This is a genomic window from Klebsiella sp. CD33 (genome assembly GCF_051992865.1).
Taxonomy (GTDB): domain Bacteria; phylum Pseudomonadota; class Gammaproteobacteria; order Enterobacterales; family Enterobacteriaceae; genus Klebsiella; species Klebsiella pneumoniae.
The window spans coordinates 5,172,174-5,229,844 of sequence record NZ_CP197023.1 but is presented as its reverse complement, the minus strand read 5'-3'; the positions used below and the strand labels follow the sequence as shown (position 1 = coordinate 5,229,844).

At 55.1% G+C, this 57,671-nt stretch carries 48 protein-coding genes, 1 tRNA gene, 3 rRNA genes and 2 pseudogenes (2 of these 54 cut by a window edge); 23 read left to right on the top strand and 31 right to left on the bottom strand.

Annotated elements, in window-relative coordinates:
* The 7 genes and pseudogenes from yidC to ACR809_RS25495 form a co-directional block, all read left to right on the top strand.
* Nucleotides 1-876 carry the 3' portion of a membrane protein insertase YidC gene (yidC, locus tag ACR809_RS25525; RefSeq protein ID WP_122051638.1) on the top strand. 771 nt of this gene lie to the left of the window's left edge, so the window shows 876 of its 1,647 coding nt (coding positions 772-1,647); the start codon falls outside the window, past its left edge; it ends in the stop codon at nucleotides 874-876.
* Between the two features lie 194 nt (nucleotides 877-1,070).
* Nucleotides 1,071-2,435, top strand: coding sequence for a tRNA uridine-5-carboxymethylaminomethyl(34) synthesis GTPase MnmE (gene mnmE, locus ACR809_RS25520; RefSeq protein ID WP_004186273.1), 1,365 nt, complete (start codon nucleotides 1,071-1,073; stop codon nucleotides 2,433-2,435).
* A 119-nt stretch (nucleotides 2,436-2,554) separates the two neighbouring features.
* Nucleotides 2,555-2,974, top strand: a complete 420-nt coding sequence (locus tag ACR809_RS25515) for a GNAT family N-acetyltransferase (protein ID WP_004151539.1) — start codon at nucleotides 2,555-2,557, stop codon at nucleotides 2,972-2,974.
* Nucleotides 2,975-3,073: 99 nt separating this feature from the next.
* Nucleotides 3,074-4,241 (top strand): annotated as a pseudogene (locus tag ACR809_RS25510) (MFS transporter).
* Complete coding sequence (gene yidZ, locus ACR809_RS25505) at nucleotides 4,216-5,175, top strand: HTH-type transcriptional regulator YidZ (protein WP_122051637.1); 960 nt, start codon at nucleotides 4,216-4,218, stop codon at nucleotides 5,173-5,175. The pseudogene ACR809_RS25510 and the gene yidZ overlap by 26 nt, the downstream one beginning before the upstream one ends.
* A gap of 309 nt (nucleotides 5,176-5,484) precedes the next feature.
* Nucleotides 5,485-6,060, top strand: a complete 576-nt coding sequence (locus ACR809_RS25500) for a 4'-phosphopantetheinyl transferase family protein (RefSeq protein WP_162992587.1) — start codon at nucleotides 5,485-5,487, stop codon at nucleotides 6,058-6,060.
* Between the two features lie 36 nt (nucleotides 6,061-6,096).
* A complete protein-coding gene (locus ACR809_RS25495) occupies nucleotides 6,097-6,663 on the top strand; it encodes an NADPH-dependent FMN reductase (protein ID WP_004151543.1) in 567 nt (188 codons plus the stop codon).
* Nucleotides 6,664-6,708: 45 nt separating this feature from the next.
* Here the strand turns inward: ACR809_RS25495 and ACR809_RS25490 are convergent, their stop codons facing one another.
* Nucleotides 6,709-8,046, bottom strand: a complete 1,338-nt coding sequence (locus ACR809_RS25490) for an NCS2 family permease (RefSeq protein WP_004145100.1) — start codon at nucleotides 8,044-8,046, stop codon at nucleotides 6,709-6,711.
* Between the two features lie 169 nt (nucleotides 8,047-8,215).
* Here ACR809_RS25490 and yieH point away from each other — a divergent pair, with 169 nt between their 5' ends.
* The gene (yieH, locus tag ACR809_RS25485) at nucleotides 8,216-8,881 is read left to right on the top strand and encodes a 6-phosphogluconate phosphatase (protein WP_004145102.1); all 666 of its coding nucleotides are present in this window, start codon (nucleotides 8,216-8,218) and stop codon (nucleotides 8,879-8,881) included.
* Between the two features lie 79 nt (nucleotides 8,882-8,960).
* Here the strand turns inward: yieH and ACR809_RS25480 are convergent, their stop codons facing one another.
* The 23 genes from ACR809_RS25480 to asnC all read right to left on the bottom strand — a co-directional run bounded on the left by ACR809_RS25480 (nucleotide 8,961) and on the right by asnC (nucleotide 33,582).
* Complete coding sequence (locus ACR809_RS25480; protein ID WP_014908133.1) at nucleotides 8,961-9,680, bottom strand: glucosamine-6-phosphate deaminase; 720 nt, start codon at nucleotides 9,678-9,680, stop codon at nucleotides 8,961-8,963.
* A 49-nt stretch (nucleotides 9,681-9,729) separates the two neighbouring features.
* Entirely contained in the window at nucleotides 9,730-10,896 is a 1,167-nt protein-coding gene (locus tag ACR809_RS25475) for an alpha/beta hydrolase-fold protein (RefSeq protein WP_004145104.1), read from the bottom strand.
* 38 nt (nucleotides 10,897-10,934) lie between these two features.
* Entirely contained in the window at nucleotides 10,935-12,569 is a 1,635-nt protein-coding gene (locus ACR809_RS25470; RefSeq protein ID WP_032425346.1) for a carbohydrate porin, read from the bottom strand.
* Between the two features lie 477 nt (nucleotides 12,570-13,046).
* Entirely contained in the window at nucleotides 13,047-13,772 is a 726-nt protein-coding gene (gene phoU, locus ACR809_RS25465) for a phosphate signaling complex protein PhoU (protein WP_004145007.1), read from the bottom strand.
* A 50-nt stretch (nucleotides 13,773-13,822) separates the two neighbouring features.
* Nucleotides 13,823-14,596 (bottom strand): phosphate ABC transporter ATP-binding protein PstB, encoded by a 774-nt coding sequence (gene pstB / locus ACR809_RS25460; RefSeq protein ID WP_004145006.1) that lies wholly within the window; start codon nucleotides 14,594-14,596, stop codon nucleotides 13,823-13,825.
* A 47-nt stretch (nucleotides 14,597-14,643) separates the two neighbouring features.
* Nucleotides 14,644-15,534, bottom strand: coding sequence for a phosphate ABC transporter permease PstA (gene pstA, locus ACR809_RS25455; protein ID WP_004151547.1), 891 nt, complete (start codon nucleotides 15,532-15,534; stop codon nucleotides 14,644-14,646).
* Nucleotides 15,534-16,493, bottom strand: coding sequence for a phosphate ABC transporter permease PstC (pstC, locus tag ACR809_RS25450; protein ID WP_004145004.1), 960 nt, complete (start codon nucleotides 16,491-16,493; stop codon nucleotides 15,534-15,536). The genes pstA and pstC overlap by 1 nt, the downstream gene beginning before the upstream one ends.
* A 128-nt stretch (nucleotides 16,494-16,621) precedes the next feature.
* A complete protein-coding gene (pstS, locus tag ACR809_RS25445; RefSeq protein WP_004150308.1) occupies nucleotides 16,622-17,662 on the bottom strand; it encodes a phosphate ABC transporter substrate-binding protein PstS in 1,041 nt (346 codons plus the stop codon).
* A gap of 336 nt (nucleotides 17,663-17,998) precedes the next feature.
* Entirely contained in the window at nucleotides 17,999-19,828 is a 1,830-nt protein-coding gene (gene glmS / locus ACR809_RS25440) for a glutamine--fructose-6-phosphate transaminase (isomerizing) (protein WP_004150309.1), read from the bottom strand.
* 183 nt (nucleotides 19,829-20,011) lie between these two features.
* Nucleotides 20,012-21,382, bottom strand: a complete 1,371-nt coding sequence (gene glmU, locus ACR809_RS25435; RefSeq protein ID WP_004173839.1) for a bifunctional UDP-N-acetylglucosamine diphosphorylase/glucosamine-1-phosphate N-acetyltransferase GlmU — start codon at nucleotides 21,380-21,382, stop codon at nucleotides 20,012-20,014.
* 696 nt (nucleotides 21,383-22,078) lie between these two features.
* Nucleotides 22,079-22,498, bottom strand: coding sequence for a F0F1 ATP synthase subunit epsilon (locus tag ACR809_RS25430; RefSeq protein WP_001251971.1), 420 nt, complete (start codon nucleotides 22,496-22,498; stop codon nucleotides 22,079-22,081).
* A 20-nt stretch (nucleotides 22,499-22,518) separates the two neighbouring features.
* Nucleotides 22,519-23,901: a F0F1 ATP synthase subunit beta gene (atpD, locus tag ACR809_RS25425; RefSeq protein ID WP_004144997.1), complete on the bottom strand. Its 1,383-nt coding sequence runs from the start codon at nucleotides 23,899-23,901 to the stop codon at nucleotides 22,519-22,521.
* 26 nt (nucleotides 23,902-23,927) lie between these two features.
* Nucleotides 23,928-24,791 (bottom strand): F0F1 ATP synthase subunit gamma, encoded by an 864-nt coding sequence (atpG, locus tag ACR809_RS25420; protein WP_004144996.1) that lies wholly within the window; start codon nucleotides 24,789-24,791, stop codon nucleotides 23,928-23,930.
* A 50-nt stretch (nucleotides 24,792-24,841) separates the two neighbouring features.
* Nucleotides 24,842-26,383 carry a F0F1 ATP synthase subunit alpha gene (gene atpA, locus ACR809_RS25415; protein ID WP_004144995.1) on the bottom strand — a complete coding sequence of 514 codons (1,542 nt, stop codon included), beginning with the start codon at nucleotides 26,381-26,383 and terminating at the stop codon, nucleotides 24,842-24,844.
* A 12-nt stretch (nucleotides 26,384-26,395) separates the two neighbouring features.
* Nucleotides 26,396-26,929: a F0F1 ATP synthase subunit delta gene (atpH, locus tag ACR809_RS25410; RefSeq protein WP_004144994.1), complete on the bottom strand. Its 534-nt coding sequence runs from the start codon at nucleotides 26,927-26,929 to the stop codon at nucleotides 26,396-26,398.
* A 14-nt stretch (nucleotides 26,930-26,943) separates the two neighbouring features.
* The gene (gene atpF / locus ACR809_RS25405) at nucleotides 26,944-27,414 is read right to left on the bottom strand and encodes a F0F1 ATP synthase subunit B (protein ID WP_004107293.1); all 471 of its coding nucleotides are present in this window, start codon (nucleotides 27,412-27,414) and stop codon (nucleotides 26,944-26,946) included.
* A 50-nt stretch (nucleotides 27,415-27,464) separates the two neighbouring features.
* Complete coding sequence (gene atpE, locus ACR809_RS25400) at nucleotides 27,465-27,704, bottom strand: F0F1 ATP synthase subunit C (RefSeq protein WP_000429386.1); 240 nt, start codon at nucleotides 27,702-27,704, stop codon at nucleotides 27,465-27,467.
* A gap of 49 nt (nucleotides 27,705-27,753) precedes the next feature.
* The gene (gene atpB, locus ACR809_RS25395; protein WP_004151552.1) at nucleotides 27,754-28,569 is read right to left on the bottom strand and encodes a F0F1 ATP synthase subunit A; all 816 of its coding nucleotides are present in this window, start codon (nucleotides 28,567-28,569) and stop codon (nucleotides 27,754-27,756) included.
* 7 nt (nucleotides 28,570-28,576) lie between these two features.
* A complete protein-coding gene (gene atpI, locus ACR809_RS25390) occupies nucleotides 28,577-28,957 on the bottom strand; it encodes a F0F1 ATP synthase subunit I (protein ID WP_004144991.1) in 381 nt (126 codons plus the stop codon).
* 616 nt (nucleotides 28,958-29,573) lie between these two features.
* Nucleotides 29,574-30,197 carry a 16S rRNA (guanine(527)-N(7))-methyltransferase RsmG gene (gene rsmG, locus ACR809_RS25385; RefSeq protein WP_004151554.1) on the bottom strand — a complete coding sequence of 208 codons (624 nt, stop codon included), beginning with the start codon at nucleotides 30,195-30,197 and terminating at the stop codon, nucleotides 29,574-29,576.
* A 115-nt stretch (nucleotides 30,198-30,312) separates the two neighbouring features.
* Nucleotides 30,313-32,202 carry a tRNA uridine-5-carboxymethylaminomethyl(34) synthesis enzyme MnmG gene (gene mnmG, locus ACR809_RS25380; protein WP_122051635.1) on the bottom strand — a complete coding sequence of 630 codons (1,890 nt, stop codon included), beginning with the start codon at nucleotides 32,200-32,202 and terminating at the stop codon, nucleotides 30,313-30,315.
* A gap of 381 nt (nucleotides 32,203-32,583) precedes the next feature.
* Nucleotides 32,584-33,024 carry an FMN-binding protein MioC gene (gene mioC / locus ACR809_RS25375; protein ID WP_004144988.1) on the bottom strand — a complete coding sequence of 147 codons (441 nt, stop codon included), beginning with the start codon at nucleotides 33,022-33,024 and terminating at the stop codon, nucleotides 32,584-32,586.
* A gap of 99 nt (nucleotides 33,025-33,123) precedes the next feature.
* A complete protein-coding gene (asnC, locus tag ACR809_RS25370) occupies nucleotides 33,124-33,582 on the bottom strand; it encodes a transcriptional regulator AsnC (RefSeq protein WP_002882510.1) in 459 nt (152 codons plus the stop codon).
* Between the two features lie 151 nt (nucleotides 33,583-33,733).
* On the opposite strand from asnC, the gene asnA reads away from it, so the two are divergent.
* Complete coding sequence (asnA, locus tag ACR809_RS25365) at nucleotides 33,734-34,726, top strand: aspartate--ammonia ligase (RefSeq protein ID WP_002882514.1); 993 nt, start codon at nucleotides 33,734-33,736, stop codon at nucleotides 34,724-34,726.
* Nucleotides 34,727-34,729: 3 nt separating this feature from the next.
* Here the strand turns inward: asnA and viaA are convergent, their stop codons facing one another.
* Both viaA and ravA read right to left on the bottom strand, forming a co-directional pair.
* The gene (gene viaA, locus ACR809_RS25360) at nucleotides 34,730-36,178 is read right to left on the bottom strand and encodes an ATPase RavA stimulator ViaA (RefSeq protein WP_009308848.1); all 1,449 of its coding nucleotides are present in this window, start codon (nucleotides 36,176-36,178) and stop codon (nucleotides 34,730-34,732) included.
* The gene (gene ravA / locus ACR809_RS25355) at nucleotides 36,175-37,674 is read right to left on the bottom strand and encodes an ATPase RavA (protein WP_004151555.1); all 1,500 of its coding nucleotides are present in this window, start codon (nucleotides 37,672-37,674) and stop codon (nucleotides 36,175-36,177) included. The genes viaA and ravA overlap by 4 nt, the downstream gene beginning before the upstream one ends.
* Nucleotides 37,675-37,891: 217 nt before the next feature.
* Here ravA and kup point away from each other — a divergent pair, with 217 nt between their 5' ends.
* The 7 genes from kup to rbsR all read left to right on the top strand — a co-directional run bounded on the left by kup (nucleotide 37,892) and on the right by rbsR (nucleotide 45,799).
* Entirely contained in the window at nucleotides 37,892-39,760 is a 1,869-nt protein-coding gene (gene kup / locus ACR809_RS25350; RefSeq protein WP_002882520.1) for a low affinity potassium transporter Kup, read from the top strand.
* Between the two features lie 185 nt (nucleotides 39,761-39,945).
* The gene (rbsD, locus tag ACR809_RS25345) at nucleotides 39,946-40,365 is read left to right on the top strand and encodes a D-ribose pyranase (protein WP_002882527.1); all 420 of its coding nucleotides are present in this window, start codon (nucleotides 39,946-39,948) and stop codon (nucleotides 40,363-40,365) included.
* A 10-nt stretch (nucleotides 40,366-40,375) separates the two neighbouring features.
* Nucleotides 40,376-41,881: a ribose ABC transporter ATP-binding protein RbsA gene (gene rbsA, locus ACR809_RS25340; protein ID WP_002882529.1), complete on the top strand. Its 1,506-nt coding sequence runs from the start codon at nucleotides 40,376-40,378 to the stop codon at nucleotides 41,879-41,881.
* 5 nt (nucleotides 41,882-41,886) lie between these two features.
* Nucleotides 41,887-42,852 carry a ribose ABC transporter permease gene (gene rbsC / locus ACR809_RS25335; RefSeq protein ID WP_002882531.1) on the top strand — a complete coding sequence of 322 codons (966 nt, stop codon included), beginning with the start codon at nucleotides 41,887-41,889 and terminating at the stop codon, nucleotides 42,850-42,852.
* A gap of 27 nt (nucleotides 42,853-42,879) precedes the next feature.
* Nucleotides 42,880-43,770 carry a ribose ABC transporter substrate-binding protein RbsB gene (gene rbsB, locus ACR809_RS25330; protein WP_023286980.1) on the top strand — a complete coding sequence of 297 codons (891 nt, stop codon included), beginning with the start codon at nucleotides 42,880-42,882 and terminating at the stop codon, nucleotides 43,768-43,770.
* A gap of 100 nt (nucleotides 43,771-43,870) precedes the next feature.
* Nucleotides 43,871-44,803 carry a ribokinase gene (gene rbsK / locus ACR809_RS25325; RefSeq protein WP_004144980.1) on the top strand — a complete coding sequence of 311 codons (933 nt, stop codon included), beginning with the start codon at nucleotides 43,871-43,873 and terminating at the stop codon, nucleotides 44,801-44,803.
* Between the two features lie 3 nt (nucleotides 44,804-44,806).
* The gene (gene rbsR, locus ACR809_RS25320; protein ID WP_004187944.1) at nucleotides 44,807-45,799 is read left to right on the top strand and encodes a ribose operon transcriptional repressor RbsR; all 993 of its coding nucleotides are present in this window, start codon (nucleotides 44,807-44,809) and stop codon (nucleotides 45,797-45,799) included.
* Here the strand turns inward: rbsR and mdtD are convergent.
* Entirely contained in the window at nucleotides 45,796-47,193 is a 1,398-nt protein-coding gene (gene mdtD / locus ACR809_RS25315) for a multidrug transporter subunit MdtD (RefSeq protein WP_002882539.1), read from the bottom strand. The genes rbsR and mdtD overlap by 4 nt on opposite strands.
* A 12-nt stretch (nucleotides 47,194-47,205) precedes the next feature.
* On the bottom strand, nucleotides 47,206-47,907 hold the full coding sequence (locus tag ACR809_RS25310; RefSeq protein ID WP_002882540.1) for a FadR/GntR family transcriptional regulator: 702 nt from the start codon (nucleotides 47,905-47,907) through the stop codon (nucleotides 47,206-47,208).
* Between the two features lie 476 nt (nucleotides 47,908-48,383).
* On the opposite strand from ACR809_RS25310, the gene ACR809_RS25305 reads away from it, so the two are divergent.
* The 4 genes from ACR809_RS25305 to rrf all read left to right on the top strand — a co-directional run bounded on the left by ACR809_RS25305 (nucleotide 48,384) and on the right by rrf (nucleotide 53,381).
* Nucleotides 48,384-49,923 (top strand): 16S ribosomal RNA (locus ACR809_RS25305).
* Between the two features lie 85 nt (nucleotides 49,924-50,008).
* Nucleotides 50,009-50,084 (top strand) — tRNA-Glu (locus ACR809_RS25300).
* A gap of 182 nt (nucleotides 50,085-50,266) precedes the next feature.
* A 23S ribosomal RNA gene (locus ACR809_RS25295) occupies nucleotides 50,267-53,169 on the top strand.
* Between the two features lie 96 nt (nucleotides 53,170-53,265).
* Nucleotides 53,266-53,381, top strand: a 5S ribosomal RNA gene (gene rrf / locus ACR809_RS25290).
* Together the 16S, 23S and 5S rRNA genes with 1 tRNA gene alongside form the textbook arrangement of a ribosomal RNA operon.
* Nucleotides 53,382-53,747: 366 nt before the next feature.
* Here rrf and mobB read toward each other — a convergent pair.
* The gene (gene mobB / locus ACR809_RS25285) at nucleotides 53,748-54,254 is read right to left on the bottom strand and encodes a molybdopterin-guanine dinucleotide biosynthesis protein MobB (protein ID WP_004901656.1); all 507 of its coding nucleotides are present in this window, start codon (nucleotides 54,252-54,254) and stop codon (nucleotides 53,748-53,750) included.
* Nucleotides 54,251-54,832: a molybdenum cofactor guanylyltransferase MobA gene (mobA, locus tag ACR809_RS25280; protein WP_002882607.1), complete on the bottom strand. Its 582-nt coding sequence runs from the start codon at nucleotides 54,830-54,832 to the stop codon at nucleotides 54,251-54,253. The genes mobB and mobA overlap by 4 nt, the downstream gene beginning before the upstream one ends.
* A gap of 71 nt (nucleotides 54,833-54,903) precedes the next feature.
* Between mobA and ACR809_RS25275 the strand changes: the two genes are divergently transcribed.
* The 3 genes from ACR809_RS25275 (at nucleotide 54,904) to dsbA (ending at nucleotide 56,886) form a co-directional block, all read left to right on the top strand.
* The gene (locus tag ACR809_RS25275) at nucleotides 54,904-55,173 is read left to right on the top strand and encodes a YihD family protein (protein WP_002882612.1); all 270 of its coding nucleotides are present in this window, start codon (nucleotides 54,904-54,906) and stop codon (nucleotides 55,171-55,173) included.
* 75 nt (nucleotides 55,174-55,248) lie between these two features.
* Nucleotides 55,249-56,235: a serine/threonine protein kinase gene (locus ACR809_RS25270; RefSeq protein WP_004901659.1), complete on the top strand. Its 987-nt coding sequence runs from the start codon at nucleotides 55,249-55,251 to the stop codon at nucleotides 56,233-56,235.
* A gap of 27 nt (nucleotides 56,236-56,262) precedes the next feature.
* Nucleotides 56,263-56,886, top strand: coding sequence for a thiol:disulfide interchange protein DsbA (dsbA, locus tag ACR809_RS25265; protein WP_004146224.1), 624 nt, complete (start codon nucleotides 56,263-56,265; stop codon nucleotides 56,884-56,886).
* 47 nt (nucleotides 56,887-56,933) lie between these two features.
* On the opposite strand, the pseudogene ACR809_RS25260 reads toward dsbA, so the two are convergent.
* Nucleotides 56,934-57,671, bottom strand: a pseudogene (locus ACR809_RS25260) (acyltransferase) (it continues 162 nt past the right edge of the window).

Below are 57,671 nucleotides of genomic sequence, written 5' to 3'. Positions count from 1 at the left end.
CAGTACTTCACCACCGCATGGGTGCCGCGGAATAACGGGACGAATAACTTCTACACCGCCAACCTCGGCAACGGCGTTGTCGCTATTGGCTACAAATCGCAGCCGGTACTGGTGCAGCCAGGCCAGACCGACAAACTGCAGAGCACGCTGTGGGTCGGCCCGGCTATTCAGGACAAAATGGCTGCCGTTGCGCCGCACCTGGATCTGACCGTCGACTACGGCTGGCTGTGGTTCATCTCCCAACCGCTGTTCAAGCTGCTGAAATTCATCCACAGCTTCCTCGGCAACTGGGGCTTCTCGATCATCGTTATCACCTTTATCGTTCGTGGCATCATGTACCCGCTGACCAAAGCGCAGTACACCTCCATGGCGAAGATGCGCATGCTGCAGCCGAAGATTCAGGCCATGCGTGAGCGTCTGGGCGACGATAAACAGCGTCAAAGCCAGGAGATGATGGCGCTGTATAAAGCGGAAAAAGTAAACCCGCTGGGCGGCTGCTTCCCGCTGATTATTCAGATGCCGATCTTCCTTGCGCTGTATTACATGCTGAGCGCCTCGGTTGAACTGCGTCATGCGCCGTTTATCCTGTGGATCCACGACCTGTCTGCTCAGGACCCGTACTACATCCTGCCGATCATCATGGGCGCGACCATGTTCTTCATCCAGAAGATGTCGCCGACCACCGTGACCGACCCGATGCAGCAGAAGATCATGACCTTTATGCCGGTCATCTTCACGGTGTTCTTCCTGTGGTTCCCGTCTGGCCTGGTGGTGTACTACATCGTCAGCAACCTGGTCACCATTATTCAGCAGCAGCTGATTTACCGTGGTCTGGAGAAACGTGGCCTGCATAGCCGCGAGAAGAAGAAATCCTGATACTCTTCATTCTTCAAGCCGCAGATGCGTTGGCTTCATTAGTTCGCCCCAGTCACTTACTACAGTAAGCTCCTGGGGCCTCACTAACTTGCCGCCTTTCTGCAACTTGAATTATTTCGAGTATCTACGGTAGCGTTAATGCCAGAGAAGGCGGTCAATGGACCGCCTTTTTTACATCTACATAGAGAGTCACCATGAGCCATAACGACACTATCGTCGCCCAGGCAACCCCTCCGGGACGCGGGGGTGTGGGCATCCTGCGTATCTCCGGCCTTAAGGCGCGCGACGTCGCGCAGGCGGTGCTGGGCAAGCTGCCGAAGCCGCGCTATGCCGACTACCTGCCATTCAACGACGTTGACGGTACCCCGCTGGATCAGGGGATTGCGCTGTGGTTCCCCGGGCCGAACTCCTTTACCGGGGAAGATGTGCTTGAGCTGCAGGGCCACGGCGGCCCGGTCATTCTCGACCTGCTGCTTAAACGTATTCTGACCCTGCCGGGCCTGCGCATCGCCAGGCCGGGTGAGTTTTCCGAGCGCGCGTTCCTCAACGACAAGCTCGATCTGGCGCAGGCAGAGGCCATCGCCGACCTTATCGACGCCAGTTCAGAGCAGGCGGCGCGCTCGGCGCTGAATTCGCTGCAGGGGGCGTTCTCCGCGCGGGTGAATCATCTTGTGGAAGCGCTCACTCACCTGCGCATCTACGTGGAAGCGGCCATTGACTTCCCGGATGAAGAAATCGATTTCCTTTCCGACGGCAAAATTGAAGCCCAGCTGAACGAGGTGATGGCCGATCTCGACGCCGTCCGCGCTGAAGCTCGTCAGGGCAGCCTGCTGCGCGAAGGGATGAAAGTGGTGATCGCCGGGCGGCCAAATGCCGGTAAATCAAGCCTGCTGAACGCCCTGGCGGGCCGCGAAGCGGCGATCGTCACCGATATCGCCGGTACCACCCGCGACGTGCTACGCGAGCATATCCATATCGACGGCATGCCGCTGCATATCATCGATACCGCAGGCCTGCGCGATGCTAATGACGAAGTGGAACGTATCGGCATCGAGCGCGCCTGGCAGGAGATTGCCCAGGCCGATCGGGTGCTGTTTATGGTCGATGGCACCACCACCAGCGCCGTTGACCCGGCGGAGATCTGGCCAGACTTTATCGAGCGCCTGCCCGCTAAATTGCCGATTACCGTGGTGCGCAATAAAGCCGATGTCACCGGCGAAGCGCTCGGTATCAGCGAAGTAAATGGCCACTCACTTATTCGCCTGTCGGCACGTACCGGCGACGGCGTGGAGGTGCTACGTAACCACCTCAAGCAGAGCATGGGCTTCGATACCAATATGGAAGGCGGCTTCCTCGCCCGCCGCCGTCACCTGCAGGCCCTGGAAGAGGCGGCGAACCATCTGCAGCAAGGCAAAGCCCAGCTGCTGGGCGCCTGGGCCGGCGAGCTGCTGGCGGAAGAGCTGCGCCTCGCGCAGCAGGCGCTGAGCGAGATCACCGGGGAGTTCACTTCCGACGATCTGCTGGGCCGCATCTTCTCCAGCTTCTGCATCGGTAAGTAACCGCCAGTCCGTAAACGTTCACTAACCCGTATTAACGCCGCGTTAATACGGGTTTTTTCTTGCCCTTTGCAACGCAACGTTCTCTACTTTTATCTCCCCCTCTGCCGCGAGACTAAAACATGACCGTTGAATATACCGTGATCGAGAAGGTGCCCTCCGCCGAAGCGTTTTGCCACCTGCGGGTAGCCGCCGGCATGTCGCCGCGCCCCCTGGAAGGCGCCAGAGCCGGACTGCCGCATAGCTGTTATGGCGTACATATCCTCTGGCAGGAGACGCCGATCGCGATGGGACGCATCGTCGGCGACGGCGCGATTAATTTCGATATTGTCGACGTCGCCGTCGATCCGGCTCACCAGGGAAAAGGCCTTGGCCGGCTGGTGATGGAGAAGCTGGTCGCCTGGCTGGACGCTAACGCCTTTGATGGCGCCTACGTTACGCTGGTGGCGGATGTGCCGGAACTGTACGCGAAGTTCGGCTTCGAAAGCGTTCGCCCGGAGAGCGAGGGGATGGCCCGCGTCTGGCGAACCCGCAGTCGTTAGCTCGCATTTCCTGCCAGGAAAAGAGCGTTGTCCAAATGGCAACTCGTCTTACGGCGCGTTCCTCACTATGCTGAACGCCATTCACATCGCGAGGATCCCATGACACGCTTTCTTCTCTGCAGCTTTGCCCTGGTTCTGCTCTACCCCTCCGGCATCGATATGTATCTGGTCGGCCTGCCGCGTATTGCTCAGGACCTGGGGGCCAGCGAGGCGCAATTACATATCGCCTTCTCGGTCTATCTGGCCGGTATGGCCTCCGCGATGCTGTTTGCTGGCCGCATCGCCGACCGCTCGGGGCGTAAGCCTGTCGCTATTGTAGGTGCAGCGATCTTTGTTATCGCCTCCCTGCTCTGCGCCCAGGCGCATACCAGCAGCCACTTCCTCATCGGACGCTTTATCCAGGGGATCGGCGCCGGCAGCTGCTACGTGGTGGCTTTCGCTATCCTGCGCGATACGCTGGACGACCGTCGCCGCGCCAAGGTGCTGTCGTTGCTCAACGGCATCACCTGCATTATCCCCGTCCTGGCGCCGGTGCTTGGCCACCTGATTATGCTGAAATATCCGTGGCAGAGCCTGTTCTACACGATGACCGGCATGGGCGTCATGGTCGCTGTGCTGTCGGTCTTTATCCTGCGTGAAACGCGGCCGACGGCGCCTCCGCAGGCAGCGTCACCGCAGCATGACGCTGGCGAATCGCTTTTTCCTCAGCTGCTTACTCATTACCACCCTCAGCGTGACGGTGATCCTGACCTACGTTAACGTCTCGCCGGTACTAATGATGGAAGAGATGGGGTTCGACCGGGGAACTTACTCAATGGCGATGGCTCTGATGGCGATGATCAGCATGGCGGTCTCCTTCTCAACGCCGTTCGCCCTGTCGCTGTTTAACCCCCGCACCTTAATGCTGACCTCGCAGGTGCTGTTTCTGGCGGCAGGCGTGACGCTGAGCCTCGCCACTCGCCAGGCCGTCACCCTGATCGGGCTGGGCATGATTTGCTCCGGCTTCTCCGTTGGGTTCGGCGTCGCGATGAGCCAGGCGCTGGGGCCGTTCACGCTGCGCGCGGGCGTCGCCAGCTCGGTCCTCGGCATCGCGCAGGTGTGCGGTTCATCGCTGTGGATTTGGCTCGCCGCCATCATCGGACTCAGCGCAATGAATATGCTGATCGGAATACTCATTGCCTGTAGCATAGTGAGCCTTGTTTTGTTACTGGTCGTCACCCCGCCGCGGGTTGCGCAATACGATGAAGAAGCCGCTGTCGAGTCTTGATCTTAATTTACTCCTCTGCCTGCAGCTCCTGACCCAGGAGCTCAGCGTTACCCGTACGGCGAAGCGGATGAACGTTTCGCCGTCAGCGGTGAGCAAGTCGCTGGCCAAACTGCGCGCCTGGTTTGACGATCCGCTGTTTGTGAAAACCCCGCTGGGCCTGGCGCCCACGCCGCTGGTCAGCAGCATGGAGCAGGATCTGGCGGACTGGATGCAGATGGGCAACCAAATCCTCGATAAACCGCACCATACCATGCCCAGCGGCCTCAAATTCGAACTGGCGGCGGAAGCGCCGCTGCTGATGATCCTGTTTAACACCCTCTCTCAGCGCATCTATCAGCGCTATCCGCAGGCATTGATTCGTTTGCGCAACTGGGACTACGACTCCCTGGACGCCATCATCCGCGGTGAGGTGGATATCGGCTTCTGCGGACGCGAAAGCCATCCGCAGTCGCGTGAGCTGCTGAGCCTGCTGCCGTGGTATATCGATTTTGAGGTGCTGTTCACCGACCTGCCGCAGGTCTGGCTGCGCGCCGATCATCCGGCGCTCAGGGAAGAGTGGGATCTGGCGGCATTCTTACGCTATCCGCATATCACTATCTGCTGGGAACAACGCGATACCTGGGCCCTGGACGACGTGCTGCAGGATCTGGGGTATAAGCGTAACGTGGCGCTGACCGTGCCGGGGTTTGAGCAATCACTTTTTATGGCCGCTCAGCCGCAGCACACCATGCTGGCCACCGCGCCGCGCTACTGTCAGCACTATAATCAGCAGCACCAGCTGCCGCTCGTCTCCCGGCCGCTCCCCCTGGAGGCGCAGCATCTGGAAAAGCTGCGCGTTCCCTTCACCCTGCTATGGCATAAGCGCAACAGCTACAACCCGAAGCTTGTCTGGCTTAGAGATACGCTGAAAGCGCTCTATTCCGGTACGCTTTAAGCCTTGTTTCGTGCCCATAGCACCTTATTTGCGCAAGAATTTGTAAAATTCAAACAAATTCCCTTTTCAATGGGGGATTTCGGCATTAAAACCTGTTAATACCAGGCGATAATAGCGCCCGCAGTTTTATCCAGACCATTACTCACGGAGCGACGTATGGCAACGCATTTTGCAAGAGGGATACTCAGTACCGGGGAGCCGCTATCGACACGTTTGTCAGCGGCCTGTCATCAATCCGCACGTCTTCTCCCGACATATCGCCAGGCTCGCTTTTGCGCGTCGCGCTCGCTGCTTGCCGAGCTGCTGTTTATGCTTTACGGCATCAGCGAGCTGCCTGAAATCATCAACGAAGCCAATGGCCGACCGGTTTTTAGCGATCGCCAACTCCCCCGCTTTTCGATCGCTTATACTGGCAATATCGTTGGTGTTGCCCTCACCACCGAGGGGGATTGTGGCCTCGACATGGAACTGCAGCGCACTGTCCGCAGCCACGACGCCGACCGGCACAATTTCAGCAACAATGAGAATCTGTGGATTAACATACAGCATGATCCGGACGAAGCGCGCAGCCAGCTGGTAGCGCTGCGTCGCAGCGTGCTAAAGCTGACCGGCGAAGCATCAACGCAGCTGCAGCTGCTGCCCGGCTCTGGCCGCCTGCGCACCGCCGGCAGTCAGCCAATCGAAGCGGTATGTGACGCCGAATCGCTGCTGGTATGGTCCATTGCCGCTACCCCGAACATCGGCTCGCTGAAGGTCTGGGAATATGATGTTAAGGGAGGTGACTGGCGCAGCCTGGCGGATGCGCAGCAGCGCGCACGCGAACCGTCAGCCCGCCTGATGCGCTTTACCAGCTTACCCATGGAAAAAACCTTATCCCTCAATTGACCGGTCTTGCCGGCATCATGATCCAAAGGAGCAATCATGTCAGATACCTTGAAAGTGGTTACGTTACTCGGCAGCCTGCGTAAAGGGTCGTTTAATGGAATGGTCGCGCGCACCCTGCCCGGCATCGCGCCAGCGGGCATGGATATCTCCGCGCTGCCGTCGATCGGTGATATCCCGCTGTACGATGCTGATATGCAGGAGGAAGAAGGTTTTCCGCAGCGCGTGCAGGAGATTGCGCAACAGATCCGCGAGGCGGATGGGGTAGTGATAGTCACTCCAGAATATAACTATTCCGTGCCTGGCGGCCTGAAAAACGCCATCGACTGGCTGTCACGCCTGCCCGAGCAGCCGCTGTCCGGCAAACCGGTACTGATTCAGACCAGCTCAATGGGCGCCATCGGCGGTGCGCGCTGCCAGTATCATCTGCGGCAGATTCTGGTCTTCCTTGATGCGATGGTAATGAATAAACCGGAATTTATGGGCGGCGTCATCCAGAACAAAGTGGATCCGCAGGCGGGTGAAGTGGTCGATCAAAGCACCCTCGACCATCTGCGCGGCCAACTGACCGCTTTCGGCGACTATATTCGGCGGGTTAAAGCATAAAAAAAGCCCGGCAGCGATGCCGGGCTTTTTCATCATGCGTGCGGATTAATGTGCATCGATAAAGACAATTTTCAGCACGAACAGCAGCGAAACGATAATCACACACGGGCTGAGCTCGCGCAGCCGGCCGGTACCGATCTTCATCACGCAGTAAGAGATAAAGCCCAGGGCGATACCTTCGGTGATCGAGAAGCTAAACGGCATCATCACTGCGGTGATGAACGCAGGCACCGCCTCGGTCAGGTCGCTCCACTTCACGCGCGCGAGGCTGGAGGTCATCAGCACGCCGACGTATATCAGCGCGCCCGCGGCGGCATAGCCAGGAACCATCCCCGCCAGCGGAGAGAGGAAAATAACCAGCAGGAACAGGATACCAACGACAACGGCGGTCAGGCCGGTACGCCCGCCCACGGAAACGCCGGAAGAAGATTCGATATAGGCCGTCACCGACGAGGTACCGATGAAGGAGCCCGCCACCGACGAGACGCTATCGACAAACAGCGCTTGCTTCATGCGCGGGAATTTACCGTTGGCATCCGCGAGACCCGCTTTATCCGTCACGCCAATCAGCGTCCCGGAGGAGTCAAACAGGTTGACCAGCATAAAGGAGAAGATCACGCCGGCCAGGCCCAGGTTCAGGGAGCCCGCCAGATCGACCTGACCAATCACCGAAGCCACGCTCGGCGGCGCCGAGACGATCCCGGTGTAATGCACGTCGCCCAGCATCCAGCCCAGCAGGGTGGTCACAACGATAGAGACCAGTACCGCGGCGTGAATGTTGCGCGACGCCAGAATCGCGATGATAAAGAAGCCCAGCACGCCCAGCAGTACACTGTGGGAAGTCAAATGACCAATGCTGACCAGCGTTTCCGGATTGGCGACAATCACCCCGGCGTTTTTCAGGCCCATCATGCCGATAAACAGGCCGATACCGCTGGTGATACCTACACGCAGGCTAAGCGGAATATTGGCGATCATCCAGTAACGTACGCGGAAGATGGTCAGCAGCAGCAGGCCCACGGCGCCCCAGAAGATGGCGCCCATGCCCACCTGCCACGGCAGCCCCATCGCCTGCACCACCACAAAGGCGAAAAAGGCGTTCAGGCCCATCGCCGGCGCCAGGGCGACCGGCAGGTTCGCGAACAGACCCATCAGGATACTGCCGAAAGCGGCAATCAGACAGGTGGTCACAAACACGGCGCTGGTATCCATGCCCGCTACGCCAAGAATTTGTGGGTTAACAAAAACGATATACACCATCGTCAGGAACGTGGTGAAACCGGCGATGGCTTCGGTGCGCACCGTGGTGCCGTGCTCGCGCAGCTTAAATACGCGCTCCAGCAGACCCTGGCCAGAAGACTGGCTGGTTTGTTGTTGACTCATTATCGGTTTCCGAACGTAAGGAGGGAAAATTCGAGGCTATCCTATACCAAATTACGGCACCAGGCGCGGTTGTATGGTAATTTTTTTCATTTATTTTGCTTATACGGCAACGATTGCGTCGCGGCATTGAGCATTACGAAAACGTTAAACTTGTTAATATGGAAAGGCTATGACTCAACCAGAAGCAGTATTTTTTGACTGTGACGGCACGCTGGTCGACAGCGAGGTGATTTGCTCCCGCGCCTACGTTCACATGTTTCAAGAATTCGGCATTACGCTGGACCTCGCCGAGATTTTTAAGCGCTTCAAAGGTGTGAAGCTGTACGAAATTATCGACACCATCAACGCTGAGTATGGCGTTAACCTGCAAAAGGCCACCCTGGAGCCGATTTACCGGGCGGAGGTCGCTCGCCTGTTCGATAGCGAGCTGGAGGTGATTCCCGGAGCCCAGGCGCTGCTGGATGCGGTAAGCGTCCCGATGTGCGTGGTTTCCAATGGCCCGGTCAGTAAGATGCAGCACTCGCTCGGACGCACCGGCCTGCTGCGCCATTTCACTGACCGCTTGTACAGCGGCTACGATATTCAGCGCTGGAAGCCCGACCCGGCGCTGATGTTTCATGCGGCAGAGGCCATGCAGGTAAAAGCCGAAAACTGTATTCTGGTGGATGACTCCAGCGCCGGCGCTCAGTCGGGGATTGCTGCCGGCATGGAAGTGTTTTATTTCTGCGCCGATCCGCACAACCAGCCGATCGATCATCCCAAAGTGACGACCTTTACCGATCTGGCAGAGCTGCCGGCATTGTGGCAGGCGCGCGGCTGGGATATCACGCGTTAAGGGCCTGGTGAGCGGCACGTTGGCATCGATGCCCCCCCGCTATGCATCTGCGTAAGCGGGGAATAGAACTAGCGGCTTTTTATTGCTGCAATTCCGCCGCCGCCGCTTTATCGGCAATAATCACCAGTGAAGGGTGCAATTTGAGCACTGAAGCCGGCACCTGCACGCTGACCGGACCTTCCACCACTTGCTTTAACGCGTGCGCTTTTGCCGCACCGCTGACAATTAGCAATAAATTTTTCGCCGCCATCACGCTTCTCGGCCCCATGGTGACATAGCTGTTTGGTACTGCCGAGATATCCCCGCCCATCTCGCTGTTAGCGATAAGAGCAATCATTTCCCCATGAATCGGCACTTCGACCGTCTGATCATGAAAGCGGGTGGTATTCGGCAGGTTGCCGCAAAAATGGCCGTCGGCCCCCAGCCCCAGCACCATCAGATCCAGACCGCCAGCCTCTTCCAGCTGGCGATCGTGCTGAGCGGCGTTGTCCAGCGTCAGCTTGTGAATGTTCTCTTCTTTGATCTGCGCCGGGGTAAAAAACAGCTGGCGCAAATTAGATATCGTGACGCCTTCTCGCGACTGGCCGCGAAAAGGGATCTCATCGAAGTTGTAATAGTGCACCCGATCATAGAATGCTTTGCCTTTCACGGCGGCGGTCAAATGCTCATACATCCGCTTTGGCGTGCTCCCCGCCGTCACCGCCAGATTCACCCGCCGCGGCGCCGTGATATAGCCCAGAACATGATGGCTGGCGACCAGGCTCATCTCTTCATAATCTTCGGTCACAATCATTTTCATCTTGTCGTCCTTCACAAGCACAAAACGGGGGCTGAAGGCCCCCTAAAGGTTATTTAAACAGTTTTTGCACAAACTCGGCGTAGGCCGGGCGCCAGACGTCCATTTCATGGTTCAGGCCGGGATACTGGTGGTAATCAAATTTAATCTGCTGTTTTTCCAGCTCGCTTTTCAGACCAGCAATGTCTTTACCGGTCACAGAATCTTTTTCCCCGACGACCACGGTAAAGTTACGCAGCTGCTTATTGATCGCGTCAGGCTGCTTCAGCTGCGCTTCCACGCCGGCATTCGGCACCGTGGTAGTCGTAACGCCGCTAAAGGTGGCGAGCCAGCCAAAGCTCTCCAGATGATTCATTCCGGAAACCAGCGCCTGATAACCGCCCTGCGAGAGGCCCGCCAGCGCCCGACCGTCGGCATCTTTACGCACGTTAAATCGGGCATCGATCAGCGGAATAATATCCTGCATGAGCTCTTTATCCGCCGCCTGCGCATTAAGTGGATAGAAGGTTTTGCGCCGCTCCTGCGGCGGGAAGTTTTCCGCTACCGCTTCCGGGATATCGGTTTCGGTATCCGGGACCACCACCAGCATCGGCTTAATCTTGCCCTCCGCCAGCAGGTTATCCATGATTTGCGGGATCCGCCCCTGATCGATGGCCGACAGGCCGCTGTCGCCAAAGCCATGATAGAAATAGAGCACCGGCAGCGGATCGCCGGTTCCGCTATAGCCCGGCGGCGTCCAGACATAGAGACGACGTTCGGCGTTCAGAGCCTTCGAGTGATAGGTGAGGGTGCGCAGATCGCCATGCGCAACCTCCCGATCGTCAAGAATACTGCCCGGCACCAGAATCAGACTGGTGTTCACCTGGCGCTGCGGCTTCTGATAGCGGCTGCCGGTATCTACCGAGCGGAAGCCATCCACATCGAAATAATATTCATAGAGATTGGGCTTCATCGGCTCGCTTTTCCATGTCCAGACTCCGTCCGCTGCTTTGGTCATGTCGTGCGAGACAAAGGAGTCCGGCGTGGCGCCAGTCACTATCGAGACCCGCCGGGCATCAGGGGCAAACAAGCGGTAAGTGATACTCTTATCCGCGTTAACCTGGGTGATAAAGTGGCTCACCGGTAGGCTTGGGTCCGGCATCGCGGGTAATGGCGCCGCCTGGAGGGTAAACGCCGCGCCCGCCAGCGCCAGGGCGAAATAAATTGCATGTCGTTTCATCGTTGTTCCTCTTTCGTTGTGTCCGTTCAGTTATCGTCTCACCACCAGATTTCCGCCTGCGCCCCCACGGCAAACTGATCGTTCTTCCCGTCTTCAAAAATGCTGGTGGTATTATTCGCGGCCTTATCCAGGTCAATATCCTTCGCTTTAATATAGGTGGCATAGAAACGAATTTCCGGGCGCGAGGTCAGCATACTGGTATTGACTTTGAAGGTATGGAACAGCGTGGTCTTGTAGCCGGACTCGTTATATTTCTTGCCGGTAACATCTTTGTTTTGCTGTTTGAAGTACCCCAGCTCGACGCCGGTCTGGTTATATTTATCCCAGATATAAGCCGGTCGCAGAACCGTACGGATAGATTCAAAATCGGAGTGGGCTCCGGTTTCGTAGCTATAGACGTCGTTACCAAAAGAGTAGACGATGGCATTCGCCATAATAACGTCATCGCGTAAATAGGTTTCCCCCTGCGAGGTTAAGCGCACGGCGGTGCCATTGGTATGATCGCCATAATAGCGGCCATTAAAGGTGGTATAGGGGCTGGATCCGGCATAGCGTGAGAAGCTGCTGGCAATAGAGTTATTGGCCAGTAAGAAAGAGAATTCGTTAAAGCCGCCGTTAGCAAATTTCTGCGTTAACGAGGTACCAGCCATCCAGGTATCTTTCCACGGATAATAACCTTCATTGCCCTCTTTATATTTCTCAGAGGAACTTTGGTTGGCGGCGACATAGCGTCCGCTAACCATCAGGCTGGCTTTATCCCACAGCGGAATCTCTTTGTAGCGAACGTCCAGGGTGTTGGTGTTAATTTGCTGCTTATTGCTTAAAGAACGGTCATAATCATCGACATCTTCGCGAATCAACGCGATATCGAATTTCCCAGCGCCCACCTGCCAGTTTTCCAGCCCTACGCCGGCCGCCGCATCGGTTCTCTGCGTTTTCCAGTCCAGCATCTGGATTTCAATTTTTGGCGCCCCGTGTTTGCCGACCCAGAAATCGGCTTCCGGCGCAAACGGCAGGAACCCTTTGGTGTTAACATACATATCCGAGAATTGAATGTAGTTTTCGCCGCCGGCATTGTCACCAAACCAGCCAGTGGAATACTGCTGGCCGACGTTCCCGTCGAGCATCACGATGGCGTCGACGCGTTTATCGCCTTCCTGAAACACCCGCTGCTTCAGCTGCAGATCGAACCAGCCGGAATATTCATTGCCCAGGCGGCCAAGCGAACCGATCGCCCATGATTTTGGCGAGCCGTGCGAGGCGGTCCCCCAGCCGGAACGGAAGTAGCCGTTATAGCTAAAGCCAATTTCATCTTTCACGAACTTGCTAAAGTCTTTCAGCGTCATCGCGCTGTAGGCTGGCGCGCCATCGGTGACAGGTTGTTGATTTTTAACCAGCACCGCATCCGGTTTAACCGCCGTTTTCGGCCCGGCGGTCGCCCCCCCGGTCTTGCGCTTCTGACCTTCCGCAGGAGGAGACCATGAGGCCCAAATCTGGTCTCTTTTTCTTTCCTGGTCCTGATATTTTTTGAGCTCTTTTTGCGTGTCTTTGAGCGCTTTTTCCAGCAGCTCAAGCCGTTGTTCCACCGTCAACTGGCTTGCTAGCAGATTAGTTGAATAACAAAGTGGCGCCAGCAAGACTATCGCCGAAGCGATCCTGTTATTTCTCATCATAATATTCCCTTATATAATCATTGGCGTAAATAAAACACGACAACAACCCTATTCCGTGCCGGTGCTAATAGCCGTATCCATACCGTTTGACGTCGCGGCGGCTGTTATTTTTGCGGTTAGACAAAAACAAAAAAACCTGAAGAAGACCATCTGCCTTGACAGATAATCCTCTTCAGGTTTTGCCCGCGCATCGCGGTAGCAACCCTCATTCAGCCATTATTGGCCCGCATAAAACAAAAAACCTGATATCGCCCCCAGGAGCAATATCAGGTTTTGCCTGCTGTCGCAGTCACAATCCGTTTAAACCATCCTGAGCGTTAAAACTCAGTGAGTGGCAGCTGATTGTTACGCGATAAAATGAATAACTCAAACGGGCAGATTGTTAATTGTGACGATAATCTCAGCAATCTCGCTGCCGCGGGGTAAAACATATCTAATTCTGATAAGTCCATTTACCAGAATTAGACAGAATGATTATTACTCTTTCGGATCTTTGCCAGCGAGCAGTTTATCCAGCTCATCGCCGCCAACGTGACGGAAATCCTGACCTTTGACGAAGTAGAAAATATATTCGCAGATATTCTGGCAGCGGTCGCCGATACGCTCGATGGAGCGCGCGCAGAACAGCGCGGTCAGGACGCTGGGGATAGTGCGCGAGTCTTCCATCATGTAGGTCATCAGCTGACGCACGATGCCTTCATACTCCTGGTCGACTTTCTTATCTTCGCGATAGATACGTACCGCTTCGTCGAGATCCATACGCGCAAACGCATCCAGTACGTCATGCAGCATCTGCACCGTGTGGCGGCCCAGCGATTCGAGGCTCACCAGCAGCGGCTGGTGCTGCTGGGAAAACTTCTCCAGCGCGGTGCGGCAGATTTTATCCGCCACGTCGCCAATGCGTTCCAGCTCAGCGATAGTCTTGATGATCGCCATCACCAGGCGCAGGTCGCTGGCGGTCGGCTGGCGCTTGGCGATGATGCGCACGCACGCTTCATCGATAGCCACTTCCATCATGTTGACCTGCTTGTCGCCGTCGATGACGCGTTTCGCCAGATCGCTGTCCTGGTTATGCATGGCGGTGATGGCATCAGAGAGCTGCTGTTCCACCAGCCCACCCATGGTCATCACCTGGGTGCGGATATACTCCAGTTCAGCGTTGAACTGGCCGGAAATATGTTTGTTAAGATTTAGGTTGTCCATGGTGTCTCCTGATTGCCCAACTGGTGAGAGCCTGAAAGCACAAGGGCAAATCAACCGTAGCGGCCAGTAATATAATCTTCAGTTTGTTTCTTCGCGGGCTTAGTGAACAGGTCATCCGTGTTGCTGAACTCAATCAGCTCGCCAAGATACATAAATGCCGTATGGTCGGAGCAACGCGCAGCCTGCTGCATGTTGTGAGTCACGATAACGACGGTGTAGTCCTGTTTCAGCTCGGTGATCAGCTCTTCGATACGCCCGGTGGAGATCGGGTCCAGCGCGGAGCACGGCTCATCAAGCAGCAGCACTTCCGGGCGGATCGCGATACCGCGGGCAATGCACAGACGCTGCTGCTGACCACCGGAGAGAGAATACCCGCTCTGGTGCAGTTTATCTTTGGTTTCGTTCCATAATGCGGCTTTGGTCAGCGCCCACTGCACGCGCTCGTCCATATCGGCACGGGACAGCTTTTCAAACAGGCGCACGCCGAAGGCGATATTGTCGTATATGGACATTGGGAACGGCGTTGGTTTCTGGAACACCATGCCAACCTTAGCGCGCAGCAGGGCGATATCCTGGGTGTTAGTCAGAATGTTGTCGCCATCCAGCAGGATCTCACCTTCCGCGCGCTGCTCCGGATACAGTTCAAACATCTTGTTGAACGTGCGCAGCAGGGTGGATTTACCACAGCCTGACGGACCGATAAACGCCGTCACCTGGTTTTTGGTGATATCCAGGTTGATGTTCTTCAGGGCATGGAATTTGCCGTAGTAGAAGTTCAGGTTACGAACTGAAATCTTACCCGGAGCTGTATTCACCATACTCATCTCAATCTCTTCCTCATTCAGCGCAGCAGTTGCTGCGCTGCAAAAAATTAACCGTGTTTCTTCTTGGCGAAGATAACGCGCGCCAGGATGTTCAGCAGCAAGACGCACAGGGTGATAATCAATACCCCGGCCCATGCCAGTTGCTGCCACTCCGCAAACGGACTCATGGCAAATTTGAAAATGGTCACCGGCAGGTTGGCAATCGGCTGCATCATGTCGGTGCTCCAGAACTGGTTGGACAGCGCGGTGAACAGCAGCGGCGCCGTTTCCCCGGCGATACGGGCGATAGCCAGCAGGATCCCGGTCATAATCCCTGAGACGGAGGCTTTCAGGGTGATCGCCGAGATCATCTTCCACTTCGGCGTCCCCAGCGCATAGGCCGCTTCACGCAGGCTATCCGGCACCAGCTTCAGCATGTTTTCGGTGGTACGAATAACGATAGGCACCTGCAGCAGCGCCAGCGCGATAACGCCCGCCCAGCCCGAGAAGTGCTGCATCTGCGCCACCACAATGGTGTAGACGAACAGACCCACCACGATAGACGGCGCGGAAAGCAGAATGTCGTTGATAAAGCGGATGATTTCCGCCAGCACCGACTTGCGGCCATACTCCGCCAGATAAATTCCGGCGAGGATACCCAGCGGCGTACCAAATACGGTTGCCCACAGGATCAGCAGGCCGCTGCCGGCGAGGGCGTTAGCCAGTCCACCGCCCGCCGTATTCGGCGGCGGCGTCATTTCGGTGAACAGCGCCAGACTCATGCCGTCGAAACCGCGGGTTATCGTCGCCATCAGGATCCAGATAAGCCAGAACAAACCAAACGCCATGGTCGCCATCGACAGCGCCAGAGCGATACGGTTCTTCATGCGGCGTTTGGCCTGCATCTTGCGACGGGACTCCGCCAGTTCGGCGGTAGTTTGCAATTCAATGGTCGCCATTAGCGTGCCCCCTCATTCTTCGCGAGGCGCATAATCATAAACTTCGACGCGGCCAGAACGATAAAGGTGATAACGAACAGGATCAGGCCCAGCTCCATCAGCGCCGCCACGTGCAGGCCGGTTTCCGCTTCGGCGAACTCATTAGCCAGCGCGGAGGTAATACTGTTCCCCGGCATATACAACGAGATGCTGTCGAGCTGGTAGGTGTTGCCGATGATAAAGGTGACCGCCATGGTTTCACCCAGCGCGCGGCCCAGACCGAGCATCACCCCGCCGATCACCCCATTCTTGGTGAACGGTAAGACAATGCGCCAGATCACCTCCCAGGTGGTGCAGCCGATGCCATAGGCCGACTCTTTCATCATCACCGGGGTCTGTTCGAAAACATCGCGCATGACCGCGGCGATGTAGGGGATGATCATGATGGCCAGAATGACGCCAGCGGCGAGAATACCGATACCAAACGCCGGGCCGGCAAACAGCGCACCAACGAACGGGATGGTCGACAGAACGTTGCCGACCGGCTCCTGGAAGTAAGTCGCAAACAGCGGGGCGAAAATAAACAGGCCCCACATGCCGTACACGATGCTCGGGATTGCCGCCAGCAGCTCAATCGCAATGCCCAGCGGACGCTTGAGCCAGGCGGGGGACAATTCTGTCAGAAACAGCGCGATGCCGAAGCTCACCGGAACGGCGATCAGCAGCGCGATAAAAGAGGTGACCAGGGTTCCGTAAATCGGGACCAGCGCGCCGAAGATCTCGTTAGGCGCATCCCACTCTTTGGTCCACAAAAAGGCAAAGCCAAACTTTTGAATGCTCGGCCAGGAAGAGATGATCAGGGAAACGATGATGCCGCCCAGCATCAATAGCACAATCAGCGCAGCCAGTTTTACCAGCGCACTGAAAATCATGTCACCCTTTTTCCCCGGAGGGGTAAATGCAGGCTTGGTTGCAGCCATAGATTACTCTTTACGTATTAAAACTTGTTCGAATAAATGCCCGGTGGCGTTGGCTCCCGGGCCTACAGTCTGAACCGTAGGGCGGGCAGCGCCTGAACGCCCCCGCCATCTTCGTCAAAAATCTACTGTTAGTACAGCGCTTTACCGCTGCTGTCTTTGACGTTGGTTTTCCATGCCGCGCGAACCTGCTCTACCACGCTTTCCGGCAGCGTCGCGTAATCCAGCGCATTCGCTTCTTTCCCGCCGTTTTTATACGCCCAGTCGAAGAACTTCAGCACTTCAGCGGTCTGTTCCGGCTTGTTGGTCGCCTTATGCACCAGGATGAAGGTGGTTGAGGTGATCGGCCATGCATTTTCGCCTTTCTGGTTGGTCAGGTCCTGAGCGAAAGACTTGCTCCAGTCAACGCCTTTTGCGGCGTTAGCGAAATTGTCTTCAGTCGGGCTAACCGGCTTGCCGTCGGCAGAGACCAGTTTGGTGTAGGCCAGGTTGTTTTGCTTAGCGTAAGCGTATTCGACGTAACCAATCGAGCCCGGCAGACGCTGAACAAAGGCGGCGATACCATCGTTGCCTTTACCGCCCAGACCGGTTGGCCAGTTTACGGTAGAGCCGGCGCCGATTTTCGATTTCCACTCTTCATTCACTTTGGACAGGTAGCTGGTGAAAACGAAGGAGGTACCTGAACCATCGGCGCGGCGGACCACGGCGATGTTCTGCGACGGCAGCTTCAGGCCCGGGTTGAGCTTAGCGATCGCTTCGTCATCCCATTTTTTAATTTTACCCAGGTAGATATCACCGAGGGTTTTGCCATCCAGCACCAGCTCGCCGGATTTCACGCCAGGCAGGTTAACCGCCAGTACCACACCGCCAATCACGGTGGGGAACTGGAACAGACCTTCCTGGGTCAGTTTGTCATCAGCCAGCGGAGCATCAGAAGCACCGAAATCAACGGTGTTGGCAATAATCTGCTTAACGCCACCAGAGGAACCAATACCCTGGTAGTTCACTTTATTGCCGGTTTCTTTCTGATAGGTATCAGCCCATTTGGCATACACCGGCGCAGGGAAAGTTGCGCCTGCGCCAGTCAGGCTTGCTGCTGCGAAGGCAGAGAAAGCGCTCATCGATAAGGTCGCGGCGACAACTGTTGCGACGGTGGTACGCATAACGTTCATAATGTCTCCTGCTGGGATTCGTAAATCATTGTTTCGAGGCTATGGTGAGCAAAATAGGTCAAAGAGGTGACAGTAAAATGTACGAATTATGACAGTTTTATGACAGGCCGGGAGAGTGGATTTTACGCCAAATAATACGCTTATAACTCAGATGGTTATCTCTAATCATGACCGTGCAATGACAAAATAATTTTCTTTTTATGACGGCGAAATCGGACCGTAAAACGATCGTTTGTCATCTACCGCCAGCCAAAATATTACGCACGTAATCGGTGGAAAACAGCAGGTGCAAATAAAAAGGGCCGCCGTCGGCAGCCCTTTGCAGGATAGGATGCTTTACTCAACCGTTACCGATTTCGCCAGGTTACGCGGCTGGTCAACGTCAGTGCCTTTGATCAGCGCGACGTGATAAGCCAACAGCTGCAGCGGAACCGTATAGAAGATAGGGGCGATGGTCTCTTCCACATGCGGCATCTCAATGATGTGCATGTTATCGCTACCGTTGAAACCGGCTTCACCGTCGGCGAAGACGTATAGTTCACCGCCGCGGGCACGAACCTCTTCGATGTTGGATTTCAGTTTTTCCAGCAGTTCGTTGTTCGGCGCCACCACAATCACCGGCATTTCCGCATCAATCAGCGCCAGTGGGCCGTGCTTAAGCTCGCCCGCCGCATAGGCTTCCGCGTGAATGTAGGAGATCTCTTTCAGCTTCAGCGCCCCTTCCATAGCGATCGGATACTGATCGCCACGGCCAAGGAACAGCGCATGGTGCTTATCAGAGAAGCGCTCTGCCAGCTGCTCAATACGCTTGTCCTGGGAGAGCATCTGCTCGATACGGTTCGGCAGAGCCTGAAGGCCGTGCACGATATCATGCTCGATAGACGCATCCTGCCCTTTCAGTCGCGCCAGTTTCGCCACCAGCATCAACAGCACGGTTAGCTGAGTGGTAAAGGCTTTGGTTGAGGCCACGCCGATTTCCGTTCCGGCTTTGGTCATCAGCGCCAGATCGGACTCGCGCACCAGCGACGAGCCCGGCACGTTGCAGATGGCCAGCGAGCCGAGATAGCCCAGCTCTTTCGACAGACGCAGCGCCGCCAGGGTATCGGCGGTTTCACCGGACTGGGAGAGGGTGATCATCAGGCTATTGCGACGCACCGCGGACTTGCGATAGCGGAATTCGGAGGCGATTTCCACATCGCACGGGACGCCGGCTAACGCTTCGAACCAGTAGCGGGAAACCATCCCGGAGTTATAGGAAGTCCCGCAGGCAACAATCTGAATATGTTCAACCTGAGCCAGCATTTCATTGGCGTTCGGCCCCAGCTCGCTGAGATCCACTTCGCCATGGCTGATGCGCCCGGTCAGGGTGTTCTTAATCGCGTTCGGCTGCTCGAAAATCTCTTTCTGCATATAGTGGCGGTAGATACCTTTATCGCCAGCGTCATACTGCAGATTGGATTCGATCTCCTGGCGCTTCACTTGCGCAGCGGACTTATCAAAAATCACCACCGAACGGCGAGTCACTTCCGCGATATCGCCTTCTTCGAGGAAGATGAAGCGGCGGGTAACTGGCAGCAATGCCAGCTGGTCGGAAGCGATAAAGTTTTCACCCATCCCCAGGCCAATCACCAGCGGGCTACCGGAGCGGGCCGCCAGCAGAGTTCCCGGGTCACGGGTATCCATGATCACCGTACCGTAAGCGCCGCGCAGCTGCGGGATAGCGCGCAGGACGGCTTCACGCAAGGTACCGCCTTGTTCCAGCTCCCAGTGCACCAGATGGGCAATAACTTCGGTATCGGTCTCAGTGACGAAGACATAGCCGCGAGACTGCAGCAGGGCGCGCAGCGGCTCATGGTTTTCGATGATCCCGTTATGGACCACCACAATGTGTTCAGAAACATGCGGATGCGCATTGCTCTCAGACGGTTCGCCGTGCGTCGCCCAACGAGTATGGGCGATCCCGGTACCACCGTGTAACGGTTGCTCTTCTACCGCCTGAGCCAGCATCTGAACTTTACCCAGGCGACGCACGCGGGTCATATGACCTTCGCTGTCGACCACTGCCAGACCGGCAGAGTCATAGCCACGGTATTCCAGACGACGTAAACCTTCGAGAAGGATTTCAGCAATATCACGCTGCGCGACTGCGCCAACAATTCCACACATAGTTAAATTTCCTGATAATGGCGATATGCCATGCGTTGTCGCTGACCTGTATTTGCCCGTTTTCCGGGCGCCCCGAGCCTTGTAGAGAGTGGGGTTATTGTTATGGTACTGCCTGCGGACGGGGATCTATGTTGACCCTCTCATCCTGGTTCGCCGGGAAAATTTCCCCGGCGCTAATCCAAATTATTTCTTCTTCACCGGACGCTGCCAGCCCTGTTTGTGGACCTGCGGTACGCGGCTCAACACCAGCTCATTATCGGCGATATTGCGCGTAACGGTGGTGCCGGCGGCGATAGTAACGCCATTGCCTACCGTGACTGGCGCCACCAGCTGGGTATCCGAGCCGACAAAGACATCATCGCCAATAATCGTTTTATGCTTGTTCGCACCATCGTAGTTGCAGGTGATGGTACCCGCGCCGATATTGACGTTATCGCCAATCTCCGCATCGCCCAGATAGGTCAGATGACCCGCCTTGGAGCCTTTCCCGAGACGCGCTTTTTTCATTTCCACGAAGTTACCAACGTGGGCGCCTTCCAGCAGTTCGGCGCCCGGGCGCAGACGGGCAAATGGACCGATGGTGCAGGCTGCCTGCAGCTGGGCATCTTCCACCACGCTGTAGGGGCTAATTTCGCAGTCATCGCCGATGGTGCTGTTTTTGATCACGCAGCCGGCGCCGATTTTCACTCGATCGCCCAGCACCACGTTGCCTTCCAGAATAACGTTAGTATCGATCTCTACATCGCGCCCGTGCTGCAGCGTACCGCGCAGATCGAAACGCGCCGGATCGCGCAGCATCACGCCCGCCAGCAGCAGCTTTTCCGCCTGCTCCGCCTGGTAGACGCGCTCCAGGCGCGCAAGCTGCAGGCGGTTGTTGACGCCTTCGACTTCGCTCAGGCGCTGCGGATGCACTGCGACGATCTGGTGTCCTTCCTGGTGCGCCATGGCGATGATATCGGTGATGTAGTATTCACCCTGAGCGTTGTTATTGGTGAGTTTCGCCAGCCAGCGCTTTAGATCCGCTCCGCCGGCGATCAGGATCCCGGTGTTGATTTCCTGGATCTGGCGCTGGGCCTCGCTGGCATCTTTGTGCTCAACGATGCCCGTCACCTGGCCATTTTCACGGGTAATGCGGCCATAGCCGGTTGGGTCATCCAGCTTCACCGTTAACAGACCAATCCCACCCTGTGGTTTCGCGGCGCGCAGGCGCTGTAGCGTCTCAACGGAGATCAGCGGCACGTCGCCATAGAGCATCAGGATGTCTTCATCATCATTGAAGAATGGCGCCGCCTGCTGCATAGCGTGCCCGGTTCCGAGCTGCTCGGCCTGCAGCACCCAGTTCAGGTTGTCTTCATGCAGAGTCTGACGCAGCAGATCGCCCCCGTGGCCGTATACCAGGTGTACCGCACATGCGCCTAAATCGTTAGCGGCATCAATGACATGCTGCACCATTGGCTTCCCGGCCAGGGTATGCAGCACCTTAGGAAGATCGGAATACATGCGGGTCCCTTTGCCTGCAGCAAGGATAACCACGCTCATCGCACTATTTGACATACTCATCCTGACGGTAGTTAGAACGAAAAGTAAAAGCCTTTCACGTTGAAATTTCTACATATTTTTCATCATAAAACGAGACGTGGAGAAAACGTCCAGGCTCACTGTTTTACCCCATTTTATGACGCTATTTTTAACCACTGCAAATCAGTTTAACGCTGAAAAAGGAGGGCGGGGTGGAGAATCATTAACTATCTCACTGCTTTTGCTGTTTTTTCGCCACCTGAATAAAGCCGCAGCGGCAGGCGTTTATCAGCACCCACAGCGGGAAGAACCAGGATAAATATTCGCCAGTCGCTGGCGGGGGAGGGCGGTAAAGTGATGGATGCTATCCATAAAAAACGAAAGGCCACCTATCAGGTGACCTTCTTTTCCCGGTTTCACATCGCCAGTGTTGTCGTTTTGATGGGCGATACGTCGTGTCAGCGGGCGAGATAGCGCGGAGCTTAGAAGCTCAGGACGCTAAATTTAGCGATGATTTTATGGAACAGTTTCATGATGATTTCCTGACGCAGGTGCAGTTTATAACGCTCTTTTTTGTGATATACATCACATAAAAAGAGTTTACGCCTCATCATTTAACTAATCAATAACAATTAAGGGTGAATACTGTTTTCACTTCATCCGCTCGTCAGCAGCGGGCAATAAAAAAAGCCAGCCTGGAACCCAGACTGGCTTTTTACGTTCAAGCCGGTGTTACATCGCTTTTTTGGTCAACTCGATAACGCGCAGTTTAGCGATCGCTTTGGCCAGTTCCGCAGACGCCTGAGCGTAATCCACATCGCCGTGAGAGCTCTTAATGTGCTCTTCCGCTTTGCGTTTCGCTTCCAGCGCTCGCGCTTCGTCGAGGTCCTGACCGCGAATTGCGGTATCCGCCAGGACGGTCACGCTGCCAGGCTGCACTTCAAGAATGCCGCCGGACAGATAGATAAACTCTTCATGACCGTGCTGTTTAACGATGCGAATCATACCAGGCTTAATGGCGGTGAGCAGCGGCGCGTGGCCCGGGTAAATACCCAGTTCACCTTCGCTACCCGTTACCTGGATTTTTTCGACCAGACCAGAGAACATTTGTTGCTCTGCGCTGACGACGTCCAGGTGGTAAGTCATTGCCATATCACCCTCCGATTAAGGCGTTAAAGTTTTTTGGCTTTTTCCACGGCTTCGTCGATGGAACCGACCATGTAGAACGCCTGCTCTGGCAGGTGATCGTATTCGCCTTCCATGATGCCTTTAAAGCCACGGATGGTGTCTTTCAGCGCCACGTATTTGCCCGGAGAACCGGTAAAGACTTCTGCCACGAAGAACGGCTGGGACAGGAAGCGCTGGATCTTACGCGCGCGAGCTACCACCAGTTTGTCTTCTTCAGACAGTTCGTCCATACCGAGGATGGCGATAATGTCTTTCAGTTCCTGATAACGCTGCAGGATGGACTGAACGCCACGCGCGGTGTCGTAGTGTTCCTGACCAACAACCAGCGGATCCAGCTGACGGCTGGTGGAATCCAGCGGGTCAACGGCCGGGTAGATACCCAGGGATGCGATCTGACGGCTCAGTACTACGGTTGCATCTAAGTGAGCAAAGGTAGTGGCTGGGGATGGGTCAGTTAAGTCATCCGCCGGTACGTATACCGCCTGTACGGAGGTGATAGAACCGGTTTTGGTGGAGGTGATACGTTCCTGCAGAACGCCCATCTCTTCCGCCAGGGTCGGCTGATAACCTACCGCTGAAGGCATACGACCCAGCAGCGCGGATACTTCAGTACCGGCCAGGGTGTAACGATAGATGTTATCGACGAACAGCAGTACGTCACGACCTTCGTCACGGAATTTCTCAGCCATGGTCAGGCCGGTCAGCGCAACACGCAGACGGTTTCCCGGCGGCTCGTTCATCTGGCCGTACACCAGGGATACTTTATCGATAACGTTGGAGTCGGTCATTTCGTGGTAGAAGTCGTTACCCTCACGAGTACGCTCACCTACGCCCGCAAACACAGAGTAACCGGAGTGCTCGATCGCGATGTTACGGATCAGCTCCATCATGTTTACAGTTTTACCTACACCCGCACCGCCGAACAGACCAACTTTACCGCCCTTCGCGAACGGACACATCAGGTCGATAACTTTGATGCCGGTTTCCAGCAGTTCCTGAGAGCTGGACAGCTCTTCATAGGACGGTGCCGCGCGGTGGATAGCCCAACGCTCTTCTTCGCCGATGTCGCCTTTCATGTCAACCGGTTGACCCAGTACGTTCATGATACGACCCAGCGTTGCTTTACCTACCGGGACTTCGATCGGGTGCTCGAGGTCTTTTACATCCAGACCGCGGCGCAGACCATCAGAAGAACCCATGGCGATGGTACGTACGATACCGCCGCCCAGCTGCTGCTGAACTTCCAGCACCAGAACTTCATTACCATTCTGTACCTCAAGGGCTTCGTACACGCGTGGTACGGCATCCTGAGGGAACTCGACGTCGACCACGGCGCCGATTACCTGGACAATCTTTCCAGTAGCCATCTTAAATCCTCTACGAAATAACCTGGTTAAACCGCGGCGGCCCCCGAGACGATCTCGGTGAGTTCCTGAGTAATGCTGGCCTGACGAGCTTTGTTGTATACCAACTGCAGCTCTTTAATCAGGCTGCCGCCATTATCGGTCGCGGCTTTCATCGCCACCATACGGGCGGCCTGCTCGCTGGCCAGGTTTTCAACCACGCCCTGATAAACCTGAGATTCGACGTAGCGGCGCAGGAGGGTATCCAGCAGCGCTTTCGGATCGGGCTCATACAGGTAATCCCAGGATTTACGTTTCAGATCAGCATCTTCTGATGCCGGTAACGGCAGCAGCTGAGTGATCGTCGGAACCTGAGACATGGTGTTAATAAATTTGTTGCTGACAACGTACAGCTTGTCCAGACGGCCTTCATCATAGGCCTGCAACATCACTTTTACCGGGCCGATCAGTTCGGACAGGGATGGGTTATCCCCCATACCGGTCACCTGTGCAACCACGTTGCCGCCCACGGAGTTAAAGAAAGAAACGCCCTTAGAGCCGATCATTGCGAGGTCGCACTGAACGCCTTTATCGGACCATGCTTTCATTTCCGCCAGCAGTTTCTTGAACAGGTTAATGTTCAAGCCGCCGCACAGACCACGGTCGGTCGACACCACCAGGTAGCCCACGCGCTTAACGTCGCGTTCTTCCAGGTAAGGGTGCTTATATTCCAGATTACCGTTCGCAAGGTGACCAATCACTTTGCGCATAGTATCTGCGTAAGGACGGCTGGCCGCCATGCGCTCCTGCGATTTACGCATTTTGGAAGCGGCGACCATCTCCATCGCTTTAGTGATCTTTTGCGTGTTCTGGACGCTTGCGATCTTACTACGTATCTCTTTTGCGCCGGCCATGAGCTTCTCCTCAATGCCTTGCGGCCTGCCCTAAGACAGACCGCCAGACGTTACCAGGACTGGGTTGCTTTGAAGGAATCGAGGATGCCTTTCAGCTTGCCTTCGATTTCGTCGTTATAGCCACCGGACTGGTTAATCTCTTGCATCAGCGGAGCGTGATCACGGTCGACGTAAGCCAGCAGAGCGGCTTCGAAGCTACCGATTTTCGCCAGTTCTACATCAGCCAGGTAACCACGTTCTGCTGCGAACAGAACCAGAGACTGCTGCGCGACGGACATCGGCGCATACTGTTTCTGTTTCAGCAGCTCGGTCACTTTCTGACCGTGGTCCAGCTGTTTGCGGGTTGCATCGTCAAGGTCGGATGCAAACTGGGAGAACGCCGCCAGTTCACGATACTGCGCCAGCGCGGTACGGATACCACCGGACAGTTTCTTCATGATCTTGGTCTGCGCTGCACCACCAACACGGGATACGGAGATACCCGGGTTAACCGCAGGACGAATACCGGCGTTAAACAGGTTGGTTTCCAGGAAGATCTGACCATCGGTAATAGAGATTACGTTGGTCGGAACGAATGCGGAAACGTCACCCGCCTGCGTTTCGATAATCGGCAGCGCGGTCAGAGAACCGGTTTTCCCTTTCACTTCACCTTTGGTGAAGGCTTCAACGTATTCGGCGTTAACACGCGCAGCACGCTCCAGCAGACGAGAGTGGAGGTAGAATACGTCGCCCGGAAACGCTTCACGTCCAGGCGGACGACGGAGCAGCAGGGAGATCTGGCGATAAGCAACAGCCTGTTTAGACAGATCATCGTAAACGATCAGCGCATCTTCACCGCGGTCGCGGAAGTATTCGCCCATTGCGCAACCAGCGTATGGCGCCAGGTATTGCAGTGCAGCAGATTCAGATGCAGTCGCTACCACTACGATGGTGTTAGCCAGCGCGCCATGCTCTTCCAGTTTACGCACCACGTTAGAGATGGTGGACGCTTTCTGACCGATAGCGACATAGACGCACTTGATGCCGGAATCACGCTGGTTGATGATGGCATCGATAGCCAGCGCAGTTTTACCGGTCTGACGGTCGCCGATGATCAGTTCACGCTGACCACGACCGATTGGGATCATGGCGTCAACGGATTTGTAACCGGTCTGTACCGGCTGATCGACGGACTGACGTTCGATTACGCCCGGCGCGATCGCTTCAACGGCGGAGAAACCGTCGTTTTCCAGCGGACCTTTACCATCAATTGGCGCGCCCAGGGTGTTAACCACGCGGCCCAGCAGGCCACGGCCTACCGGAACTTCCAGGATACGGCCAGTACATTTCACCTTCATGCCTTCGGCGAGGTCAGCGTACGGACCCATTACCACCGCACCTACGGAGTCGCGCTCCAGGTTCAGTGCGATAGCGTAACGGTTACCCGGCAGGGAGATCATCTCGCCCTGCATACATTCGGCAAGGCCGTGGATGCGGATAACACCGTCACTTACAGAAACAATAGTACCTTCGTTATGAGCTTCGCTCACAACATTGAACTGAGCAATGCGCTGCTTGATCAGTTCGCTGATTTCGGTGGAATTCAGTTGCATGCTCCAGTCCCCTTAAGACTGCAAGACGTCTGCAAGGCGCTCAAGACGGCCGCGTACGCTGCCATCAATGACCATATCACCCGCACGGATGATAATACCTGCCATAACAGACTTATCGATTTTGCAATTCAGCTTAACTTTGCGTGACAGACGTTTTTCCATCGCGCTGACGATCCTGGCAAGCTGTTCATCACTCAGTTGGTTGGCAGATATTACTTCTACCTCTGCGATGGCCTCACTGGCCGCGCGCAGGTGAATGAATTGCTCAAGAACGTCCGGGAGCACCTTCAGACGATTATTTTCCGCCATCACCTTAATCAGGTTCTGGCCATTTTCGTCGAGTTGCTCGCCGCAGATAGCGATAAACGCTTCTGAGAGCGTTTCCGGCGCCAAAGCACCGGAGAGAAGCTCTGCCATTTGGTCGTTTTTGGTCACTTCGGCGGCAAACGCCAGCATATCCTGCCAGCGTTCAACACTGTTGTGTTCGACGGCAAAGTCAAAAGCTGCTTTGGCGTAGGGGCGAGCTACCGTTACAAATTCAGACATCAGCCCCTCCCTCCTTACAGTTCAGCGACAAGTTTATCCACGATGTCGCTGTTAGCAGCTTCATCCACGGAACGTTCGATGATCTTCTCGGCGCCAGCAACAGCCAGGATAGCGACCTGCTTACGCAGCTCCTCGCGTGCACGTTTACGCTCAGCATCAATTTCAGCCTGCGCTTGTGCAACGATTTTGGTGCGTTCCTGTTCTGCTTCAGCTTTAGCTTCGTCCAGAATCTGAGAGCGGCGCTTGTTCGCCTGCTCAATGATTACCTGGGCTTCCGCTTTCGCTTTTTTCAGCTGGTCGGTCGCGTTGGCCTGTGCAAGGTCCAAATCTTTCTTAGCGCGTTCTGCAGAAGCTAAACCGTCAGAAATCTCTTTCTGGCGTTTTTCGATGGCAGCCATTAAAGGCGGCCATACGTATTTCATGCAGAACCATACGAAGATAACAAACGCGATGGCCTGGCCGAGGATTGTTGCGTTCATGTTCACAGCACAATACCTCTTTAATTAACTCTGTGGCTTAGGTTTCTAACAACTTACTACGCGACGGCGAACATCACGTACAGACCCAGACCTACAGCGATCATCGGGATAGCATCCACCAGACCCATAACGATAAAGAACTGAGTACGCAGCAGAGGGATCAGATCCGGCTGACGCGCTGCGCCTTCCAGGAATTTACCTCCGAGGATGCCGATACCGATCGCAGCACCGATTGCCGCCAGACCCATCATCACAGCGGCAGCCATGTACAGCAGATCCATATTCAGGTTTTCCATGACAGTCTCCAGTTTGTTTCAGTTAAAACGTAGTAGTGTTGGTAAAAAATCAATGCTCTTCAGATGCCATCGACAGATAGACAATCGTCAGAACCATGAAGATGAAGGCTTGCAGCGTAATAATCAGGATGTGGAAAATGGCCCAAGGCACATTCAGAACCCACTGTGACCACCACGGCAACAGACCAGCAATCAGAATGAAAATCAGCTCACCGGCATACATGTTGCCGAACAGTCGCAGACCGAGAGAGACCGGTTTGGACAGCAGGCTTACCCCTTCAAGGATTAAGTTGACAGGAATGAACGCCCAGTGATTGAACGGCTGCATGGTCAGTTCTTTAACGAACCCACCAACGCCTTTCATTTTGATGCTGTAGAAAATAATCAGGATGAACACGCCAAGCGCCATCGACAGGGTGATGTTCACGTCGGCAGACGGAACCACGCGCAGTGCTGGCAGGCCGAAAATGTGTTCGCCGATATAAGGAAGCAGGTCGATTGGCAGCAGGTCCATCAGGTTCATCAGGAAGACCCAGACGAACACGGTCAGCGCCAGCGGCGCGATAACCTTGCTCTTGCCATGGTACATGTCTTTGACGCTGCCATGGACGAAGCCGATGATCATTTCGATGAAGGTTTGGAATTTCCCTGGTACGCCGCTGGTCGCTTTCTTAGCAACGCTACGGAACATGGCAAGGAACAGCAGACCGAGAACCACCGAGAAGAACATGGAGTCAATGTTGAGCGTCCAGAAGGTGGCTGTGTGGTTGTGCGGATCCACCAGCGAGAATGTACGCAGGTCCAACTGAAGGTTGTTCAGATGGTGTCCTATGTAATCCTGCGGCGTCATATTTTCTGAAGCCATGATGCCTTTACCCTTTGTTGTTAATTACAGCTGGCGCCAGAACTTGTACCACCAGCACCAAAACCCACGTCACGATCAGTGGCAAAAATACCACTTTTAAAACGGCCAGCGCCACCGCCAGAAGGGCGAAGGTCAGCAACACCTTGAAGGCTTCACCGAAGGCGAAGGTCCAGGCCACACGGCCTTTTGCTGGTGTATGCGCCTGATGACGCCAGGCAAAAATTATAAACATCAGATTTGGCAAGACCACTGCCAAACCGCCGCATACAGCGGAAATGCCCCAGAAGGGGTCTTTGAGGCTGAACAGCAGTCCACTTGCCATTACTGCCAGTAACTGAATAAACAGAAGCTTGCGAGCAACGTTTCGACTCAAGAGCGACACTGACATCACGTTTTTACTCCTGCTCCCTTTGAGGTATGTCGCGTGTCGTATAAAACGTCCTTTAAGACGAAGAGTCAAGCATCAAAAAGCGGACAAATTATACGGTGACGCCCCGTGATTTCAAACAATAAGTAGCAAAATAGTGAATAAATGTTTAATTATTTTCCAACGGACAACTTTCCGTGCATTTCAGCGTTCTGTGAGCGGTCATACAAAACTGCAAATAACGAGGAAACACGGCAATTAAAGCGTGCATCAGATCACATAATAAACATTTCAAGCGCCCTTTAATGAATCAAGGACATAAAACACTATTTTTCATGCTTTTGATATTCAAGATAAAAAGTGAGGACATTATCTAAAACAACCTCACATACAATAAAAACCTTTTATTGACATTTATAATAAAAATTTAACATCACTATGCTGTTCATCATTGTCGATTTTTAGCACCCTGATATTTTCAAAGTTGACTATTTTGTCAGTGAATCACTTACGCTAAGTTAACTGCAAGAAAAGCCTTAGTAAAAACAAGGTTAAATGCGGCCCGTTAATATCGGGGGACGTCCTTTATTTTTGTAACATGCGCGGGCCACATTTTTTCCACATTTTTTGATAAAAATTAACTCGATTTTGGCTTAATCACCACCAGGTGCCGCTCCCCTTCCAACCGAGGAACATGCAGCTCAATCACCTCGACAATGTCATACCCTTCCGGCAGACTTTCCATTTCTTCTTTTTGCGCTAACCCTTTGAGCGCATAGAAGTGACCATTCGCTGCCGGCAGATGATGGCACCAGCTCACCATATCATTAAGCGATGCGAAAGCGCGGCTTATCACGCCATCAAACGGCGGCTCGGCCGGGAAGGCTTCCACGCGGCTCTGCACCGGGGTGACGTTATCCAGCTTCAGCTCGTGCTGCACCTGACGCAGGAAGCGCACGCGCTTGCCAAGGCTGTCCAGCAGGGTGAAATGTGACTCCGGACATACGATGGCCAACGGGATCCCCGGCAACCCCGGGCCCGTACCAACATCGATAAAGCGCGAGCCCTGCAGATAAGGCGCCACGATGATGCTGTCGAGAATATGACGCACCAGCATCTCATTCGGATCGCGAACGGAGGTCAGGTTATAGGCTTTGTTCCACTTATCGAGCAGTCCGACGTAAGCCACCAGCTGATTTTTCTGGTGATCGGTGAGCGAAATACCCGCTTCATCCAGCAGACGAGAAAGTTTGTTGAGCACGGTAAGTACCTTCAAAAAATAATGAGCCCGGAGGCGCTAACGCTTACCGGGCTATGAATGATAAAGGCGAACGCTGATTATGCAACTGGGAAATCAGCGCGGCAGGCAGCCGCAATCAGGCGCTGCGGCGCAGCATCCCCTGCTTTTTCAGCCAAACCAGCAAAATAGAGATCGCCGCCGGGGTGATCCCAGAGATACGTGACGCCTGCCCTATCGACGACGGTTTATGGTCGTTCAGTTTGGCAATCACCTCGTTAGACAGCCCAGTGACCTGGCGGTAGTCGAGGGTCGCTGGCAGCAAGGTATTCTCATTGCGCTGTTGTTTCTCAATCTCATCCTGCTGGCGCGCGATATAGCCCTCATACTTCACCTGGATCTCTACCTGTTCAGCCGCCTGACGATCTTCCAGTCCCGGGGTGAATGGCGAGAGTTGAACCAGCTGTTCGTAGGTCATTTCCGGACGACGCAGCAGATCTTCGCCGCTAGCTTCACGCGACAACGGCGCGGTCAGGTGAGCGTTCACTTCGTTGGCGCTCTCTGCCTGCGGATTCACCCAGGTGGATTTCAGACGCTGGCGTTCACGTTCGATGCTTTCCAGCTTCTCGTTGTAGCGCGCCCAGCGTTCGTCATCCACCAGACCCAGCTCGTGCCCCTGTTCGGTCAAACGCAAATCGGCGTTGTCTTCGCGCAGCATCAGACGATATTCAGCGCGGGAAGTAAACATGCGGTACGGTTCTTTGGTACCCAGGGTGCAGAGGTCATCTACCAGCACGCCGAGGTAAGCCTGATCGCGACGCGGCGCCCAGCCCTCTTTTTCCGCAGAGAAGCGGGCGGCGTTAAGTCCGGCCAGCAGCCCCTGAGCCGCCGCCTCTTCATAACCGGTGGTACCGTTGATTTGGCCGGCGAAGAACAGACCCTGAATAAATTTGCTCTCAAGCGTTGGCTTCAGATCGCGCGGGTCGAAGAAATCGTACTCAATAGCGTAGCCTGGACGGACGATCCGCGCATTCTCCATCCCCTGCATCGAGCGGACGATTTGCATTTGCACATCAAACGGTAGGCTGGTGGATATACCGTTCGGATAAATTTCGTTTGAGGTCAGTCCTTCCGGCTCGAGAAAGATCTGATGCTGGTTGCGATCGGCAAAGCGCATGACTTTGTCTTCGATCGACGGGCAATAGCGAGGTCCGATCCCTTCGATCACTCCGGCGTACATAGGACTGCGATCGAGGTTATTGCGGATCACATCGTGGGTTTTCTCGTTAGTGTGGGTGATATAGCACGGTACCTGGCGCGGATGCTGATCCGCGGATCCCATGAACGAGAAGACCGGCATCGGGTTATCGCCATGCTGCTGCGCCAGCACGCTGAAATCGATGGTGCGCGCGTCAATACGCGGCGGAGTACCGGTTTTCAGACGACTTACGCGCAGAGGCAATTCACGCAGACGACGAGACAGCGGGATAGACGGCGGATCGCCGGCGCGGCCGCCGCTGTAGTTGTCCAGACCAATATGGATTTTGCCGTCAAGGAAGGTCCCGACGGTCAGCACTACCGCTTTAGCGCGGAATTTGAGGCCCATCTGGGTGACGGCGCCCACGACGCGATCGTTTTCGACAATCAGATCTTCAACCGCCTGCTGGAAGATCATCAGGTTCGGCTGGTTCTCCAGCGCGGTACGTACTGCCTGACGATAAAGCACGCGGTCAGCCTGGGCGCGGGTGGCGCGCACTGCCGGTCCTTTGCTGGCGTTTAGTATCCTAAACTGAATACCCGCCTGATCGATCGCTTTGGCCATCAAACCGCCGAGCGCATCCACTTCTTTTACCAGGTGTCCTTTCCCAATGCCGCCAATCGCCGGGTTGCAACTCATTTGCCCCAGCGTGTCGATATTGTGTGTCAAAAGCAGGGTTTGTTGACCCATACGCGCTGCGGCCATTGCGGCCTCAGTGCCTGCATGACCCCCGCCAATGATAATGACGTCAAAAGGATCCTGATAAAACATGGTGGTCTGCCTCGCATAAAGCGGTATGAAAATGGATTGAAGCCCGGGCCGTGGATTCTACTCAACTTTCGTCTTTCGAGAAAGACTCCGGGATCCTGAGTATTAAAAAGAAGATCTTTATATAGAGATCTGTTCTATTGTGATCTCTTATTAGGATCGACTCTCTTTGTGGATAAGTCGGATCCGCGAAGTAAGATCAAAAGCTTAAGAAGGATCACTATCTGTGAATGATCGGTGATCCTGGTCCGTATAAGCTGGGATCAGAATGAAGGGTTATGCACAGCTCAAAAACCATACTACGGTTATTCTTTGGATAACTACCGGTTGATCCAAGCTTTTAAGCATGGTTATCCACAGAAGATCGGGCGATCTTTACAATTCTCAGAGCAAATTTTTCCAGGATCCCAGCCAGATTTCCGCTGGATCCTCCGGAATTTCGTGTTCAAGGACGTTGATCTTCAGCGTCTCACCGATCTGTTTTGCCCCGCAGGCCTTCAGCGCCGCTTCTAATTTATCGATCGCGCCGCAAAAGGTGTCGTATTCGCGGCTGCCGATCCCTATAGCGCCAAAGCGCACGGCGGAAAGATCGGCCTGCTTCTCCTGCAGCGCGTCATAGAAGGGAACCAGGTTGTCGGGAATGTCGCCGGCGCCATGGGTGGAAGAGATAATTAACCAGATCCCTTGCGCCTGCAGATCGTCCACCAGCGGACCGTGCTGGATTTCAGTGCTATAGCCGGCTTCTTCCAGCTTTTCCGCCAGATGCTCTGCTACATATTCCGCACTGCCCAGGGTGCTGCCGCTGATAAGTGTAATGTCTGCCATAGATCGCCGATCGCCCGCTCAACTGTTCAGAGTGGCGTATTGTACGCTGTGAGCGAGCTGGGATCTACCTGTGGAAAAATGTGGGATTAAAAAAAGCGATCAGGGCTTGATGGTGCGCATGATCGGGTTCTGCAGCACGATCAGAGTTTCAGTGGACTGAATTTCATCGATTGTTTGGATCTTGTTGATAAGTACCTGCTGCAGAGCATCGATGGATTTACACATCACCTTAATAAAGATGCTGTAGTGGCCGGTGGTGTAGTAAGCCTCGGTGACCTCCTCCAGACTTTCCAGGCGGGCGAGGGCGGAGGGATAGTCTTTGGCGCTTTTTAAAATAATGCCGATGAAGCAACCGACGTCGTAGCCCAGCTGCTTGGGGCTGACGTCAATGCGCGCGCCGGTAATGATACCCGCCTGCTTCATCTTTTCGACGCGCACGTGAATGGTGCCCGGGCTGACGCTGAACTGTTTGGCCAGTTCGGCATAGGCGGTACGGGCGTTGGCCATCAGCGCATCAAGAATGCCGCGGTCCAGATTGTCGATCTGATAATTTTCCATATCTTTTTCTTATGAAGTTTGAGGGTTCTTACTATTTTAGCGCTATATTTTAATGAATTAAAAGTTGATGCGCCTTTTTATTGATTGATTATTGTATTGCCGCCCTGTTTTGTTGCTTAATCAATGGCAACAGGACGCAGGAGTCATAAAAATGAAAACCGCATATATCGCAAAACAACGCCAGATCAGTTTCGTTAAATCTCACTTTTCCCGTCAGCTGGAAGAGAAGCTTGGCCTGATTGAAGTCCAGGCGCCAATCTTAAGCCGCGTGGGCGATGGGACGCAGGATAACTTGTCCGGCTGCGAGAAAGCGGTTCAGGTAAAAGTGAAAACACTGCCCGACGCCCAGTTCGAAGTGGTTCATTCGCTGGCGAAGTGGAAGCGTCAAACCCTGGGACAACACGACTTCAGCGCGGGCGAAGGGCTGTACACGCACATGAAAGCCCTTCGCCCCGATGAAGACCGTCTGACGCCTATCCATTCCGTCTATGTTGACCAGTGGGACTGGGAGCGCGTGATGGGGGATGAAGAGCGTCACGTCGGCACCCTGAAGGCAACCGTCGAGGCGATCTACGCCGGGATCAAAGCCACCGAGCTGGCGGTCAGCCAGGAGTTTGGCCTGACGCCATTCCTGCCGGAACAGATCCATTTTGTTCACAGCCAGGAGCTGCTGAGCCGCTATCCGGAGCTTGATGCCAAAGGTCGTGAGCGGGCTATTGCCAAAGAGCTGGGCGCCGTCTTCTTAATTGGTATCGGCGGCAAACTAGCTGATGGCAAGCGCCACGACGTGCGTGCGCCGGATTATGATGACTGGAGTACTGAGGTTTCTGAAGGTTTTGCCGGCCTGAACGGCGATATCCTGGTGTGGAACCCGGTGCTGGAGGATGCGTTCGAGATCTCCTCGATGGGGATCCGCGTTGACGCCGAGGCGCTAAAGCGCCAGCTGGCGCTGACCGGCGATGAAGATCGCCTGAAACTGGAGTGGCACCAGGCGCTGCTGCGCGGCGAGATGCCGCAGACTATCGGCGGCGGCATTGGCCAGTCTCGTTTGACGATGCTGTTGCTGCAGCTTGACCATATTGGTCAGGTGCAGTGCGGCGTATGGCCAGCGCAGGTTCGCGAAAGCGTTTCCGCGCTGCTGTAACGATTAGCGCCGCCAGCGTCGCAGCAGGCGGCTACGCAGCCCGGTGTCAAAGCGCCAGATATGATCGAAGATGCGCATGATGCCGGGTTTGCCGTGAACCGACATCGCCACCGCGTGAAAACGGTGCTGATGCTTACGCTGTAACTCCCCCACTTGAGCAATCACCTCATCCGGCAACCGTTGGGCAATAAAGTCGGAGATCACCACGGCATCCGCATCCACCCACTGCGGGTTTTGCAAACGTTCAATAATGGCGCGAAAACAGCTGGCCAGATCGGTGCCGCCGCGAAAACGCTGGCTCAGGAAACGGATCGCCTGCTCCAGTCCGCTCTCGCTGGTCAACTCGTAATGCACCACTTCGCTGGAGAACAGCATAATGAAGCAGCGACGGTTATCGGCCAGCGCGATGCGCATCAGGGCCAGACAAAAGGCCTTAGCGCACTGTTCGTTAAAACCGCCCATCGATCCTGACGTATCGACGCAGACAATGAACGGCCCGCGCGGTTGCTCATCAAAATCCTGCCGCGTTACCGGGCGTTCGGTAATTTTCTCGCGCCAGGCATCGCCGTGTAGCCGGTAGGTGAGCAGCTGTTTCTCCACCAGCTTGCGATAAAATTCAAACTCCAGCTCCGTGATGCCAAGCGTCGCCAGCTCCGGCGGCAGCAGGCGTAGAATGTCGTCGCTCTGCTGGAGGCCGTCGACCTGTTCAGGCACCGTTGCCGGCTCGCGTACCAGGCTGCGGAAGGTTTCCATCGGCGCATCTTTCTTCGGCACGGATTTCGCTTCCCTTGAACGCCCCAGCTGTTCCGCCAGTTGCAGTAGCTCCGGTTGCTGGTTAAGAAAATCGCCATAGCGCACGATCAGCTGGTAGTCGCCTCGTTTTAGTTCGCCGGCGCTCATATCCCACAGGCGTCCGGCGGCGGTATCATTTTCCGCCAGCACCGGATCGAGCTGACCGCTGAGCGTCATTCGTTCCTGGACCTCACTGAGCAACTGGTCGCGCTCCTCGTCCAGCAGCTGCTGGTTAAGGCTGGTGGCTTGCACCACCAGGCTCAGGCGCCAGCGCTGTAAAAACAGCGTATGCAGCGCCGGGGTAAAGGTGGCATTGTCATCCACCAGCTTCTGCGCCTGGGCGGAAAAAGGGGACTGGAGCTGGTGCAGTTTGCCGAGAATTTGCGGGAGCTGGACGATAAACTGCGAGGTAGAGAGCAGCTGAGCCTGCTGATAGGTTTGCACTTCGGCGTCCAGATCCGGCGGGATGTTAACTTCTTTTAAGCGGGCGCGAACGGCTTCCCGCCAGCGCGGAATATCCGCCGCGATGATGTTTTTCAGGCGGGGAAATTTTTCAAAGAACACCGCCAGCTGAGGAGAGGCCAACAGCGCCAGCAGCATCTCCTCGATCATTCCCTCTTCGCTGACTGCCAGCATGACATTCAGCATATCGAGCGTCATGGCTGCTTCGCCTGTTTAATCTGCGCGCCGACGTCCTGCAGGCTGGCTTCGATTCTTCCCAGCCATTCGACCGGGATAAACAGGCACTTTTGCTGCTCGCTGAAGCGGTTGTGTTGCTGGTGCCACTCATCATCCAGCGCTTCCAGCTGCTGGCGAATTTCCGCCGGCATATTCTCCTGCGCTGCGCTGCCGGGCAGCGCGAGGCGTGAGCCCTGCAGGCTCACATCGCGGACGACCAGATGCTGGCTGGTGTCGACATCCATATTGAGTAGTTGGGCAAAGCCGATCCCGTTGAGCTTACCGCGGATCTCGCCGCCCTTTTCCAGCCAGTTGGCTAACGCCTCGCGTTCAAAAGTAATGTGGATCACTTCCATATCGTGAAGTTTGAGCGGCTGCTGCAGCAGCAGCGTCAGGGTGGTCCCCTGGATCTCCGCCGGCAGTTCATAGTGCGGTTTGCGGCTAAACATCCCGCCAAGGCGGGTGACCTTCAGCGCCGTTTTGTCGCTTTGCTGTTGTTGGATCTGAATGCGTCGCTGCACAATCGCCCCCAACCGCGTCAGCATCGCCTGCTGTTGCCAGGCGTGACAGGTCATGAGCGTTTCCAGCTGCTGCGACATCAGGTTCATACTTTCGACGTTGTGCCACAGACAATCTTTCAGCAGGATAAGGTCAATCGGCGCGATGCTGTCGCGGCCGCTGAAGAAGGCGCTGGCCTGCAGCAGGCGAATAGCCTTTTTCCAGCGGCGATCCGAGACGTAGGGGGCATTTGGCAGGGCGTCCAGCTGCTGGCGGAGCTGGAATATCAGCTCAAACACCGCATCCGGCAGTTTAATATTGCCGATCTGCTGCTGCCATTGGGTAAATTCCTCGTCGCTCACCTGCAGCGCGCTGGGCACTGGATTGCTGTTTTCATCCTGCTGGCTGACCAGCATCGAACGGAAATTACCTTTATCCTGCACTTTATCAAGCCATAGACGGATCAGCATTCGGTCATACAACGCTTCCAGGCTGCTGTCGGCTTCCGGGAGTTCGTTCGACGCGGCCACCAGCAGGCGCATTGGGATTTTCTCTTCATGCGCGCCATTGCGGAAGTGACGTTCGTTAATCGCCGTCAGTAGGGTGTTGAGGATAGCCGGACCTGCTTTCCATATTTCATCGAGAAACACGATTTCCGCTTCCGGCAGGTAGCCGGCGGTTAAACGTTCGTAACGGCCTTCATCTTTCAGCGCCTGAATGGACAGTGGCCCAAAAACCTCTTCCGGGGTAGAGAAGCGGGTCATCAGATATTCAAAAGCGCGCGCCTGCTGGAAGGCGAATTTGAGGCGGCGGGCAATCAGGCTTTTGGCGATCCCCGGTGGACCAAGCAAAAAAACGCTCTCGCCGCTGAGCGCCGCCAGCAGGCAGAGGCGTATCGCGTGGCTGCGTTCAAAGAGTCCTTTTTCGAGTGCCGCGCTGAGCCGGGAAATTCTTTCAGCCAGTAAATGTGTTTGAGCCATAATTGAGTTGCGTGCTTTGTCATGTATCGTTATTGGGACGAGTATAGATGTTAGAGCCGGGGCGGTAATAGCCTGAAGAATCGATTTATTTTTTTTGAGCCAGGTTAATATGGTGTCTGTTAGGGGTACGATTTCACAAATAATCGTGCATACTGTGCGCTTTTTGTGGGCCAAGGGACTAGGCACACATTTGTTTTATAAACGAAAAGACTAGTCTATGAGCACTGATAATAAACAATCGTTGCCGGCGTTAACGCTGGCGGCCATCGGCGTGGTGTACGGCGATATCGGTACCAGTCCACTGTATACCCTGCGCGAATGCCTGTCAGGTCAGTTTGGCTTTGGCGTAGAGCGCGATGCCGTTTTTGGCTTTTTGTCGCTGATTTTCTGGCTGTTAATCTTTACCGTATCGATTAAATACATCACCTTCGTGATGCGGGCGGATAACGCCGGGGAAGGCGGGATCTTAACGCTGATGTCGCTGGCCGGACGTAATACTTCGGCCAGAATGACCTCCGTGCTGGTGATCCTCGGCCTTATCGGCGGCAGTTTCTTCTATGGCGAAGTGGTGATTACCCCGGCGATTTCGGTAATGTCGGCGATAGAGGGGTTAGAAATTATCGCCCCGCAGCTCGATACCTGGATTGTCCCTATCTCCATTATCGTGCTCACCCTGCTGTTTGTGATCCAGAAGCACGGGACTGGCATGGTCGGCAAGCTGTTTGCGCCGATTATGCTGATCTGGTTCCTGTTGCTGGCGGTGCTGGGCGCGCGAAGCATTTACGCTAATCCGGAAGTTCTGCAGGCGCTGAACCCCTACTGGGCTGTGCACTTCTTCCTGCAATACAAGACCGTTTCCTTTATTGCGCTTGGCGCGGTGGTGCTGTCGATTACCGGGGTGGAAGCGCTGTACGCCGATATGGGCCACTTCGGCAAACTGCCGATCCGCGTTGCCTGGTTCTCCGTCGTGCTGCCCTCGTTGGTGCTGAACTATTTTGGCCAGGGCGCGCTGCTGCTGAAGCACCCGGAAGCGATTAAAAACCCGTTCTTCCTGCTGGCGCCTGAGTGGGCGCTGATCCCGATGCTGATTATCGCCACGCTGGCGACGGTTATCGCCTCCCAGGCAGTGATTTCCGGGGTCTTCTCCCTGACCCGTCAGGCAGTGCGTCTGGGCTATCTGTCGCCGATGCGCATTATCCATACCTCGGAAATGGAGTCCGGGCAGATTTACATTCCGTTCATTAACTGGCTGCTGTACGTTTCTGTGGTCATCGTTATCGTCAGCTTTGAGCATTCGTCTAACCTGGCGGCGGCGTATGGTATCGCCGTAACGGGCACCATGGTGCTGACCTCCATTCTGTCGGCGACCGTGGCGCGCAAAAACTGGCACTGGAACAAGCTGTTTGTCGGTCTGATGCTGGTGGCCTTCCTGTGCATTGATATTCCGCTGTTCTCGGCGAACCTCGATAAGATTGTCTCCGGCGGCTGGCTACCGTTGTCCCTGGGGATGGTGATGTTTACGGTGATGACGACCTGGAAGAGCGAGCGTTTCCGCCTGCTGCGCCGGATGCACGAGCATGGCAACTCGCTGGAAGCGATGATCTCTTCGCTGGAGAAGTCACCGCCAGTGCGTGTGCCGGGGACTGCGGTGTATATGTCCCGCGCCCTGAACGTGATCCCGTTTGCCCTGCTGCATAACCTGAAGCACAACAAGGTGCTGCATGAGCGAGTGATCCTCCTGACCCTGCGTACCGAAGATGCGCCTTACGTGCATAACGTTCGCCGGGTGCAGATTGAGCAGCTGTCACCGTCCTTCTGGCGGGTGGTGGCCAGCTACGGCTGGCGGGAAACGCCTAACGTTGAAGAGGTGTTCCACCGCTGTGGCCTGGAAGGACTCAGCTGCCGGATGATGGAGACCTCGTTCTTTATGTCGCATGAGTCGCTGATTATCGGCAAACGGCCATGGTATCTGCGCCTGCGCGGCAAGCTTTATCTGCTGCTGCAGCGTAACGCCCTGCGGGCGCCGGATCAGTTTGAGATCCCGCCAAACCGGGTTATCGAGCTCGGTACCCAGGTCGAAATCTGATGTCAAAAAAGCCCTTCCATTGCGAAGGGCTTTTTGTTTCTCACTCCGGTTGTTATGTCCTGTCGCTGCCTCGCGAAACGTTTCGATGGCGATCACATTTCTCTCTTCTGGTGATGGTTTTCTGCTCACACATTGATAATAATTATTTTAGCGAAACGTTTCGCTAGTGGAGCAAAAGAGAAAAAATGAAAAAAGGCACCGTACTTAACGCTGATATTTCCGCGGTCATTTCCCGCCTGGGCCACACCGATACGCTGGTGGTCTGCGATGCCGGATTACCGGTTCCCCGCAGCAGCACGCGCATTGATATGGCGCTGACTCAGGGCGTACCTTCATTTATGCAGGTGCTGGAAGTGGTGACGACGGAAATGCAGGTTGAAGCGGCTGTCATCGCGGAAGAGATTAAAACCCATAATCCGCAGCTCCACGCGACGTTGCTCACTCACCTCGAGCAGCTGCAGCAGCACCAGGGAAATACCATTGAAATTCGTTACACCAGCCATGAGCAGTTCAAAAAACAAACCGCAGACAGTCAGGCGGTAATTCGCAGCGGGGAGTGTTCCCCGTTTGCGAATATCATTCTCTGTGCCGGCGTCACGTTCTGAGGTCGCCGTCATGGAAGCCTTATTGCAACTGAAAGGGATCGACAAAGCGTTCCCTGGCGTCAAGGCGCTCTCCGGCGCGGCGCTGAATGTCTATGCCGGCCGGGTGATGGCGCTGGTAGGGGAAAATGGCGCCGGCAAGTCCACTATGATGAAGGTGTTGACCGGGATCTACACCCGTGATGCCGGCTCTTTGCTGTGGTTAGGCAAAGAGACGACCTTTAACGGCCCAAAATCCTCCCAGGAAGCCGGGATCGGCATTATCCATCAGGAACTGAACCTGATCCCTCAGTTGACGATCGCCGAGAACATCTTCCTTGGCCGCGAGTTCGTTAACCGTTTTGGCAAAATCGACTGGAAGCAGATGTATGCCGAAGCCGACAAGCTGTTGGCAAAGCTGAATCTCCGCTTTACCAGCCAGAAACTGGTGGGCGATCTATCGATTGGCGATCAGCAAATGGTGGAGATCGCCAAAGTGCTGAGCTTCGAATCGAAAGTCATCATTATGGATGAACCGACCGATGCGCTGACCGATACCGAAACCGAATCGCTGTTCCGCGTCATCCGCGAACTGAAGTCGCAGGGGCGCGGTATCGTCTATATCTCCCACCGTATGAAAGAGATCTTCGAGATTTGCGACGACGTGACGGTCTTTCGTGACGGGCAGTTTATCGCCGAGCGCGAGGTCTCGTCGCTGGATGAGGACCGACTTATCGAGATGATGGTCGGCCGTAAGCTGGAAGACCAATATCCCCACCTCGATAAGGCGCCCGGCGCGGTGCGCCTGAAGGTCGACAACCTCTGCGGCCCGGGGGTGGATAACGTGACCTTTACCCTGCGCCAGGGGGAGATCCTCGGCGTTGCCGGGCTGATGGGCGCCGGGCGGACCGAACTGATGAAAGTGCTGTACGGCGCGCTGCCGCGCAGCAGCGGTTCCGTGACGCTCGATGGCCGCGAAGTGGTGACCCGTTCGCCGCAGGATGGTCTGGCGAACGGCATTGTCTATATCTCCGAAGACCGTAAGCGCGATGGTCTGGTTCTCGGGATGTCGGTAAAAGAAAACATGTCCCTGACGGCGCTGCGCTATTTCAGCCGGGCGGGCGGTAGTCTTAAGCATAAAGATGAACAGCAGGCGGTGAGTGATTTCATCCGCCTGTTTAACGTGAAAACGCCGTCCATGGAGCAGGCGATCGGCCTGCTCTCCGGCGGCAACCAGCAAAAGGTCGCCATCGCCCGCGGGCTGATGACCCGGCCGAAGGTGCTGATCCTCGATGAACCGACCCGCGGCGTCGACGTCGGGGCGAAGAAAGAGATCTACCAGCTCATCAACCAGTTCAAAGCCGACGGCCTGAGCATCATTCTGGTCTCCTCCGAGATGCCGGAAGTGTTGGGCATGAGCGATCGCATCATAGTGATGCATGAAGGGCATCTCGGCGGTGAATTCACACGCGAGCAGGCCACCCAGGAAGTATTGATGGCTGCCGCTGTGGGCAAGCTTAACCGTGTGAATCAGGAGTAAGAAAGATGACAACCCAGGCTGTTTCTGGTCGCCGCTATTTCACAAAAGCGTGGCTGATGGAGCAAAAATCGCTGATTGCCCTGCTGGTGCTGATCGCGGTGGTATCGACCATGAGCCCCAACTTTTTTACCGTCAATAACCTGTTCAATATTCTGCAGCAAACCTCCGTTAACGCCATTATGGCGGTAGGGATGACGCTGGTCATACTGACCTCGGGGATCGATCTGTCCGTCGGCTCCCTGCTGGCGCTCACCGGTGCGGTGGCAGCGTCGATCGTTGGCATTGAGGTTAATGCGCTGGTGGCGGTCGCGGCTGCCCTCGCATTAGGTGCGGCGATCGGCGCAGTCACCGGGGTGATTGTAGCGAGAGGCCGCGTGCAGGCCTTCATCGCCACCCTGGTGATGATGCTGCTGCTGCGCGGCGTAACCATGGTGTACACCAACGGCAGCCCGATCAATACCGGCTTTAGCGATAATGCCGATCTGTTTGGCTGGTTTGGCATCGGGCGTCCGCTGGGGATCCCGACGCCGGTATGGATCATGGCGATTGTCTTCCTGGCGGCCTGGTACATGCTGCACCATACTCGCCTGGGCCGTTATATTTATGCCCTGGGCGGTAATGAAGCGGCGACGCGTCTGTCCGGGATTAGCGTCAATAAAGTTAAAATTATCGTTTACGCCTTGTGCGGAATGCTCGCTTCGCTGGCCGGGATCATCGAAGTGGCGCGTCTCTCCTCCGCGCAGCCGACAGCGGGGACGGGCTATGAGCTGGACGCCATTGCGGCGGTGGTACTCGGCGGCACCAGCCTCGCTGGTGGCAAAGGACGCATTGTCGGCACGCTGATTGGTGCGCTGATCCTTGGCTTCCTGAATAATGGTCTTAATCTTTTAGGCGTTTCTTCCTATTACCAGATGATCGTTAAAGCGGTGGTGATTTTGCTGGCGGTACTGGTAGATAACAAAAAGCAGTAACTGAGAACTCTACAGGACATCTTAACTATGAATATGAAAAAACTGGCGACCCTGGTCTCTGCTGTTGCGCTAAGTGCGACCGTTAGCGCGAACGTGATGGCCAAAGACACCATCGCTCTGGTTATCTCTACCCTCAACAACCCGTTCTTCGTGTCGCTGAAAGACGGCGCGCAAAAAGAAGCTGACAAGCTGGGCTACAACCTGGTGGTGCTGGATTCCCAGAACAACCCGGCGAAAGAGCTGGCGAACGTCCAGGATTTAACGGTGCGCGGCACCAAGCTGCTGCTGATCAACCCCACCGACTCTGATGCCGTTGGCAACGCCGTGAAGATGGCGAACCAGGCGAAAATCCCGGTCATCACTCTCGACCGTCAGGCGACAAAAGGCGATGTTGTGAGCCATATCGCCTCTGACAACGTGCAGGGTGGAAAAATGGCTGGCGATTACATCGCGAAAAAAGTGGGTGAAAGTGCAAAAGTCATTGAGCTGCAGGGCATTGCCGGAACTTCTGCGGCGCGCGAGCGTGGCGAAGGCTTTAAACAGGCCGTGGCGGCGCACAAATTCAACGTCCTGGCCAGCCAGCCGGCCGATTTCGACCGCACCAAAGGCCTGAACGTGATGCAGAACCTGCTGACCGCACATCCTGACGTCCAGGCAGTGTTCGCGCAAAATGATGAAATGGCGCTGGGCGCCCTGCGCGCGCTGCAGACCGCAGGCAAGTCCGATGTGATGGTGGTTGGATTTGACGGCACTCCGGATGGCGAAAAAGCAGTAAACAGTGGCAAACTGGCGGCGACCGTCGCACAGTTGCCGGAGCAGATCGGCGCGAAAGGCGTTGAGACTGCTGATAAGGTACTGAAGGGCGAAAAAGTGGAAGCTAACTACCCGGTTGAGCTGAAGCTGGTCGTTAAGCAGTAATATGCGATTCGGACTGGCAACGGTCCGAGGGACAATATAAAAAAAGAAAAGCAGGGCATGCGCCACCGGATCCCGGTGGCGCGCTTTCCCGGGAACAGAAATGATGAAAACTGCAGGCAAACTTGTCGTCCTTGGCAGTATCAATGCCGATCACATTCTTAACCTTGACGCTTTCCCGACGCCGGGCGAAACCGTCACCGGCCACCATTATCAGGTGGCGTTCGGTGGAAAAGGGGCCAACCAGGCGGTGGCCGCCGGGCGCAGCGGAGCGGATATCGCGTTTATCGCCTGCACCGGCGATGACGATATCGGTGAACGCATCCGTCGTCAGCTGGCGAGCGATAAAATCGACGTGGCGCCCGTGCGCGCGGTTGCCGGGGAAGCGACCGGGGTGGCATTAATTTTCGTTAACGCCGAAGGTGAGAATGTCATCGGTATTCATGCCGGCGCCAATGCGGCGCTTTCCGTCTCCCAGGTTGAGGCGGAAAAAGAGCGTATCGCCAGCGCACAGGCATTGTTGATGCAGCTGGAGTCGCCGCTGGAGAGCGTCATAGCGGCGGCGAAAATCGCCCATCACCATCACACCACCGTGGTGCTGAACCCCGCGCCAGCGCGTGAGCTACCGGATGAACTGCTGGCGCTGGTGGATATTATTACCCCTAACGAAACCGAAGCGGAAAAGCTGACCGGTATTCGCGTTGAGAGTGACGAAGATGCGGCAAAAGCCGCCGACGTGCTGCATGCCAAAGGCATTGGTACGGTGATGATCACCCTCGGCAGCCGCGGCGTCTGGCTCAGTGCCGAAGGCGAAAGCCGCCGGATCCCAGGGTTTCGCGTACAGGCCATTGATACTATCGCGGCCGGTGATACCTTTAACGGCGCGCTGGTGACCGCGCTGCTGGAAGGGACCGCCCTGCCGGAGGCGATTCGCTTTGCGCATGCCGCAGCGGCGATCGCCGTAACCCGCAAAGGCGCTCAGCCGTCCGTGCCTTGGCGCACAGAGATCGATGAATTTTTAGCGCAACAGGGGTAATGCTTGGCTACGATGAAAGATGTGGCCCGCATCGCGGGCGTTTCCACATCGACGGTGTCACACGTCATCAATAAGGACCGCTTTGTCAGCGAGGCGATTACCGCCAAAGTTGACGCTGCGATCAAAAGCCTCAACTACGCACCCTCTGCGCTGGCGCGTAGCCTCAAGCTCAATCAAACCCGTACCATCGGCATGCTGATCACCGCCAGTACCAATCCGTTTTATTCGGAGCTGGTGCGGGGCGTGGAGCGTAGCTGCTTTGAGCGGGGTTATAGCCTCGTGCTCTGCAATACCGAAGGTGATGAGCAGCGAATGAATCGTAATCTGGAGACGCTAATGCAAAAACGCGTCGATGGATTACTCCTGCTGTGCACGGAGACCCATCAGCCCTCCCCGGAAATCATGCAGCGCTATCCGTCGGTACCGACGGTTATGATGGACTGGGCCCCCTTTGATGGCGATAGCGATCTGATTCAGGATAACTCGCTGCTCGGCGGCGATATGGCAACCCAGTATCTGATTGACCAGGGGCATTCACGCATTGCCTGTATTGCCGGCCCGCTGGATAAAACCCCGGCGCGCCTGCGTCTTGAAGGCTATCATGCCGCGATGGCGCGCTGCGGCCTGCCGGTTGCCGAAGGATACGTGGTGACCAGTGATTTTGAGTTTGGCGGCGGGTTTAGCGCGATGCAGCAGCTGCTGGCGTTGCCGCAGCGTCCGCAGGCGGTGTTTGTCGGTAACGATGCGATGGCGGTTGGCGCTTATCAGGCGTTATACCAGGCCGGGCTGCAGATTCCGCAGGATATGGCGCTGGTGGGCTACGATGATATTGAGCTGGCACGTTATATGACGCCGCCATTGACCACCATTCACCAGCCAAAGGATGAGCTGGGGGAACTGGCCATCGACGTACTGATCCATCGCATGGCCGATCCGCAGCAAAAACAGCAGCGCGTTCAGTTAACGCCGGAGCTGGTGGTTCGCGGTTCCGCTTAGCGTTTATGCCGCTCGCTAATCAGGTTGCGGCCATCCTTCGCTCTTAACAGCATAAACATCAGCGCCGATATAATGGTTATCACGCCCATGGTTATAAAGGTGTAGTGAAACTGCTGTACCGTGCTTGCATTATCAAAACCTTCATAGAAGCGTAGCACCGCAGCGCTGATGGCCACCCCGAGACTAATTGAAAGCTGCTGGGTGACGGCCAGCAGGCTGTTGCCGCTGCTGGCATTATCATCGGTCAGATCGGCCAGGGTAATGGTATTCATGGCGGTAAACTGCGTGGACATCGCCATCCCCAGCACGAACAGCGGCAGAAGAAGCATCCACAGCGGCATCTCTGGCGACTGCAGCGAGAACTGGGCGATCATAAGGCCAATAAACACGGTGATCCCCACCAGGGTCTTACGATAGCCAAACCAGCGCAGCACCTGGGTAACGGTGGATTTCGCAATAATCGAGCCGATAGCGGTGGGGGCGATCATACAGCCGGCGATAATGGCCGGATAGCCGAAACCAACCTGCAGCATCAGCGGCATCAGAAACGGTACGCAGCCGGTACCCAACCGCGTGGCGAGGTTGCCGGCAATGCCGACCGAGAACGTATGGGTCTTAAATAAAGAGAGCGAGATAAGCGGCGTCGGATGGCGACGCGCGTGACGCACATAGGCCACGAGCAGTAACAGACTGACGGCAATCACGGCCAGCGCCTGCCATGTCGCCACGATTTTTTCCCCAAACAGTTCAATACCGCTGGAAAATAACACCAGACTTAAGCCAAATAACAGAAAACCGCCTATATCGAAGCGTCGGCGCGGCGTTGTGAAATTTGGCATGTATTTACGGGCGTACAGAATGCCAATTACGCCGATCGGAATGTTTATCAGGAAAATCCAATGCCAGCTGGCCCAGGTAACAAATACCCCGCCGAGTACCGGGCCCAGAATCGGCCCCACCAATCCCGGCATGGTGACAAAGTTCAGGACCGGCAACAGTTCGCTGCGGGGGTAGGCACGCAGCAGGGCCAGCCTCGCCACCGGCATCATCATCGCCCCACCGATCCCCTGAATTACGCGAAAAATGACCAGTTCCGTTAAGGAACTGGAGAGGGCGCAGGCGAGGGAACCGAGGGTGAACAGGCTAACGGCGATGATAAAGACCCGGCGCGTGCCGAAGCGATCGGCCAGCCAGCCGCTGACCGGGATCAGCATCGCCACCGTCAGCGTATAGCTGATAATGGCCGACTGCATCGCTAAGGGAGAACGATTAAGACTGTGGGCGATAGCCGGGAGGGCGGTGTTAAGAATGGTGGCATCCAGCGCCTGCATAAAGAAGGCCATCGCCGCGATCCACGGCAGGCCAGCCATGCTGCGCCCTTTTTTTCCGCTCATGCCAAATCCTTGTTATTGATTTACGTGGTGTGGGGCGTTCAACAATGCCTGGCAGGCGAGCAACGCCCCCGGCGCATCACTGTTAAGAATGGCATCGACAATCGCCTGGTGGAGATCGAGCTTCACCACTTCATTTTGCGTAATCGACGTGAAGTAGGTGTGGTAGACCGAATGAAACAGCGAGGCGAAAGAGCTGAGGAAAGGATTACCGCTCATTTCATAGATATGCTCATGCCAGGCCATATCGACTTCTATCCAGCGTTCGCGCTGAAAATGGCGTTTCAGAGCAATCATCTCTTCCATTAATGTATTGAGCTGCGCTTTTTGCCCGGCGGTGCCGTTGGCGGCGGCGAGAAAGCAGGCCTGTGGCTCCAGGCTGCTGCGCATGACGAGAAAGTGGCTTACCACCTCTTCGAAGTTATCTTCTGTTAGCCACCAGGAGAGCAGTTCCTTATCAAGGAAATTCCAGCTGCTGCGCGGCATCACCCGGGTGCCAATGCGAGGGCGGGGCAGCAGCATGCCTTTTGCAGTAAGCGTCTTCACCGCTTCGCGGACGGCGGTACGGCTTACGCCGAACTGCTCCCCCAACTCCATTTCGCCGGGAAGAATGCTTTCCGGCTGATATTCGCCAGTCAGTATTTTTTGGGCGAGCTTTTCGGCCAGTACCCAGGAGATGTTCTTTTGTGCCGCCAGTTGCTGTGCGCTTAAAGACATAAATGCCGTTCCTTTCTTTCCTCTACTCTAACAGTATGCCACCAGGCGCCCCGTTTCGTCGGTTAAAACGGCAAAACGGCGGTTTTTTGCGACATTCCTCGCCGCATTGTTGAAAAAAGAGACGGTTGAAAACTTTTTTTGCATTTCCCCTTGTCACCTCAGAATTACTCCCTATAATGCGCCTCCACTGACACGGAACAACGGCAAACAAGCCGCCGGGTCAGCGGGGTTCCGGTGAGAACCTCGCAGAGAAAAGCAAAAATAAATGCTTGACTCTGCAGCGGGAAAGCGTAATATGCACACCCCGCGCCGCAGCGAAAACGAAGCGGCACTGCTCTTTAACAATTTATCAGACAATCTGTGTGGGCACTCAAAGTGACATGGATTCTTAACGTCCTCGGACGAAAAATGAATACCAAGTCTCAAGAGTGAACACGTAATTCATTACGAAGTTTAATTCTTTGAGCATCAAACTTAAATTGAAGAGTTTGATCATGGCTCAGATTGAACGCTGGCGGCAGGCCTAACACATGCAAGTCGAGCGGTAGCACAGAGAGCTTGCTCTCGGGTGACGAGCGGCGGACGGGTGAGTAATGTCTGGGAAACTGCCTGATGGAGGGGGATAACTACTGGAAACGGTAGCTAATACCGCATAATGTCGCAAGACCAAAGTGGGGGACCTTCGGGCCTCATGCCATCAGATGTGCCCAGATGGGATTAGCTAGTAGGTGGGGTAACGGCTCACCTAGGCGACGATCCCTAGCTGGTCTGAGAGGATGACCAGCCACACTGGAACTGAGACACGGTCCAGACTCCTACGGGAGGCAGCAGTGGGGAATATTGCACAATGGGCGCAAGCCTGATGCAGCCATGCCGCGTGTGTGAAGAAGGCCTTCGGGTTGTAAAGCACTTTCAGCGGGGAGGAAGGCGATAAGGTTAATAACCTTGTCGATTGACGTTACCCGCAGAAGAAGCACCGGCTAACTCCGTGCCAGCAGCCGCGGTAATACGGAGGGTGCAAGCGTTAATCGGAATTACTGGGCGTAAAGCGCACGCAGGCGGTCTGTCAAGTCGGATGTGAAATCCCCGGGCTCAACCTGGGAACTGCATTCGAAACTGGCAGGCTAGAGTCTTGTAGAGGGGGGTAGAATTCCAGGTGTAGCGGTGAAATGCGTAGAGATCTGGAGGAATACCGGTGGCGAAGGCGGCCCCCTGGACAAAGACTGACGCTCAGGTGCGAAAGCGTGGGGAGCAAACAGGATTAGATACCCTGGTAGTCCACGCCGTAAACGATGTCGATTTGGAGGTTGTGCCCTTGAGGCGTGGCTTCCGGAGCTAACGCGTTAAATCGACCGCCTGGGGAGTACGGCCGCAAGGTTAAAACTCAAATGAATTGACGGGGGCCCGCACAAGCGGTGGAGCATGTGGTTTAATTCGATGCAACGCGAAGAACCTTACCTGGTCTTGACATCCACAGAACTTAGCAGAGATGCTTTGGTGCCTTCGGGAACTGTGAGACAGGTGCTGCATGGCTGTCGTCAGCTCGTGTTGTGAAATGTTGGGTTAAGTCCCGCAACGAGCGCAACCCTTATCCTTTGTTGCCAGCGGTTAGGCCGGGAACTCAAAGGAGACTGCCAGTGATAAACTGGAGGAAGGTGGGGATGACGTCAAGTCATCATGGCCCTTACGACCAGGGCTACACACGTGCTACAATGGCATATACAAAGAGAAGCGACCTCGCGAGAGCAAGCGGACCTCATAAAGTATGTCGTAGTCCGGATTGGAGTCTGCAACTCGACTCCATGAAGTCGGAATCGCTAGTAATCGTAGATCAGAATGCTACGGTGAATACGTTCCCGGGCCTTGTACACACCGCCCGTCACACCATGGGAGTGGGTTGCAAAAGAAGTAGGTAGCTTAACCTTCGGGAGGGCGCTTACCACTTTGTGATTCATGACTGGGGTGAAGTCGTAACAAGGTAACCGTAGGGGAACCTGCGGTTGGATCACCTCCTTACCTTAAAGAACCTGCCTTTGCAGTGCTCACACAGATTGTCTGATGAACGTAAAGAAGCAAGGCGTCTTGCGATTGAGACTTCAGTGTCCCCTTCGTCTAGAGGCCCAGGACACCGCCCTTTCACGGCGGTAACAGGGGTTCGAATCCCCTAGGGGACGCCACTTGCTGGTTCGTGAGTGAAAGACGCGTGCCGAACTATCTCAAAACTCATCTTCGGGTGATGTTTGAGATATTTGCTCTTTAAAAATCTGGATCAAGCTGAAAATTGAAACGACACACAGTTAATGTGTGTTCGAGTCTCTCAAATTTTCGCAATCAGAAGTGAAACATCTTCGGGTTGTGAGGTTAAGCGACTAAGCGTACACGGTGGATGCCCTGGCAGTCAGAGGCGATGAAGGACGTGCTAATCTGCGAAAAGCGTCGGTAAGGTGATATGAACCGTTATAACCGGCGATGTCCGAATGGGGAAACCCAGTGCAATTCGTTGCACTATCGTTAACTGAATACATAGGTTAACGAGGCGAACCGGGGGAACTGAAACATCTAAGTACCCCGAGGAAAAGAAATCAACCGAGATTCCCCCAGTAGCGGCGAGCGAACGGGGAGCAGCCCAGAGTCTGAATCAGCTTGTGTGTTAGTGGAACGGTCTGGAAAGTCCGACGGTACAGGGTGATAGTCCCGTACACCAAAATGCACAGGCTGTGAACTCGAAGAGTAGGGCGGGACACGTGGTATCCTGTCTGAATATGGGGGGACCATCCTCCAAGGCTAAATACTCCTGACTGACCGATAGTGAACCAGTACCGTGAGGGAAAGGCGAAAAGAACCCCGGCGAGGGGAGTGAAAAAGAACCTGAAACCGTGTACGTACAAGCAGTGGGAGCACCTTTATGGTGTGACTGCGTACCTTTTGTATAATGGGTCAGCGACTTATATTCTGTAGCAAGGTTAACCGTATAGGGGAGCCGCAGGGAAACCGAGTCTTAACTGGGCGTTAAGTTGCAGGGTATAGACCCGAAACCCGGTGATCTAGCCATGGGCAGGTTGAAGGTTGGGTAACACTAACTGGAGGACCGAACCGACTAATGTTGAAAAATTAGCGGATGACTTGTGGCTGGGGGTGAAAGGCCAATCAAACCGGGAGATAGCTGGTTCTCCCCGAAAGCTATTTAGGTAGCGCCTCGTGAACTCATCTTCGGGGGTAGAGCACTGTTTCGGCTAGGGGGTCATCCCGACTTACCAACCCGATGCAAACTACGAATACCGAAGAATGTTATCACGGGAGACACACGGCGGGTGCTAACGTCCGTCGTGAAGAGGGAAACAACCCAGACCGCCAGCTAAGGTCCCAAAGTCATGGTTAAGTGGGAAACGATGTGGGAAGGCACAGACAGCCAGGATGTTGGCTTAGAAGCAGCCATCATTTAAAGAAAGCGTAATAGCTCACTGGTCGAGTCGGCCTGCGCGGAAGATGTAACGGGGCTAAACCATGCACCGAAGCTGCGGCAGCGACACTATGTGTTGTTGGGTAGGGGAGCGTTCTGTAAGCCTGCGAAGGTGTGCTGTGAGGCATGCTGGAGGTATCAGAAGTGCGAATGCTGACATAAGTAACGATAAAGCGGGTGAAAAGCCCGCTCGCCGGAAGACCAAGGGTTCCTGTCCAACGTTAATCGGGGCAGGGTGAGTCGACCCCTAAGGCGAGGCCGAAAGGCGTAGTCGATGGGAAACAGGTTAATATTCCTGTACTTGGTGTTACTGCGAAGGGGGGACGGAGAAGGCTATGTTAGCCGGGCGACGGTTGTCCCGGTTTAAGCATGTAGGCTGATTGTCCAGGCAAATCCGGATAATCAAGGCTGAGGTGTGATGACGAGGCACTACGGTGCTGAAGTAACAAATGCCCTGCTTCCAGGAAAAGCCTCTAAGCATCAGGTAACATTAAATCGTACCCCAAACCGACACAGGTGGTCAGGTAGAGAATACCAAGGCGCTTGAGAGAACTCGGGTGAAGGAACTAGGCAAAATGGTGCCGTAACTTCGGGAGAAGGCACGCTGGTGTGTAGGTGAAGTCCCTGCGGATGGAGCTGAGACCAGTCGAAGATACCAGCTGGCTGCAACTGTTTATTAAAAACACAGCACTGTGCAAACACGAAAGTGGACGTATACGGTGTGACGCCTGCCCGGTGCCGGAAGGTTAATTGATGGGGTTATCCGTAAGGAGAAGCTCTTGATCGAAGCCCCGGTAAACGGCGGCCGTAACTATAACGGTCCTAAGGTAGCGAAATTCCTTGTCGGGTAAGTTCCGACCTGCACGAATGGCGTAATGATGGCCAGGCTGTCTCCACCCGAGACTCAGTGAAATTGAACTCGCTGTGAAGATGCAGTGTACCCGCGGCAAGACGGAAAGACCCCGTGAACCTTTACTATAGCTTGACACTGAACATTGAGCCTTGATGTGTAGGATAGGTGGGAGGCTTTGAAGCGTGGACGCCAGTCTGCGTGGAGCCAACCTTGAAATACCACCCTTTAATGTTTGATGTTCTAACGTTGGCCCCTTACCGGGGTTGCGGACAGTGTCTGGTGGGTAGTTTGACTGGGGCGGTCTCCTCCCAAAGCGTAACGGAGGAGCACGAAGGTTAGCTAATCCTGGTCGGACATCAGGAGGTTAGTGCAATGGCATAAGCTAGCTTGACTGCGAGCGTGACGGCGCGAGCAGGTGCGAAAGCAGGTCATAGTGATCCGGTGGTTCTGAATGGAAGGGCCATCGCTCAACGGATAAAAGGTACTCCGGGGATAACAGGCTGATACCGCCCAAGAGTTCATATCGACGGCGGTGTTTGGCACCTCGATGTCGGCTCATCACATCCTGGGGCTGAAGTAGGTCCCAAGGGTATGGCTGTTCGCCATTTAAAGTGGTACGCGAGCTGGGTTTAGAACGTCGTGAGACAGTTCGGTCCCTATCTGCCGTGGGCGCTGGAGAATTGAGGGGGGCTGCTCCTAGTACGAGAGGACCGGAGTGGACGCATCACTGGTGTTCGGGTTGTCATGCCAATGGCACTGCCCGGTAGCTAAATGCGGAAGAGATAAGTGCTGAAAGCATCTAAGCACGAAACTTGCCCCGAGATGAGTTCTCCCTGAGACTTTAAGTCTCCTGAAGGAACGTTAAAGACGATGACGTTGATAGGCCGGGTGTGTAAGCGCAGCGATGCGTTGAGCTAACCGGTACTAATGAACCGTGAGGCTTAACCTTACAACGCCGAAGATGTTTTGGCGGATTGAGAGAGTTTTCAGCTCTGATACAGATTAATCGATACGTTGGTGAGACGTGTTGATAAAACAGAATTTGCCTGGCGGCACTAGCGCGGTGGTCCCACCTGACCCCATGCCGAACTCAGAAGTGAAACGCCGTAGCGCCGATGGTAGTGTGGGGTCTCCCCATGTGAGAGTAGGGAACTGCCAGGCATCAAATAAAGCAGAAAGCCCGGTCGAAAGACCGGGCTTTTTGTTTTATCTGTTGTTTGTCGGTGAGCGCTCTCCAGAGTAGGACAAATCCGCCGGGAGCGGATTTGAACGTTGCGCAGCAACGGCCCGGAGGGTGGCGGGCAGGACGCCCGCCATAAACTGCCAGGCATCAAACAAGTGAAGAGCCCATCCTGCCGGATGGGCTTTTTGCGTTTCTGTCGTCCGGCCAGCGTGCCGGCATGTCTCCCCGGTGGCGCTGCGCTTGCCGGGGCTACGGATCCGACACGGGGCTACGTCCCTGTGGCCGGACAAGGTGCGCAGCACCGCCTCCGGGAAAATCCCTCCTATATCACCGTCGATAAATGACTATTGCCTCTCTAACCAACTCACAATAAATGTCGCGATCTGTGGTACATCATTTAAATCCAGCAGCGGAAGTGAGGTCGCGATCGATACATCGCTGGCCACGGCGATGGTATGCTCATCAATTACCAGCTCTTCTACACGATGGCCGCTGTTTTGCCGAAAAAGCAGGATCTTCGGCACGGGTTCATGTTTGAACCCCTCCACTAAAACCAGGTCCAGTTTGCTGGCATCCATTCGACTGACCAGCCACGTGATATCTAATTCTGGCTTCTCTGGCGTCTCGGTCATCAATGCCCACCGCTGTTCGCTGGCGACAATAGTTTGCGCAGCGCCCGCCTTACGCAGTTCATAGCTATCTTTGCCCGGCTTATCCACGTCCATATCATGATGGGTGTGCTTTATCAGTCCCGGGCGTAATCCTAGAGCGCAAAGCTCAGGGATAAGACGCTTTAATAATGTTGTTTTTCCGGTACCGCTCCATGCGGCGATCGCCAGTAATGGGATCATGATGGCTCCTGCATCTGCTGCAAATCTTCGAGCGTATTTACATTAATGAAAGCAGTTTTCACATCGCTGAAATTCACCGGGCGCCCACCCATTTGTCGCATAAAAACCATCACCCTGCGCTCTCCATGTGCCAGATAAGCCTCCAGTTCCGGAATGATTTGACGATGAACTAATGCAACGGCAGGATGATCCCGTTCGCCGTCATGGGCCCAAACGACCGGTGCGTCCCCTCTCTGCTGGATAAAGCGCTCCACCAAAAAGGACGGAATGAACGGCGTGTCGCAGGGGCAAAAAACAAACCATGGGCTCGCGACCTGCTGCATCACAGCAAGCATTCCGGCCAGCGGCCCCTGATAACCCTCCTGTATGTCTCGAAAGACCGGAAATCCGCTGGCACGCCACTGTTCAAGATGACGATTGGCGCTAATGACTAACTCATCTACCTGCGGGGCTAATGCTTCCGCGACGTGTCGCCAGAGAGGGCGACCATTTAGCGCCTGTAATCCTTTATCAATGCCGCCCATCCGCGTGGCCCTGCCGCCCGCCAGCACGACGCCGGTTATCGCCTCGCTTTGCATATGAATATCGCCTCTTTCATTGTGGGATTGACCCTGTTAACTTGTCCCTATCAAGAGTAAGGAGCATGACCATGAAATGTAAACGTCTGAATGAAGTAATTGAACTCCTCCAGCCAGCCTGGCAAAAAGAGCCTGAACTGAACCTGATGCAATTTTTGCAGAAGCTGGCGAAAGAGGCCGGCTATGATGGCGAACTGAGCGATCTTTCCGACGATATTCTGATCTATCACCTGAAGATGCGCGACTCTTCCAAAGATGCTGTCATCCCGGGTATTCAGAAGGATTATGAAGAGGACTTTAAAACCGCGCTGCTGCGCGCCCGCGGGGTAATAAAAGAGTAAAAGGTTGTAAGCGCTACCGCGTAAAGTGCAATGAGATGATATCCTGAACTATTCGTACGATTATCGGATGTCAGGATGCACGATAAGGCTTTTACTTTTCAGACGCTTCGCCCGGATACCATTATCGATGGGTTATACGATCTGGGTATGCGGGTGGACTCCGGTCTCACCCCGCTAAACAGCTATGAGAACCGCGTTTATCAGTTCCAGGACGAAGAGCGCCATCGCTATGTGGTAAAGTTCTATCGTCCTGAGCGCTGGTCCGCAGAACAGATCCTTGAAGAACACCAGTTTGCGCTTCAGCTTGTAGAAGATGAAGTGCCCGTTGCTGCGCCGCTCTTATTTAATGACAGCACGCTTCATCAGCATCAGGGATTCTACTTTGCCGTTTTCCCAAGCCTTGGCGGTCGTCAGTTCGAAGCGGATAACCTTGATCAGATGGAATGGGTTGGCCGCTATCTGGGGCGCCTGCACCAGACGGGCTGCAAACAGCGCTTTACTGCCCGCCCGGAAATTGGCGTGCAGGAGTACCTGCTGGAACCGCGTCAGGTGTTTGAGCAGGCGACGCTGATCCCCTCTGGCCTGAAGGCCGATTTCCTGAAGGCGACCGATAAACTCATTGCTGCCGTCATGGAGCAATGGCACGGCCGCGGGAACACGTTGCGCCTGCACGGTGACTGCCATGCCGGTAATATCCTCTGGCGCGACGGACCACTGTTTGTCGACTTAGACGATGCGCGTACCGGCCCGGCGATTCAGGATCTGTGGATGCTGCTCAACGGCGATAAGGCTGAACAGCGTATGCAGCTGGAGACTATTGTCGAGGCCTATGAGGAATTCAGCCCCTTTAACAGCGATGAAATCGCGCTGATTGAACCTTTACGCGCTATGCGACTGGTTTATTATCTGGCGTGGTTGCTCAGACGCTGGGACGATCCCGCTTTCCCGGTCAATTTCCCCTGGTTAACCGGGGAGGATTACTGGCGGGGGCAGACGTCGACTTTTCTTGAGCAGGTGAAGGTTCTACAGGAACCCCCGCTTCAGTTAACGCCAATGTATTAATGTGATATATCCAGGAGAGAGTAAATCATGAAAAAAGTTTGGCTGGCGCTGGCTGGTATGATTCTGGCTTTTAGTGCATCCGCTGCCCAGATCACCGACGGCAAGCAGTACATCACCCTTGATAAGCCGATTGCTGGCGAGCCGCAGGTGCTCGAGTTCTTTTCGTTCTACTGCCCGCACTGCTACCAGTTTGAAGAAGTGCTGCATGTCTCTGACAATGTGCGCCAGAAACTGCCGGAAGGCACTAAAATGACTAAATACCACGTTGAGTTCCTGGGTCCGCTGGGCAAGGATCTGACGCAGGCATGGGCGGTGGCCATCGCGCTGGGCGTTGAAGACAAAATTACTGCGCCGATGTTCGAAGCCGTGCAGAAAAACCAGACTGTGCAGAGTGTGGCTGACATTCGTAAAGTGTTTGTCGACGCTGGCGTGAAAGGGGAAGACTACGATGCCGCATGGAATAGCTTCGTGGTGAAATCTCTGGTCGCTCAGCAAGAGAAAGCGGCAGCCGATCTGCAGCTGCAGGGCGTACCGGCTATGTATGTTAATGGTAAATACCAGCTGAATCCGCAGGGGATGGACACCAGCAATATGGATGTCTTCGTCGCTCAGTATGCGGATACCGTGAAGCAACTGGTAGAGAAGAAATAAAAAAACGCCGGTCACTGACCGGCGTTACTTTATCTGTTTTGCAATAGCTACCGCTCTTTGTCCCTCATGATGTCAGTCAACTGACGGTCTTTCTCTTCCCATAGGCCATTCAGCCAGCGCTGGAAGCTGCGCTTAAAGTTCTTATCGTTAACGTAATCGCCGTGCAGCTCTTCGCCAATAGGGACCAGATTGATACGGACCACAATGCGTGTCAGGCGGCCGCTTAACATATCGTAAAATGGTCTTGTATGATTATCCGGGTAGCACAGCGTGACGTTCAGCAGTTTATCGAACTGCGAACCGAGTACGTTGAGCGCCATGGCGATACCAGCGGCTTTCGGCGGTAACAGGTTGTGGTAAGGAGAGCGCGTTTCGCGCTTTTTTTCTTCGGTAAAACGCGAGCCTTCCACAAAATTGACGATAGTCGTCGGATGCGCGCGAAATTTTTCACACGAACGGCGGGTGGTTTCGACATCTTTACCGCGGCGCTCCGGGTGACGAATAAGATAGCTGCGCGAGTAGCGGCGCATAAAAGGCATATCCAGCGCCCAGCAGGCGAGGCCAATGAAGGGTACCCACGCCAGCTGTTGTTTAAGGAAGTACTTATTCATCGGAATATGCTTGCGGAACAGCACGCACAGCACCACGATGTCTGCCCAGCTGTGGTGGTTGCTGATCAGCAGATACCAGTTCTTTTTGTTCAGGCCTTCCAGACCCTGGACGTCCCATTTTAGCTAGGGATTGAGATGCAACAGCAGCGCCAGCCCTTCGCACCAGCAGTACAT

Excerpts from the sequence above, each read along its gene's own strand:
- mnmE (WP_004186273.1), top strand. The coding sequence starts at position 1,071 with ATGAGCCATAACGACACTATCGTCGCCCAGGCAACCCCTCCGGGACGC.
- ACR809_RS25515 (WP_004151539.1), top strand. The coding sequence starts at position 2,555 with ATGACCGTTGAATATACCGTGATCGAGAAGGTGCCCTCCGCCGAAGCG.
- yidZ (WP_122051637.1), top strand. The coding sequence starts at position 4,216 with ATGAAGAAGCCGCTGTCGAGTCTTGATCTTAATTTACTCCTCTGCCTG.
- ACR809_RS25500 (WP_162992587.1), top strand. The coding sequence starts at position 5,485 with ATGCTTTACGGCATCAGCGAGCTGCCTGAAATCATCAACGAAGCCAAT.
- ACR809_RS25495 (WP_004151543.1), top strand. The coding sequence starts at position 6,097 with ATGTCAGATACCTTGAAAGTGGTTACGTTACTCGGCAGCCTGCGTAAA.
- ACR809_RS25490 (WP_004145100.1), bottom strand. The coding sequence starts at position 8,046 with ATGAGTCAACAACAAACCAGCCAGTCTTCTGGCCAGGGTCTGCTGGAG.
- yieH (WP_004145102.1), top strand. The coding sequence starts at position 8,216 with ATGACTCAACCAGAAGCAGTATTTTTTGACTGTGACGGCACGCTGGTC.
- ACR809_RS25480 (WP_014908133.1), bottom strand. The coding sequence starts at position 9,680 with ATGAAAATGATTGTGACCGAAGATTATGAAGAGATGAGCCTGGTCGCC.
- ACR809_RS25475 (WP_004145104.1), bottom strand. The coding sequence starts at position 10,896 with ATGAAACGACATGCAATTTATTTCGCCCTGGCGCTGGCGGGCGCGGCG.
- ACR809_RS25470 (WP_032425346.1), bottom strand. The coding sequence starts at position 12,569 with ATGATGAGAAATAACAGGATCGCTTCGGCGATAGTCTTGCTGGCGCCA.
- phoU (WP_004145007.1), bottom strand. The coding sequence starts at position 13,772 with ATGGACAACCTAAATCTTAACAAACATATTTCCGGCCAGTTCAACGCT.
- pstB (WP_004145006.1), bottom strand. The coding sequence starts at position 14,596 with ATGAGTATGGTGAATACAGCTCCGGGTAAGATTTCAGTTCGTAACCTG.
- pstA (WP_004151547.1), bottom strand. The coding sequence starts at position 15,534 with ATGGCGACCATTGAATTGCAAACTACCGCCGAACTGGCGGAGTCCCGT.
- pstC (WP_004145004.1), bottom strand. The coding sequence starts at position 16,493 with ATGGCTGCAACCAAGCCTGCATTTACCCCTCCGGGGAAAAAGGGTGAC.
- pstS (WP_004150308.1), bottom strand. The coding sequence starts at position 17,662 with ATGAACGTTATGCGTACCACCGTCGCAACAGTTGTCGCCGCGACCTTA.
- glmS (WP_004150309.1), bottom strand. The coding sequence starts at position 19,828 with ATGTGTGGAATTGTTGGCGCAGTCGCGCAGCGTGATATTGCTGAAATC.
- glmU (WP_004173839.1), bottom strand. The coding sequence starts at position 21,382 with ATGTCAAATAGTGCGATGAGCGTGGTTATCCTTGCTGCAGGCAAAGGG.
- ACR809_RS25430 (WP_001251971.1), bottom strand. The coding sequence starts at position 22,498 with ATGGCAATGACTTACCACCTGGACGTCGTCAGCGCAGAGCAACAAATG.
- atpD (WP_004144997.1), bottom strand. The coding sequence starts at position 23,901 with ATGGCTACTGGAAAGATTGTCCAGGTAATCGGCGCCGTGGTCGACGTC.
- atpG (WP_004144996.1), bottom strand. The coding sequence starts at position 24,791 with ATGGCCGGCGCAAAAGAGATACGTAGTAAGATCGCAAGCGTCCAGAAC.
- atpA (WP_004144995.1), bottom strand. The coding sequence starts at position 26,383 with ATGCAACTGAATTCCACCGAAATCAGCGAACTGATCAAGCAGCGCATT.
- atpH (WP_004144994.1), bottom strand. The coding sequence starts at position 26,929 with ATGTCTGAATTTGTAACGGTAGCTCGCCCCTACGCCAAAGCAGCTTTT.
- atpE (WP_000429386.1), bottom strand. The coding sequence starts at position 27,704 with ATGGAAAACCTGAATATGGATCTGCTGTACATGGCTGCCGCTGTGATG.
- atpB (WP_004151552.1), bottom strand. The coding sequence starts at position 28,569 with ATGGCTTCAGAAAATATGACGCCGCAGGATTACATAGGACACCATCTG.
- atpI (WP_004144991.1), bottom strand. The coding sequence starts at position 28,957 with ATGTCAGTGTCGCTCTTGAGTCGAAACGTTGCTCGCAAGCTTCTGTTT.
- mnmG (WP_122051635.1), bottom strand. The coding sequence starts at position 32,202 with ATGTTTTATCAGGATCCTTTTGACGTCATTATCATTGGCGGGGGTCAT.
- mioC (WP_004144988.1), bottom strand. The coding sequence starts at position 33,024 with ATGGCAGACATTACACTTATCAGCGGCAGCACCCTGGGCAGTGCGGAA.
- asnC (WP_002882510.1), bottom strand. The coding sequence starts at position 33,582 with ATGGAAAATTATCAGATCGACAATCTGGACCGCGGCATTCTTGATGCG.
- asnA (WP_002882514.1), top strand. The coding sequence starts at position 33,734 with ATGAAAACCGCATATATCGCAAAACAACGCCAGATCAGTTTCGTTAAA.
- viaA (WP_009308848.1), bottom strand. The coding sequence starts at position 36,178 with ATGACGCTCGATATGCTGAATGTCATGCTGGCAGTCAGCGAAGAGGGA.
- ravA (WP_004151555.1), bottom strand. The coding sequence starts at position 37,674 with ATGGCTCAAACACATTTACTGGCTGAAAGAATTTCCCGGCTCAGCGCG.
- kup (WP_002882520.1), top strand. The coding sequence starts at position 37,892 with ATGAGCACTGATAATAAACAATCGTTGCCGGCGTTAACGCTGGCGGCC.
- rbsD (WP_002882527.1), top strand. The coding sequence starts at position 39,946 with ATGAAAAAAGGCACCGTACTTAACGCTGATATTTCCGCGGTCATTTCC.
- rbsA (WP_002882529.1), top strand. The coding sequence starts at position 40,376 with ATGGAAGCCTTATTGCAACTGAAAGGGATCGACAAAGCGTTCCCTGGC.
- rbsC (WP_002882531.1), top strand. The coding sequence starts at position 41,887 with ATGACAACCCAGGCTGTTTCTGGTCGCCGCTATTTCACAAAAGCGTGG.
- rbsB (WP_023286980.1), top strand. The coding sequence starts at position 42,880 with ATGAATATGAAAAAACTGGCGACCCTGGTCTCTGCTGTTGCGCTAAGT.
- rbsK (WP_004144980.1), top strand. The coding sequence starts at position 43,871 with ATGATGAAAACTGCAGGCAAACTTGTCGTCCTTGGCAGTATCAATGCC.
- mdtD (WP_002882539.1), bottom strand. The coding sequence starts at position 47,193 with ATGAGCGGAAAAAAAGGGCGCAGCATGGCTGGCCTGCCGTGGATCGCG.
- ACR809_RS25310 (WP_002882540.1), bottom strand. The coding sequence starts at position 47,907 with ATGTCTTTAAGCGCACAGCAACTGGCGGCACAAAAGAACATCTCCTGG.
- mobB (WP_004901656.1), bottom strand. The coding sequence starts at position 54,254 with ATGATCCCATTACTGGCGATCGCCGCATGGAGCGGTACCGGAAAAACA.
- mobA (WP_002882607.1), bottom strand. The coding sequence starts at position 54,832 with ATGCAAAGCGAGGCGATAACCGGCGTCGTGCTGGCGGGCGGCAGGGCC.
- ACR809_RS25275 (WP_002882612.1), top strand. The coding sequence starts at position 54,904 with ATGAAATGTAAACGTCTGAATGAAGTAATTGAACTCCTCCAGCCAGCC.
- ACR809_RS25270 (WP_004901659.1), top strand. The coding sequence starts at position 55,249 with ATGCACGATAAGGCTTTTACTTTTCAGACGCTTCGCCCGGATACCATT.
- dsbA (WP_004146224.1), top strand. The coding sequence starts at position 56,263 with ATGAAAAAAGTTTGGCTGGCGCTGGCTGGTATGATTCTGGCTTTTAGT.